The sequence below is a fragment of the Streptococcus salivarius genome (genome assembly GCF_009738225.1).
In the GTDB taxonomy this organism is placed as follows: Bacteria; Bacillota; Bacilli; order Lactobacillales; family Streptococcaceae; genus Streptococcus.
Genome location: NZ_CP018187.1, coordinates 72501 through 130171, shown reverse-complemented (window position 1 = coordinate 130171; position 57671 = coordinate 72501). Strand labels below are relative to the sequence as shown.

Below are 57671 nucleotides of genomic sequence, written 5' to 3'. Positions count from 1 at the left end.
CTCATACTTTTCGCCTTCTACTAAAGGACAATTGAATGCTGGATGGGCTCCAATGAAGTAAGGCATCGTTTTTTCAGTTTCCAAGTTCGTTACCTGAAACTCGGTTCTAATGGATTTCCCATTTAAGGTATAAACAACTCTTAGTTCAAACCGATAAAGGTAATTATCAAGCATCTCAGCATTTGGTTTAATGCTGAAAGTCACGCTATTTTCATTAACTTCTTCAAGAGTAAATTCTTCTTTTCGAACAAAACCATGTCTACGAATTAGACCTGTAAAAAAGGGTCTTTCTTGAGGTCTATAAATAGCCCAATCATTACGTAAACTACCACAGATAGGAAATAGAATTGGTGCCTGTCCATTCCAATACTCTGGATCAGCTTGCCAGAGATATTCTAACCCATCTTTGTCTTTAATCGAAGTCAGTTGACCACCAAGTGTTTTAAACTGAACCGTAAGATACTCGTTTTTTAATTCGATAGTCACAGTTAATTCCTTTCTTTTTGTTATTGGAAAGGCAAATAATCTACCTCGAAGTGAACAGTCTCACATATTGCTACATCGAGTAATTGTAAAACTTCCCATTCAAATTCGGATAATGCTAAATCAGAATGGCAAATCCACTCTTTTCCAGGTGAAACACACCAGTTACTACATTTTAGTAGTGAGGTAGCTTCAAGCTCAGGAATTATAGGACAATCTTCGAAATTAATAATATATACCTTTTCAAAGCCTGATCTAAAAATCGGATAACAAATTATTACATTCTCAGGTGATATTACTCTATCACTTGAGTTTCTGCTACTTTCTTATACCAATGTGCTGATTTCTTAGGATAGCGTTCTTGCGTATCAAAGTCTACATAGAACAATCCATAACGTTTTTCATAACCATTTGACCATGAGAAAACGTCCATAAGTGACCAAATGAAGTAACCTTTAACATTTGCACCATCCGCAATCGCGTCTGATAAAACTTCCAAGTGTTGCTTCACGTAATCAATACGACCATCATCATAAACAGTATTATCTACAAACTCATCTTTGTATCCGAGACCGTTTTCAGTGATGTAAATCTTCTTGTAATTCGGATAATCATTTTTCACTCGCATGATTTGGTCATACAAGCCTTCAGGATAAATAATCCAATCCCAGTCTGTGCGTGGAACATAGTCAGGAGCTACTCGACGACCAACACCCTTAATTTGGTACTTAGAGCTTCCTTTTTCACCCTTACCATTGTGAATGATTTCAGTCTCACCATCAAAAGCTTGCATCCAATCACTCATGTAATAGTTGATACCAAGGAAATCATTCAAATCTTTAGCTGCTTCAAGTGCTTGGAAGTCTTCATCACGAAGATCAAGTTCTCCACCATTCTCAGCTAGGATATGGTTGACACCTTCCATCGTTTTATCTGAATAGTGCCCAAGATATGTTGCATCCAAGATAAATTTGTTATGGATGATGTCTTCAAGTTCAGCAGCACGAACATCTGCTGGATTTTCCGGATCATAAGGGTATTTAGTTGGTAAAGCATGAACAACACCAATTTCACCTTTATAACCTTTATCCTTATACAATTTTACAGCACGTGCATGAGAGACCATCATGTTGTGGTGTGATTGGAAGACTTTGGCAAGATCATATTGAATGCCTGGAGGGAATTTACCAACCAAGTATTGACCATCACCAATTGGGCCAATTTCATTGAAAGTTGTCCAGTAGTTTACTTCTGGAAACTCTTCAAAACAGAAAGCGGCATAATCTACAAAGTGTTCTATATTTTCGCGGTTTAAGAAATCTCCATTTGAATGAAGAGCTTCTGGTGTGTCAAAATGATGCAAAGTCACAAATGGTTCAACATGACGCTTGTGGCATTCAGCAAATAGTTTATGGTAGAATTCAACACCTTTTTCATTTACTTCGCCGTAGCCCGTTGGGAAAATACGAGACCAGGCAATAGAAATACGAATACCATTAACACCATATTCTTCAGCTAATTCTAAATCAACTGGGTATTTATGGTAAAAATCACTTGCAGGTTCTGCTGTATACCAATAATTATCTTCAAGATACTTATCCCATGCTACTGGGCCCTTACCATCTGTGTGAGTTGCACCTTCTGCTTGATAAGCAGCTGTCGCACCACCAAAAATAAAATCTTTAGGAAGTGTTTTAGTCATAAGTGTAAGTCCTTTCAAAAAAGCATTTGAGACGAGATTCTGTGTTCTGAAAACCAAGGAAATGAAATGATATGGTTAACACTGTGTTGAGGAAATAGAATGAGTGATCTCGTCTCAAATAACTTTTACAAATTTATTAATCAAACTGTTGTTGAACAAATGCAAGAGCACCTTGTCCATCACGTGTCAATTTGATATATTGAGCTCCTTCAGTTTTTGCAAGTTTAATGCCCAATTTGTCTGTTTCAGCCTTCATATCATCGAAGTTTGAAGCGACCTGTGGAGCCAAGATTACCAAGTCAAACTCTGGCAACATTTCACGGTGAGCACCGTAACCACCCGCTGCCGCTTTGACTGGAACATTGTATTCTGCTGCTGCTTTGTTCAAGGCATTGGCAAGCAAGCCACTTGTACCTCCACCTGCACAAAGAACAAGGACATTAGTTTCTTTTGTGATATTATTGTTTGCTGCTACATCTTCTTTAGCAACGCCTGCTTTTCCAAGAACGGCATCTGCTTTAGCAGTATTGAAGTTTGCAGCTACTTTTTCTTTAAGAGCATCGTTTGTTTTACCAGAACGTTCTTCTTCAAGAATTTGTTCATCGTATACCTTAACAAATGGGTAATAAATGATAGTATCAACAACTACCAAGAGTCCGGCTAAGATAAATGATAGAACTTGGAAGTTAGTACCGAGTACAATTCCCAACGGACCAGGAGTAACCCATGGAAGGTTGGCAGAGAATGAGTTCATGTTCAATGTGTCAACAAAGAATTTAAAGATCCAAACGTTGACAATCGGAGCTAAAATGAACGGTACAAAGAAAATCGGATTCAATACGATTGGTGCACCAAATAAGATTGGCTCGTTAACCCCAAAGAATGTTGGAACAACTGAGGCACGTCCGATGGCACGGTTACGTTCTGATTTACAAATCCACATGAACAAGAATGGAACAATCAATGTCGCTCCTGTACCACCCATGGTAACAATAAACATTTGAGTACCAGAAGTGATAACTTTATCTGCATGTTGTCCAGCTTGGATAAGATGCAAGTTGGCATCGATATTGGCATAAGTGATAGCAGCGATTGCTGGTTCGACAATTGAAGGACCGTGGATACCAACAAACCAGAAGAAGGCATAAGCACCAAAGATAAGAGTAATTCCAAGGTAACCATCTGCAGCTGAGAAAAGAGGAGCAAGAAGGGTACCAATTGATTCTGCAACAGTTACACCAAGAGTTCCCTTAACAAGGAGTTCAAGTCCATATAGGAGAACAACTGAGACAGTGAACGGAATCAAGTCCTTAAATACTTGAGAGATATTTGGTGGAACCTCTTCAGGCATACGAATGGTAACATTATTTTTTACACAGACTTTATAAACATTAACTGTCACAAAGGCTGCGATAAATGCTGTCAAGAGACCTTTTGTACCCATGAAGGCTGTCAAGAAGCCTCCTTCTTTAGCAGGTTCAGCTGCCATCAAAAGGAAACCAACCATAGACGCTAGCATTGTAGACAAGAAGTTAATTTGATTAGTCGCAGGTAGGTCACGGTTCATTGAGTCCGTCAAAGCTTTAGCGGTAGTACCACCAACAAAGAATGCTAGGATACCCATTGAATAGCTATAAGGAGTCATCAAGAAAGTTTCAACACCTTTAGACCAGTGAAAGCCCCAAGCATTTGGCACATAGGCAATCAAGATAAAGATTGATGAGAAAAGGATGACTGGCATACCAGCGATAAATCCATCACGAATAGCACGGAGATAGATGTTTCGAGAGATTTTCTCAAAGAATGGTTTCCCCTTCTCAATAAGTTCAATGAGTTTATGCATTATTTTGCTCCTCTTTTATAAAGTTCGATAAGGTGATAAATCACATCTTTTAACAAGACCGTAGTCATCAAGTGATCCTGACCATGCATCATAGTAACACTGTATGGAAGTTCTTCCCCAGAAGCTTCTCGAGCCAACATAGCTGTCTGAGAATTGTGAGCCTCTGCAATGCAAGTTCCTGCTTCTACTACAAGATTATCTGCCTTAGCGAAGTCACCATTTTCAGCTGCTTTAAGCGCTTCCAAAAGTTTAGAGCGAGCGTCGCCAGCGTAGGCAACAATTTCAAACCCTAAAAGAGTCATCTCTTCTCTGTTCATAACAATATCCTCCGTTTTATGTTTTTACTATACTTTATCAGTCCATGGACTAGCTGTTTTAACAAGAACTTTGTTAAGTTCATCAATATTTTCGAATCCAGTAGTACGCAACCACTCACGTGCTGCTTTTTCACCTTCTTTGATGTAAGGTTCTACAGACCCTGCCCAAGTAGCACGTCCACAAAGCACACCATTAAACTTGGCACCTGAGTCGTGAGCAAATTGCAATGTTTCTTGGAACAATTTAGCAGACACACCTGCACTTAGATAGATGTATGGAAGGTTAGTTGCTTCTTCTTGTGCTTTAAAGAAGTCAGCAGCTTCAGCTTTACTGTAAACCACTTCACCATCAGCAAAACCTTCAACATATTTAACGTTAACTGGTACTTCTACTTTAAGAACATCAATGTTAAAGCGTGGATCAGAGAAAACTTTCATCGCTTCAATGACTTTGCGAGGTTTCACTTTTGCATATTCAACAGAACCTGCATCTGAAATTTCTTCATCATAAGCAAGGATTTCCAAGAAGAAAGGAATATCTTCAGCGACACATTCAGAACCAACACGTTCAATATAAGCTTGTTTTTGTTGGTTAAGTTCATCTGAGCTGTCTACATCATAGTAAAGCAAGAACTTAACGGCATCAGCGCCTTGCTCTTTGATACGTTTTGCAGACCAAACATCCAAGCAGTCAGGCAAACGTTTTGTACTTGATGTATCATAACCTGTTTTTTCATAGGCAAGAAGAAGACCAGCTTCTTTATCCAATGCTTTTGTTGCTGGAAGTCCGTATTCAGGATCAAGCAACATTGATGATGCATATTTTGTAAGTTCATCAGCAACCAAAACCTTCAGTTCTTCCATTTGAGCTACAGTTGGCTCTGCATCTTGATATTGTGCCATCAAACGTTTCAAAGCACCACGTTGGTCAAATGCCAAAGCTGAGATAATACCATTTTCGTCTGAAAGTTTTTCCAAATACTTGCGTTTCTGTTCTGTAAGTACCATTTTTTAAATACCTCTTTTATACTTTTCTTACTAAGTTCTTTTACAAGATGAATTTCTCTAGTTTATACGTAAAAATTTTCAACTAATTATTTTATCTGATTATGAGATTTATAGATCTATTATCTAGTCGTGATACTCACCACGGTCCCATTTTTCAAGGAATTCTGTAAAGAAATCTTCATCTGCTTGATGTGCATTATGAGTTTCAACGTGTTCGATTTTTGCAATCAATTTTTTATTTTCTTCTGTTGGCTTGTACTCTGCTTCAATGAAAGCTTCAATGATGTCATTCATAAGAAGACCACCAGTAATCATTCCACCGAAACCGATAACATTCGCATTTAACTCTTCTTTTGCATATATAGCTGATGTCATATCACGAACCAACGCTGAGCGAACACCTGGAACTTTATTGACTGCATTGTTAATGCCAACACCTGTACCACAGATACATACTCCCAAGTCTGCTTGACCACTTACTACTGCTTCACCGACTTTTTTACCATAGATAGGGTAGTGAGTACGTACGTGGTCATATGTCCCGAAATCAAGGACCTCATGTCCTTTTGATTTCAAGAATTCTGATACTGCCATTTTTTCATCTGTGACAATGTGGTCACATCCAATTGCGATTCTCATTCCTTAACTCCTTTTCTTAACACATCTTGTTAAGCATATCTACTCGGATTTGATGACGTCCGCCATCATATTTACCATTGACGAAACCTTTAGCGATGTTTTTAGCAAGCTCATCACCGACGATTTCAGCGCCAACCGTAATCATTCGTGAATTGTTATGTCCACGTGTCATATAAGCTGAGCGTTCATCTGAAACTTCTGCTGCAACCATACCTTTAATTTTAGTTGCTACCATGAATGGACCAGCTCCATAAGCATCAATTACAATACCTAAGTTTTGCTCATCTTTATTTACTTCAGAGGCAACTGCCAAGGTAACATCAACAAAATCTTGTCCGTCCTTAGTCACATCAATTACCTCAAAACCTTCTTCTACAAGAAAATTTTTCACAACATCTTTTAATCTCGTACCTTTGAGATCTGCACCAACAACAATAGCCATTTTGACTACCTCCTAAATTTTAGAAAGAAATGCTACGTAGAAGTAGAAAATATTTTGCAAAATGTTCGAAATAACGTTTTCATCATTTCTTTGTTTATATAATACCAAACATCTAAACAAAAAGCAACACTTTTTGTTTATTTTTTGTTTGTTTTTTTGTTTGCTTTTTTAAAAGTAGATAACACCGTTAAATTATTGTTCATTTAAACCATCACAAAATGGACGTGAAATATCTATTCAAGTATTACAAAAGTCTTTTACTTTCTATAATTTACTGATTAAGAGGTCCTACCTTATTTTCGTCTTATACAAAATCTGACCTAAGTTAATATACGTCAACCCTCTGTTCTTATTTCATCATCTAACGTTTGTTTTTTGTTTGAAATTGTTTGTTTCGCCTTGAAAATATTGTCTTTTATGATACAATTAAAAGAGAATTATCTTTGGAAAAAAATTACTTTATGAAAGAAGAGTCTTCATATGAACAAAAAACGACGATTAGAAAAAATTTTAGATATGTTAAAGATTGACGGGACCATAACCATAAAAGAAATAATAGATGAACTAGATATTTCCGATATGACAGCCCGTAGAGACCTTGATGCTCTAGAAGCTGATGGACTTTTAAGACGTACTCATGGTGGTGCACAATTGCTTTCCTCTAAAAAGCCACTTGAAAAGACACATATCGAGAAGAAAAGTCTAAATACAAAAGAAAAAATTGACATTGCTAAAAAAGCCTGCTCTTTAATCAAAGATGGCGATACTATTTTTATTGGACCCGGAACTACACTTGAACAACTGGCATTAGAATTGAAAGGTCGTAAAGGTTATAAAATTCGTGTCATTACAAATAGTCTCCCTGTGTTCTTGATTCTAAATGATAGCGAAACCATTGATTTATTGCTTCTTGGCGGTGAATATAGAGAAGTAACTGGAGCTTTTGTAGGTTCAATGGCTTCGACAAATTTAAAAGCAATGAGATTTGCCAAAGCTTTTGTTAGTGCAAATGCTGTTACCCATAATTCTATTGCTACATATAGTGACAAGGAAGGTGTGATTCAACAACTTGCCCTAAACAATGCTGTAGAAAAATTCTTATTAGTAGACAGTACTAAATTCGATCGATACGATTTCTTTAACTTCTATAATCTAGATCAACTCGATACCATCATTACAGATAACCAGATTAGCCCTCAACACTTAGAGGAATTTAGCCAGTACACTACTATTTTAAAAGCGGACTAGAATTATGACTTATAAAAATATTGTTTTTGACCTTGATGACACTCTTTATGACCATCAACTCCCCTTTAAACGTAGCGTTGAGAAATGTTTTCCAACGATTGATATCCAACAAATAGATAACATTTACAAACGTTTTAGATATTGGTCTGATGTTGCTTTTCCTAAATACACGAAAAAACTCATCAGTATTGAGGAACTTAGAATTTTTCGCTGTCAGAAGACTATGGAAGAATTTGGCATCGATAGTATATCTAGGACAGAAGCTCTAGACTTCCAAGCTGACTATGAATATGAACTCGATCAGATTACAATGATTCCTGAGATACATCAACTACTGCTGGCTCTACATGAAAACCACATCCCAATCGGTATTCTAACTAATGGCCCTGTTGACTTACAGAGTCGAAAACTCCAGCTTATTGGTGCCTATCAATATTTTGAAAAGAAAAAAATCATTATTAGTCAGACCACAGGGTATAGCAAACCTCAACAAGAAATCTTTGACTATACTGCCAAAAAGTTAAATTTCTTACCTTCAGAAAGCCTATACATTGGGGATACCTTTATCAACGATATCGAAGGAAGTTATAACGCTGGATGGCATCCTATCTGGTTCAACCATCGAAACAGACAGATAGCAAAAGAGAAAGAAGAAATGCCTGCTTATGAGGTCTTTAGTGCAAGTGAACTTCGAGATTTAGTTCTTGGTTTATTTGATATTAATCATGACTTCAAATAGATCTAAGATCATGAAATATCATGCTCCTTCACCGATAACGACGATATGGAAGCCAATCACGGTCTCTCCCTTTACTTTGGGAGCCGTCAAAGTCAGCTCTACTTCAACTTTTATGAAAAGCGATACGAAATCGCCCGTATGGAAAATATCTCCTTGGAAGAATCCTTGGAGATTTTTGGTATCTGGAACCGCTACGAGCTACGCTTTTCAGACCAGAAAGCCCAAGGCGTTGTGGAGGAATACATCAACGGTGTGGACCTCGGAGAAATCGCAAGAGGCATCGTGAACAAGGAAATCCAAGTCTATGATGGTGTCACCCGTTTTGGAGCCTATAAGCCCGATGAAAAATGGCAAAGGCTCTTTGGAGGGGTCGAACCCTTAAAACTCTCAACCAGTCCACAACCCTACAGTATCGAACGAACCATTCGCTGGTTAACCTATCAAGTCGCAAACTCTCTCGCACTCGTTTCTGAAGCAGACAAAATCATGCAAACAGAATACATGAAGATGATTCAGAATAGCCGTGAAATAACTGATCGTGGGGAGGCTATCTTAAGACTCCTCAAAACCAACAAACACTATGAACACTAGAAAGGAAATCTCTTATGGAATACAAAGTCGAAATCAATTCACTAAACAACTTTAAAGCCTGGTCTGGTGGACTGAGCACCTTAAACACTGTCCGTGAACGTGGTGGGATAGATACCCTAACTACCATCTGTGAAGACCTCTTTTCTGGAAATACCCCTACCGAGCACTCCGCACTATCTTTTAGCCCAGGACAAGCTGGAGCAGATCCAACCTATAGCCACATCGCCTTTGTGGAACAAGTCAAATCAGATTGCTCCATTCTTATCTCTGAATCAAACGTCAAAGGCCTAGGAGTCGTTAGCTACCGCACTTTTGATGCAGAAACAGCAAAACAATTTACTTATGTTATGGGAAATAAAGATAGTTGAATAATGTTGAAATTTTGTAGCAATTTTAATGTTTTATATGATATAATTACTTCAAAACTTAAATTTAGTGAGAAATATTATGTCAAAGAAAAATTCGAAACCAATTAAAAAAAAATCTAAAATGAAGTACATTATAGGAACTGGAGCAATAATAGTTTCTACAACGTTATTACCGAAAGTCTTGAAAAAAACCACTAATTATTTATATAAAAAACAAGTAGGGATAAATAATCGACAGCACTATAGTGTCTCATGGGAAGATGAACTAGTCAAAAAAAAATAATTATATAAAGGAAGAAATCAATGCAGATTGATACAGATAGTATTGCTCAACAATGTATTAATGCAATTAATGATAAAATAAATAATCTAAAACAGCTTAACATAATAGTTATTGGTAAATCTGGGGTAGGAAAAAGTACACTCATTAACAGTTTGTTTAGAGGTGACTTTGCTGATACCGGTCTAGGTAGACCAGTAACACAAGAAATCAGAAAAATTGTTAAGAGTGACTATCCTCTCTCCATTTATGACACTCCCGGTTTCGAACTTTCTTCTGACCAACAAGACAACGTAAAAGATGAAGTAATAAAATTAATAAGCGAAGGTTACTCCTCTAATGACATCAACAAAACAATCCACTGTATTTGGTACTGCATTAATGTAGGAGCAAACCGTACCTTTGATAGTTCTGAGGTAGAGTGGCTAAAGGAGTTCTCTGAAAAAAATAAAAACTCCAAAGTCCCAATAATCGTGGTACTCACACAATCTGTTCCAAGAAAAAAAGCTTTGGAAATGAAAAATCATGTAGAACAAGAAAACCTTGATATTTGTAAGGTTGTACCAATTCTTGCTCAGGACATGGATTTTGATGAAGAATATGTTGCGAAATCCTTTGGGCTGGATACCTTAATAAATGTAATGTCTGAAGTATTACCTTCCGAGCTTCAAGATACACTACAAAATATTCAAAAAGTATCTCTAGAAGCAAAAAAAAAACATGCTAGGGCTGCTATTGCAACAGCGGTAACAGCAAGTTTTGGAGAAGGTTTCGCTCCAATCCCCTTTGCTGATGCATTTTTACTAGTGCCAACTCAAGTTGCTATGATTAGTGCGATTACTGTAATATTTGGACTCGAAATAAATAAAGCTTTCCTAACAGCTTTCGTAACATCCACTTTAGGATCTGGTAGTGCTACATTAATCGGTAAAACTATTGTCTCTAATATATTGAAATTTTTCCCAGGTATTGGTACCGGTGTTGGTGGAGCTATTTCTGGTACAACCGCTGGTCTTATCACTACTGCTTTAGGTGAAGCATACTTACTTCTAATGGAACAAATTTATAAAGGGGAAATCAACAAAGATACTCTCAACTCTTCTGAGGGACAGAAAAAAATGAATAAACTTTTTAAAGAACAGCTATCAGTTCAAAAGAAAAAATAACGACCAAGGTAAAATGAAACCTTGGTTTTTTACTTTTAAAAGGAGAATAATATATGCTAGTACAATTACCAGAAGAACAAACTCAAGAAATTCAGCAAATGATTGCAACACTAATAAAGAACGAAATTCATCATTTTAAAGAAGATATTGGGGCTGACAGCCCTTTTCTAAACAAAAAACAGACTTGTAACTACCTTGGAATCTCTAATAATACACTTGATATTTGGATTGCAATGGGGCTACCCTATATCCGAATTGGAAAATCTATTCGTTTCAATAAGGAAAGTATCAATCAATGGATGACAAGGTTAGAAATAAGCGCATCGGGAGATTAAAATGGCTTTTAAGAAAACGAAAAATAGAACCTATCAATTAAAACTCTATGTTCCCACTGATATTCAAGGGAAACTGGGTCTGGGGCAATATTATGAAAAGCGTTTTAAAACAAAAAGGGAGGCTAGGGAAGCTGAACTTAAATTTGCAGTGAATATAGAAAAAGCAAGAAATAATCTTCCTGTTGATAAAAAGGAAGAAATCACTTTTGAGAACTTTTATAAACAAATTTGGTTAGAACCTTACAAGGCAGGTCAAACCACAACTACAATTAAACCACCTACAAAGGTAGCTGTTTTTCAAACAGAAAACCTCTTCAGACTACATATCTTACCTATTCTAGGTAAATATTCCATTGAATACCTAAATAATAATAAACAACTTATTCTTTCACTACTCACTCCCAAAGCAAATAGCTATGCTAATTTTAAAGTGATTAGAAGCTATGTTAACTCCGTATTTGATTGGGCTGAGGAACTAGATTATATTCCTTCAAATAAACTTCGAAAAACAATTAGTAGAATTAAAGCTAATAAAAAGATTCTCCTTAAAGAAAGCAAACGTGAGGAAGATCTTTCCCTAGATAAAGAGGAGTTAACATCTTGGCTACTAGCTTTTGATACAGATTTAGAAAATGGCCTAATAGACCTAAAAGATTACACGCTCTTTTATACGACATTCTTCTTATCTGACCGAAAATCAGAAAGTTATGCTTTGCAATGGAAACACATTAATTTTTCTACTGGAGAAATACTTATTGAGCAAGCACTAGACCGTTTTGGTAATGTCAAATCAACAAAAGGCAATAAAAAGACTATTTTTAAAGCTCCAGTTGAATTGATGGGCTTACTGGCAAAATGGAAAGTGAAGCAACAAGAAGAACTTAAACTATTTGGTCTTCGACAAAATCAAAAACAGTTTGTTTTCACCTATAATGATCGTTCAAACAATATTAACTTACCACTCCATATAGATTATCTGAATTATAGAATGAAATCAGTCAGACGCAGGCACTCTGAACTAGCACCAGCTTCCCCACACAAACTAAGACATACTGGTGCGACACTCGCAAAACAAGCTGGAGTTCCACTTGAAGTAATTTCTGAAGACTTAACTCATAGTGACAAAGAAATTACAAAGACTTATGTTAATACTAAAGATATAGTAAATCAAACTGTTGGTGAAATTGCATTTAGGAATCTTAAAAATTAGGTCAGGGAAATTTCAGGGAAACTATAGATTTTTTGATAAAAAAAGACATCCAAGAGATAACTCTTGAATGTCTTGAAACGTTGATATAATCGTATTGATTAACGTTTTGAGTGCAGTGGTTGCCATCCAATCAAATATCGCTTCGCTTATTTTCTTGGGGCAACTATGCATAGCATATCTCTATGCGACTAAAGTCGCTAGAGCTATCCTAATTGCGCACCGCCAATTCTCATACAAAAAACACCTTGCAAGTTGCAAAGTGTTTTCGTTTGTACTCTGCTGTCCAGTAACGAATTAACGTTTAGAGAACTGGCTAGCTTTACGAGCTTTCTTAAGACCTGGTTTGGAAAGTATGGATTTCAGTTGGACTAAAAACAGCGTAATATCAAGGATTTTCTGAACAATATCTACTTTTTAATTTCATAAAATCTGAATCAATATTTTTAAAATAGGGGAATAGTTTAGGTCTCTAAGCATTAAAATAATACACCTAACTTTGGTCACCGTTTTTTAGTTATTCACTCTTTTTTCGGATAGTGTTTTTAAAGTTATGATGTAAAATGCCGCAATTAAAACACTATACATCATAATCGGAGGATAGAGAATTAAGGATAGAATCAATCCCACTCCTTTAATTATTAGGTCAGGTATCAATAACTTCCTATATTGTGCGGTAGCTTCAAGTAATTCTTTCTGATCTATATTGGGTTTATCAATTACTTTATGTAAAAACCAGTTTGCTACCGTTGAAACAATAACGATCAGTCCATAAAAGAGCTGTGCCGTATGATTCATGAAATGACTACTAACTATTCCAGTAGCATAGGGCATAAATGAAACAAAAAATAAAAGATACAAATTCTTTCAAATTCCTCCCTTTTCAACTTGGCTAACTTGACCTGCATTACCTAGGTCGCTTTGCTTTAAATTATACTTTTTTCTTAAACATTTGATACGAGTAGGTATTTCTTGTGAGTAATTTTCATCAAAAAATTTCATATATAATCTCCCTATAATCATGGAAAAGTAGTAAAAATAGTTGTTATCCTAGTTGATTAAAAAAATCTCTGATTTCCTCATCTTTTATAAAATAATATATAATTTTCCCCTCTCTTCTAGTGTCCAAGATGTTTTGATTGGCTAGTTTACGAAGATGGTGGGAGGCAGATGCCATACTGAGATTTAATAAACAGGCTATATCGCAGACACAGAGTTCTTCGACGGCAAGGAGATAAAAGATGATATTTATCTGTTTATTATCGGTAAATTTTGATAAAATGCGAAGTGATTTTTGGACTTTTTCCTTTTCAAGGTAGTTCGTTGCGGTTGTAACATTTTGTTGATTTATAACATCCACTTGACAGATACTATCTTTTTTCATAATTTTTTCTCCTAGCCTAACACAGCCCATAGCATGTCAAAGCTGTTGTTTTCAATCAGGATATACATCCCCAATCCTAAATAGACAACGGCAATAAACCATCTGCTATATTTTTCCAAAGTTTCTCCAACAGAAGGGACTTGTGCTAATTTTTGGGCAGAAAAAACCAAGAGATAAATCATGACTAGAAAAGTAAGTAAAGTCACTATCAAATTCGCTAAATTTAAGGTGGTAAAATATGGGACAAAGACACCAATATTGTCAGCGCCACAACTTGCAAAAGTAATCATAGCGACTAGAAAAATCAGGTTTTTATTGTCTTTTCGCAAACCATCTTTTGCAATAGCTTCTCCATCAGAATCTCCTAAAAGCAAAACCTTGAGGCCTAGGAAAATTGGAATCAAACCGAGTAAACCTAAAATCTCTTTACTAGGAATATAATTTAAGACAAATGCAAAAAGCAAACTTAGGAATATTAGACTAACAGAGCCTAGAAATTGTCCTAAATAGATGTTAATGATGTCCTTTCTGCTTTTTCTTTTGGCAAAAAATAACATTAGGATAATAAGTAAGTCTACGGCTGTCCCAGAATACAGGATTATTGAAGTAACAACATTTTGAATCATAAAATACCTCATTCAAATATATTTTTGAATGTATTCTAACATTAAGCTTTGTAGATGTCAACTTAAAATCCACCAATTAATAATTGCATGTCAATATTTGTATTGTGAAACTAGTTTCAGAAATATATAGTCTTAAAGTATGTCCACTGCCAATGGTTTTTTCAATATTTAAGAGGAGATTTATAATGGTTCATTTCTATAAATTTATAAACGAGTTATATATTTTGTTTAACCAATTATTAACTATTTTTATCAATAATCACTTCATTAATTTGTACTTTTTAATTTTGATTTATTTTTCGTGCATATTTTATATGAATTTAATTCTAATACATTTTAAATAAAAAATACGCAATTTTAATTGGCACTGACCCCCGTAAATGAGAATTAAATAAAAACACCTCCAAGTTGGATTTGGTACAATATAATCAAATGCTCATGGAGGTGGCTTTTTATGGTTAAAAAACGTGTGGAGACGGTGGTATTATTGTCAAGAAAATAGAATAACAAGCTATAAAACTGTCGAAATAGGTGGCTTTTAGGATTTTAACAGAAATCAGTTCTATAATAAATTAAAAATCGTGTTGGTAGAAAAATCGTCTACTTCTACCAACACGATTTTACAAAGAGCCATTACTTACATCTCTTTTTCTCCTGTAAAACTATTGTATCTTGATACTTTAAGGAGTTTCCATCATTCAATCTGTTAACCGTTATTTTTTGGATCTAAACGTAATAACATAGCATTAATGGCGACGATGACTGTTGACACAGACATTAGGATTGCTCCTAATGCAGGGCTTAATGTGATACCAATAGGAGCCAAAATTCCTGCAGCTAGAGGGATAGCTATAAAGTTATAACCAGCTCCCCAAAATAGGTTTTGTTTCATTTTACGAGTTGTTTTGTGTGCTAAATCAATGAATGATCCAATATCTCCTGGATCGGATTGAGTCAATATGACATCAGCTGAATCCAACGCAACTTGAGTTCCAGCACCTATAGCTATACCAACATCTGCTAAGGCAAGAGAAGGAGCATCATTTACACCATCACCTACCATGATAACTTTCTTTCCTTCATCTTTAAGTGTTTTAACTAACTCATATTTGTCTTGTGGAGATTGATTTGATCTATATTCAATCCCTAAATCTACTGCCGCGCCTTGAGCCGCTTTTTCATTATCACCTGTTGCCATAATTGGTCGAATATTGTTCTTTTTAAGAGCTTTAATTAACTCTTTACTTGTTGGTTTTAATTCGTCCCCTAAAGCTACAGCACCAATGGCATCATCGTTTTCTACTAAGACACTAAGAGTTGCTCCCTTTGGAGTATCCATATCAAGATTACGTCCATAGGCTTTTTGACTGATTAATTGGTAACGGTGCCCACCTGCTTTACCCTCTACTCCAGAACCGGAAATCACATCAATCGAATCAAAAGATGCTGGACGTATATTTTGCTGCTCGGCGAAACTTACAATTGATTGAGCAATTGGGTGGCTAGATCCTCCTTCAATACCTGCCAATAAGGCAATGATTTCCTCTTTTGTATATTTGTCATTAAGAAGTTTTACATCTAATACTTTAAATTCACCAGTTGTTAAAGTACCCGTTTTATCTAAAATAATCACATCTGCATCTTGAGCTATTTCTAAGGCTTGGCGGTCTTTTACTAGTAAGCCACGGCTAGCTCCTAAGCTTGTGCTACGGGCGGTTACCAATGGAATAGCCAGACCCAATGCGTGCGGACAAGCAATAACTAATGTAGTAATAGTAAATATAACTGCCGTTGGGATATCTCCAATAATCATCCACACTACAAAAGCAATTAGCGCGACAATAACAGCAATATAGAAGAGCCACCCTGCAACCTTTTGAGCAATATTTTCTGCTCTGGAAGGCTGACTTTGAGCTTGGCTGATTAAATTCTGAACTTGAGAGATGAAGGATTGATCACCTGTCTCATTCACTTTAATATAAAGAACCCCTTCTCCATTTGTTGAGCCCCCGATTACTTCATCGCCAGGGCCTTTTTTAACTGCTTTTGATTCTCCAGTCAAAAGAGCTTCATTTAAACGTGATTCGCCACGCTCGATAATCCCGTCTGCTGGCACATTTTCTCCGGCTTGAACACGAATTAAATCACCTACCTGTAAGTCAGCAACTGGTCGTGTTTCAATTGAATCGTCTTCTAATACAACGTGAGCATCTTTCGGCACTAACTTAGCCAATGCTGCTTGTGCGTCTCCTGCTTCTCCAATAGCTTTCATCTCAATCCAGTGACCTAATAGCATGATTAATAGTAATGAAGCAAATTCAAAGAAAAAGTCCATCAAGTGTTCACCCGTTACGTAGGTAATGATCACAGCATAAATACTGTATAAATATGAAACACTTATACCTAAAGAAACGAGTGCCATCATTCCAGGTTTTTTTTGTTTAAATTCGTCAACTGCACCTTGATAGAATGGACGTCCCCCATAAATAATTAATATAGTAGATAAAATAGCTACTACAATATCAGAATATGGAAAAGTAAACTGGAATGGTAGTTTAAATCCATGCAAAGGGGAAAAGAACATAATAATGATTCCTAGTGGCAATGACTTTAAGAAAAGTTCCTTAAAGCTTCCGTGATGATGGTGGGCATGCCCACTGTGCCCGCTGTGATTATGCCCGCTGTGATCATGCCCACTGTGTCCGCTGTGATTATGCCCGCTGTGATCATGTCCACTGTGCCCGCAGTGATCATGCCCAGCTTGATGTACTTGATGTTGATCCTTATGGTATCCATGTTCATCGGTGATTCCATGCTCGTGTTTTAACTTATCCATGTCGTCATAATCATGGTGATTATGGGACGAATATTTGTTGTCATTATTCATCTTAAATTCCTCCTTATGCTTAATGATGATGTAAATGACATTCGCATTGTCCTTCTGGACAATTGCAATCCACTTCTTCTACTGCGAAAGATTTTTTCATCTCTAATATTTTTTCTAGTCGATCTATATCATCGAAGCTTAAAACATGATCTTCAATGATGCTTCCTATTACATTTCCGACTTTCTTATTGCAAATACGGTTAAAAATATCTTCTGCATAATCCCTTACGGCTTCTGTCTCTTCAATATTGGCAGTGTAAATAAACTTTCTACCTTCATGCACTGTATTTAGTACGCCTTTTCCAACTAATCGACCTAAGATCGTTTTGATAGTGGATTGTGTCCAGTCCATTTTTTCTTGCAATACGGAAATGACTTTTTTACTAGTTACTCGATCATTTGCCCAAACTACACGCATGACTTCCCATTCTGCATCTGTGATATAAGTATTAAATTCTATTGTGCTCATTCTCCTTCCCTCCTAGTTGTCTACAGATGTAAACGAATATGTTTAAAATAAGTTTACCATTGTAAACGAATTATGTCAAGTCTTTTTATTAAATTCTCACTTTTTGGGGTCAGTCCCTTAAAACATGCTATTTTTATCATTGATAAATATTAATAGCTAACTTTCCGAAAAACAACTATTTTTTATACAAAAAAGACATCCAAGAGAAAATTCTTGAATGTCTGTAAACGTTGATAGTATCGTATTGATTAACGTTTTGAGTGCAGTGGTTGCCATCCAATCAAATGTCGCTTCGCTTATTTTCTTGGGGCAACTATGCATAGCATATCTCTATGCGACTAAAGTCGCTAGAACTATCCTAATTGCGCACCGCCAATTCTCATACAAAAAAACACCTTGCAAGTTGCAAAGTGTTTTCGTTTGGACTCTGCTGTCCAGTAACGAATTAACGTTTTGAGAATTTCTCTATTGAAAACTACAAACTCTCAATACTTACAAATCCCTTTATATCAATATTTAAAATAATGAAACTTCCATGAAAATAGACTGAAATCCATACATTTAGATAAAATTGACACCAATTAACACCATAAAATAGACTAGTCAACCATCTCTTAATTCGAGGTGGTTTTATTTTATATAGGAAAATACTATGCTTTATCTTTAATATATATCCCTAAATCTCTAGTTTAAATTTGATTCAGTTACTTGAGTTTTCCTAACAATTAATTATGACTATATCAACTTCTATAAAAGTAGTCATACTCTTTGTATTGAACTAGCGTTTGACCTAATACTAGCCTTGGTCTCATATAATTTGAAACATCTGGAAATTTGGGAAGTTTGTCGCCAGCTTTCAGTAAACCCATGGCATAACCACCACCAAAAAATGGTTTAACATACAGAAAAGGAAAATCTACATTATCATTCTTACTAGGTATGAACAATTTATGTTTTTTATTGGTTATGGTCGCTCCCTTAATTATTAATTTTTCATTTTTCCCATTTTTCCATGTTCCTTCTAAACTTGAAAAATCATTTTTCAATATCTCGTCTATATCTAAATCTCTCTCTTGTGAAAAGTAAAAGTAGTATACTCCATTAGCAGCCAATTCTTTTTTTTGTAAGAGTTTGTCTAATTTCGCTCTCTCAAAATGAATAATATGAAGACGTATAGCCTTGTCGGTATTTTCCTTAATATCACCAATAACAAAAAAGTAATGTTCAGTAGAATCATTAATATACTTTTCATAAGCTATACTGTTCCAGCCACTCCAAAAAGTTTTTTTACGTAATTCTTCTTGTGTATCTAATTCTGTATAGTCCCTACTAAATGAGAATTTATATGTTCCCTGTTTTAATTCATATGTTTCCTGTTTTATAGAAGAGGCTTTAAATTCCTCATATTTTTCACGAATTGTGTTTTTTATTACTCCTCTATCTTCTTTATTCTTAAAATTAAAGGTATCGTCTGTTTCATATAGAAAATAATCACAATCCTCCTGATTAAGTGAAATATCTTCCCGTCCATCCAGTAAATAAAATTCTTCTTTATATTTCATCATCACTCATTCCCTCTTCTCCATTACGACATAGTTGTTCAAATTTTTCCCTATTGTCATCATCTAACTTTGAAACATTACATTCTTTGAAAGTATTATCATCTTTCAACATTGATACTAGTGAGTTTGATATTGTACACTTAAAAAATTCTTTATGATTAAAGAAGACTTCTTTACCTCTGCCATCAGATGATAATTGTTCTATGATTAGTTTTTCTTTTTCAAAAATATCAGCAAAGTCAATATAATACAACTTTTCAAATTGATCATCCAAAAGTAAAAATGCTATATCTCTATAGATATCTTTGCTTTCTTTTGACTCAATACCGTACAATAATTTATTTTTTATTAGCTTAGTAAAAATTTCTCCAAATCTACTAGTTATATCTCCTTTTTCAGGGAATATACGTTTTTTTAACCCTTCTTCAAATAATTGATATGTAACCCCATACAACCTCTCAATATCTAACTTAAATGTAATAGTATTTAACTGACGATATATAGATGAGACTTCGCTAAGTTTCATTAAAAAATTATCTAAACTATTTAGCATTCGCAATATACTAAGAGAATCCAACTTATTAAGTTTTTCCGGTCCTATGATATCTTCAATCTCACTAATCAATTCACTTTTTTCATCGTTAATATTTTCTCTAATTTCCTGTGCCGTTTTTAAATTATTTATCTTTTCTAGTTCTGTTTTTGTTCTAGATTCCATAATCCACGTACTAACAGTTGGTATTGCAACCATCAAGCTAGCAGTCACCTCCGGTTTGTTCATAACGGCAAATAACTGTATAGAAGTACATTTATTCATAAAGACAATAAAATCTATTATTAAAATAGATATTATAATCGAAATAAATAGTACTCTTTGAAATCTATCTTTGTTAAATAAAAGAATCAATGACAATAGAATAACTAAAAAAATTATTAAAAATGATTGAAAATAGACTTCACTACCATTAATAGATTGCATAAAAGATTGCATAAAATTATTGTACACTCCTTAAACAGTAAAACGCTTTGACATATTTTTTGTAGCCCATATTAAAACGAAAATCATATCTAGATAGAATTTATCTAGTGATAATTGTAGCAACTCAATACTTACAAACTCCATAGAACCTTAACCAATTTTCAACCTGCCGTTAGATTTTTACTCTGTTTCGCTACCATCGGTTAAAACTTCTAATACATTCATTAAGTTAGCTCGTTTAATAGCCCAATGAGTGTTCTCCAGCTCAAATGGAGCAATCATAAGTTCATCTTTATGTAAGTTCACCCAATCTACAGGTACGCTTTTCGTCGTTTTAAAATGAAATACTGGGTCCCCATACTTAGGTATGTTTATTTCTCTCAACCGACCCAAGTATCCAAATGGAATCTCCTTGTTATTCTTATATTCGGGAAGAAACAAAGCTGGAAGACTAACTATTTCCTCAACATCATCAAATGAAAACTTAGAGAACTTGGTTCTAATATGCTCTGGTGTCCCATTAAGCATCCTATCTCTTCGTATTGTAAAACAAGTTCCCTCATATTCCTCATCGTATTTTACAAATAGATTGTAAAAACCATCTGAAGACAATACTGCCCGTGATGGATTATTGTTAATTATATTATTGGCGGTCTTAATATTATAGATATCATTAGCATACTGATTTACAACTGCAGAATTTTTTAGCTCTTGTTGTCTCATGGACTCGTCAGTTTCCACATTTAGATTAATTCTATCCTCTGTCTCGATTGGTACTTCTTCGGTATGTTCCTGCTCCTCTATACTATCAGTTCTTTCCTCAGTATTTGCTATATTGGTTGCATATCTAGTTATTTCTAATTTGGGTAGATGTTTTCCAAGTTCTGAATTAATGAATTTCCATTGCGTTTTTATCCCACTTTGTGAATACCATGACTTAAATGTAGATTTACCGAGTTCATTATCTATTTTATTAACAAATATATATCTCATGACATCTAATAAGAACGACTCTATTTCTATTGTTGTAACATTGGATAACTCTGACTTAGATACAACACTATTAATAGAAACCCTAAAGTATTCCGATGCATCAATTGTTTTATCGTTACTAATAGTTTCTATAATTGCAGAGACGAACCACTCCAATCTTGATTCTGCAAACTTATCACTGATAAATGTCGACATACGATTAAGTGTGTCTTTTTTATTTTGTTTTACTGAATCTGCAAAAGAGGCGATAGATTTTTGGTTATCAAATGGCAGATATGTAGTCGAAGATAATTCACATTTCTTATATTGAGACACGTCCTTTTTTAATGACGTTCCTTGAGGTCTCAGCTGAGGTCCTCCATTAAAAATTTCAAGCAATGACAGCATAATGTTAACTTCAGTCAAACCGTCATTTTTATCTAATTCCCTACTACGTACCCTAGTCCTAGACTTTCTCGCTTCAAGAATGAGTCCGAATAGTATACCACCAGTTAAACATGGAATGTTATTAGACATTTTTTCTCCTCGTATTAAAATTAGTAACCTTATCTACCTTATATACTTTATCTACTATTGTAAATAACACTATCTACTTCATACTAAATAGTAAAGATAAGACATGACATATTTACTAAATAAGTATACCAAAATTGCGTGTCTTTTTCTTCACTCCCAACAAGAAAAGTCCTAATTAATGCATCAAATGGACGGATTGAAACGAATATGAAAACTTAGACGATAATGGTCGAGTTCTGCATATATCTGTTTATCCGTTTATTTGCTGTGCCTTTTTGCACTTTATCGGTATTCAGTATAGCTCATAAAAGTTTCTTTCCTTCCTAAAAAAGGACTAAGAAAGGAACTCCCATGTTTAAACTAACTTTTAGCCACCGCCTCACTTCAAAAGATAAAAAAGATATTGAAGTCTGGGATAAGATTCTACGTACTGATGATAAATCATTTGACAATGCAAATCGTCGTAATCGATATCACCACCTTGAAAGCCTTGATGAAAACATTTCGGTTGATGGTCGTACAACAGAAAAATACGAAGTTATCAAAAGTGATTTGCTAAATACTGAAGAAGCTTTTTTTCAAAATGAAATGTTAGGACTCATAGCTAATTTTATTGAAACTTTAAATCCAAGTGACAAAATCATCATGCGAGGCAAACTAGCTGATAAGCCTATGTCGTCAACTAAATTAGCCAAGCTTACTGGTCTTAGCGATAAAACCGTAACAGCTCACTTTAAAAAACATCAAGAAACATTGCAAAAACTTTTAAAAGATTATGTTTAAAACCTAAAACTGATAATCAGATAGATTATCAGTTTTTTTGTGAAATGTTCCGAATTTAGACAACCGAATCTCCTTAAAGATAGGGAGAAAAATAAAAAAATATTTTTAAAAAAATTCCGAAATTCATCTCCTGAATCTCCTATAAGATAGAAAGGAAAAATCAACAAGTCCAGCTCATGACCTCAAACCGAGCATGTCTCCTATATTTTTTATCACAAAATAGAATACACGAGGTATTTAAACTATGAAAATGAAACCACAGTACCGCAAAGGTGGTTACTCAAAACAAACAGCAGAACAATACGTTAACTTTCAAGCTCCTATCTACCTGCTTAGTGACGAGCTTGAACCGCAACAAAAATTTGAAGATGGTAAACCAACTGGTGAAGTTATCGCTTACAAAACATGGTTTGGTCAAAAAGGACTCCCACCATTTCAAGTGAAATTTCTTGAAATGCCTACACTTCCTGACTACCTTTCTCTCGTTAGTTTTGATAACTTACAAGCATGTGAAGTCAACTATAATGTTTACTTCAAAGCCGATGCATTGAAAGAGGTGCAATAATGGTTCAATCTCTTACAAAAAGAGAGTTGGAACAATACCTGTTACAGAGCCTAAATATGGCTTTGGGCTCTTTGCTACAGGGTGAAACGTCTTATACTAACTCTTTTGACATAATCGTTCGTGAAGATGGATTTATCTTTATTCCTCGTCTTCCTTCCGGATTTATCATTGATGATGACTTGTATCAAAAAATTTTCTTGATCGCTAACGCTTCGCTTTATCCACGGTTCACATTGTTGAAACAAAATTCAGCTTACTTCATCGCATTAAAAACTGATGACATACACGTACAACGTGGGTTATTCTTCCCTTGGAAAAAGGGAATCTCTCAACGTCTAGTGATTTCAGACCTTGACCAGTTCGCATTATCTTTAAAAGGTAACAATATACCTATTATGAAAAATCTGGTGATTAACTATGAGAAAGTCACTTCTATCGCAATAGCAGGAAATTCAGGAAGCGGAAAAAGCTATACTCTAACTTACTTACTTAGTGTTCTGAAAAATATTTCTGACCTGATTATCGTTGACCCCAAATTTGATACCCCATCTCGTTGGGCAAAACAACAACAAATAGCAGTTATTCATCCTAAAGAAAATCGTTCTAAGTCAGATTTTGTATCAGAAATAAACGAAAGCTTGAGTCAGTGTTTGTCTATTATTCATAAGCGACAAGGGATACTTTTTGAAAATCCACGTCATGAGTTTAAACATTTGACTATCGTCATAGATGAAGTCCTTGCTCTATCCGAGGCCGTTAATAAAAACATCAAGGACTCATTCTTTTCCTTACTGTCACAAATTGCACTTCTAGGGCGTGCTACAAAAGTTCATTTGCTTCTAGTCAGTCAACGCTTCGACCACAATACGATTCCCGTTTCTGTTCGAGAACAACTCAATGTACTCATTCAAGTCGGTAACATCAATAAGAAAACTACGCAATTTTTGTTTCCAGACCTTGACCCAGAAGGCATTGTCATTCCTGTTGGTAAAGGGACTGGGATTGTCCAGATTATTGATAATGAACACCCTTATCAAGTCCTGCCTTTACTCTGCCCAACTTATTATACAACGAAAGGAATCTTATAAGCTATGAAAAAAACATACTTTCAAAACATTTTTAATACCTGTCTTATTCTTTTTGCTACAGTGTTATTTTGTGGTGTCTGTTCGTTCGTACTAAGTTTTGGTATGTATTCCTTACAAAACATTGCTTATCTATCTTTCTTATATCGACTTGTAAGTATACTCAATACTTTTTGCTCAGTAACACTCCTTATAGCTACAGCTTCCCTAACTGTATTATTTGCACATGAATTTCAATTTCGGCGAGAAAATGACAACCTAACAAACATTTGGAAATCTATCAAGCAGACCCTAAGCATTCGTAGGTTTTTAAAACAAAGTGAACTCTCAGAAACAATGATTACAGTAAAAGAAGAAAAAGTAACACGCTATAACCCTATCAATAAACAGTTTAATCAAACAGTTCATGAAGCTGTTGTAGATATTCAAATAGATAAAGCTGTAGTACTAATTAAGATTCCCAAAACCCAACAAGCTGCAAAACTTCTTAAGGAAATGGAAACTCTTATTAGTGAAGAAATTAGTAGCTGTAATCCTGACTATTACTTTTCACAGCCACAACGTAAGGGTAAATGGTTATGCTTTATCGGCACTAAGCGAAAATAGAAAAACGGTGCTGTGGCTCACGCAGTGATAGCCAAACAGCACCGTTCTATATCACCTAATTCCCTAGGGATTTTATGGGGGTTACTACGACCCCCCATAAAATCAATAATCATTAATCACACCTTTTAAATTAATCCAAATATATTCAAAAGAGGTACTTCTATATGGCAAAAGAACAACGTTCCAATAAGTGGGCTTTCCTATTCTATAAAGAAAGTGCTCCAGATAACTATTTAGAGGTTCTGGAAGAGATTCACGTTCCCTTTGTACTTTCTCCATGGCATGATAAAGATATAAATAAAGAAACAGGAGAATTTAAAAAAGCCCACAAACATGGTGCATTCTATTTTGATTCTCTTAAAAGTTACTCTCAAGTATCAGAACTTATCAAAGATAAGTTAAACGGTCCTGCCCATGTCGAACCTGTAATATCTCCAAAGGGAATGTATGACTACTTTACCCATGCCGAGAATCCTGATAAAACTCCCTATGACATTAAAAATATCGAAAGCGGTTGTGGATTTAACCTTGACCAATTTTTGTTACAACAAAACTCTGATGACTTCGTGACAGAAGTTATTGATACGATTGAGCAAAACGATTTTACCGAATTTGAAGAACTAGTCTGGTATGCGCGAGATAACAACACTACTTTACTAGGATTAATTATTGAACGTACTTACTTTTTCGCTCGTTATCTGGATTCACGTAGACACAATCCAAAACGGATAGAAAAAGGGGACGAAAACGATGAGTAATTACCCATTATTACTAACAAGGCAACAAGCTTCTGATCTTCTAGGTATCGACCCAAAATCATTTGATAAATATATTCGTAAACACCCCGATTTTCAATGTTTTATGCTTGGAAAACAAGAACGATATTTAAAATCTAAGCTCCTTAATTTTATTGAAAATCACTGTGTAAACTGAATTAACGATTGATAAAATAGAACTTTTCGTTTATCCTATGAAGGACTAGTCTATTTTATCAATCATTTTTTATAAAAGAAAGGATGATAAAATGGCAACTATTACTAAACGTGGCAACTCTTACCGTGCAACTGTTTCACTTTACAAAAAAGGAAAATACAAGCGAGAAACTAAAACTTTCAGTATCAAAAAAGACGCTGAACTTTGGACTTTAGAAATGGAGCTTGAAAAAGGACGTGGTAAAAATATTGCTGAACGTTCTACACTATTTACAGATTTTTACCGTAACTGGGTAGAAACTGTGAAGAAAAATGATGTCCGTGAAGCAACCTTCATCAACTATAAGCGTACTCTTGTAGTTGTCGACAGTCTTTTTGATGGAATTCAGCTCAAACATCTTGATGATATTATCATGCAAAAAAAGATTGATAAATATGCTGAGTCTCACTCAAAGAAAACTGTAAAAGAGCTAGTTTTGAAGATACGTGGTTCATTAAAATATGCTTATGCTCGTGGTTTAATTACAAATGACTTTGGTCATCTCTTAAAATCAAAAGGGAAAGAACTTCCTAAACGCAATATCCCACTATCAGTAACAGAATTTAAACTATTAAGGCGGTATTGCTTAAATCATGCAGAAGATGATGAATTTAATGTATTAGTAGCTCTAGCCCTTGAAACTGGTGCCAGACGTGGCGAATTACTTGGTCTCAAAAAAGAAGATATTTTTGAGTACGGTATTAAAGTTAGGCGTTCAATTAGCCCAACTAACGATGATACACAACTAAAAACCAAACATTCTAAGCGTGATATTTCTATCAATAAAGATATCTATCAAATCCTAGTAAATCTAGCTAACACTAAAACAGATTATGTTTTTGATTGGAACGGATTTAGACAAGCTGGTCAACTTCAACGCTTACTGAAACAACTTGACCTAACTAAAACAACATTTCACGGTTTACGTGATACCCATGCTTCTTTTCTATTTTCAAAAGATATTAGTCTGGATTATATTTCAAGACGTTTGGGACACAATTCAATTTTGACAACTCAGCAATATTATCTTGAATTAATGCCAGAAAAAAAGCACCAGCAAGATGCCGATGCTTTAAGTCTCTTAAACGACTTATCACTATAATTAACACCAACTGACACCAAAAAGTGTCTGTAAACGTTGGTATAATAAGGTTTTGATTAACGTTTTGAGAATTGTGAAGCTTTACGAGCTTTCTTAAGACCTGGTTTCTTACGTTCAACCATACGTGCATCACGAGTAAGAAGTCCAGCGCGTTTCAATGAATCGCGGAAGTCTGGGTCTACTTGAAGAAGTGCACGAGCGATACCGTGACGGATCGCACCTGATTGACCAGCGTATCCACCACCTACAACGTTAACGTGTACGTCGTATGAACCTTCAGTTGAAGTAACTGCGAAAGGTTGGTTGATAACGAGACGAAGGTCTGCGTGTGGGATGTATTCTTCTACATCTTTTTTGTTAACTGTGATTTTACCAGTACCTGGAACCAAACGTACGCGTGCAACGGCGTTTTTACGGCGTCCTGTACCTGCATATTGTGCTTGTGCCATTATATTAGTGCTCCTTTCCTCTTAGAATTAGATAAGTCCTGAGATATCAAGTACTTCTGGTTGTTGTGCAGCGTGAGTGTGCTCACCGCCAACGAAGACTTTCAATTTCATACCTTGTGCGCGTCCAAGAGTGTTGTGTGGAAGCATACCTTTAACTGATTTTTCAATCAAACGAACAGCATTTTTAGAACGAAGTTCACCTGCTGAGATTTGTTTCAATCCACCTGGGTACATTGAGTGAGTGTAGTAGATCTTATCAGTTGCTTTTTTACCAGTCAATTTAACTTTTTCAGCATTGATAACGATTACGAAGTCACCTGTATCAGTGTGTGGTGTGAAAGTTGGTTTGTTTTTTCCGCGAAGTACGCTAGCAACTACTGCAGAAAGACGTCCAAGTGGCACATCAGTTGCGTCAACGACATACCATTTACGTTCAACTTGGCCTGGTTTAGCCATAAATGTTGTTTTGTTCATGATTTCTCCTATATATAGTTCGATTTTTGTTTACGAGTGATGGGTGTTCCTTCCCATCGAAAAGTATTTGGAAGGTTCCGGGGCCTTTCAAATGGGGTAAACAATACCGTTTAACATAATATCAAAAAAACACGTCCAAGGCAAGTCATTTGGAGGTGTTTTTCTTTTATTTTTTGTATTTTTTTAGTCTCTAATTTTATAAGGTATAAGACTAGAAATCATAACTAATTAACCTCTAAGGGGGTACAAATTAATCCTCAGATTCCCAAAAAAGCTGGTCTAAAGTTTTGTCCAGAGTTTTGCAGATAGCAATACACAGGTTTATAGTCGGGTTGTAGTCTCCCTTTTCAATAGCTGAGATAGTCTGACGAGAGACTCCTATAGCATCTGCCAACCCCTGTTGAGTGAGATCCTTTGCTACACGAGCTGACTTTAATTTTAAATTTTTCATTCAAAATCCTATTCTTCATCTTCTAGTTCTTCCAAACGGTTTTTCTTAATTCTTTTAATAATAACCCAGCAGTCACAAATAAGGGTCAAACCCAATGTCAAAAATGCTACACTACTCATAAGATTCTTCCCTATCTTAAACGACTGAAATAGACTTAAGAGGCCCATTAGCAATATAAAAATTCCCAAAAAACACATTACCCAGGAAATTATAAGCATCTTCTTCTCAAGTTTTTTGTCTAGCAACCATGGATGCCCATTACGTGATACGCTGTGAACTAATACTAGGCACATAGAACCAAAGAAAGTGATGATTAATAGTGACTGCACTAATTCGACGGAGTGTGTCTTACTAGCAACCATAATCGTTACAAACATACCAAGCATGGCTATCCAATAACCTCTAGCAGAAGATTCTCCGCTGATCAACTGAGCACGTTCATCCATCGTGCTAGCTACTTTTTTCTTTGACTTCTTCATTTTGTTTCCTCCATTTTCTAGATTCATTATAGCATTATTTTACGTTATGTCAAATATATCATTCATTTTGTATATATTATCTTTTTATATTCTATTAATCTATCATTTCAGAAAACAAAAATCAGATAGGAAATCCTATCTGACACTTTTTTCTATCTAGCTTCTTTACCAATCGTGAAGACGGCCAAGGTATCTGGTCCGACGTGGGTAGAAATAACTGGCCCAAGTGGCATAATGAGAATTTGCTCAATGCCGTCAACTGCTAACAATTGTTCTTTTAGATTCTCCGCCGCTTCAATATCATTGGCATAAGCAACAATTGCTGTGCTATGTCCGATATCCTGGGTAGCTTGTAGGACCATTTCTTTAATAGCTTTTTTACGTCCACGGATCTTGGCCAGAGGAACCAACTTGCCTGAAGCATCTAACCAAAGGAGAGGTTTAATATTAATCAAACTACCAATAATAGCTGAGCTCTTTGAGAGACGTCCCCCACGCATGAGATGGTAGAGATCATCAACTAAGAAATAGGTCCGTAAACGTGGCAGAATGTCCTCAATCATAGCTTTCGTTTCAGATAAGCTCTTACCTTGGTCACGAGCTTCTGCCGCCAAGATAGAGAGATAACCTTCCCCACCTGCTGCCGCCAGGGTATCTACAATCTCAATGATAGCTTCTGGGTATTCATCCAAAATCATGTCACGCGCCATAACAGCACTTTGATAAGTACCTGAAAGCACTGATGAGAAGGCAATATAGAGAAGAGCATCACCATTTTTAGCATGACGACGAAAAAATTCTTCAAATTGACCAACATTCACCTGGCTTGTGGTGGGCTGACTACCTTCTTGCATACGTTCTAAGAGACGGTCACTCGTTAAACGGTTAGGACCAACGGTCTCATAGGCAATATCATCAAGCGTAATGGTCAAACCAACGAGCTCTACCTTATTCTCCTGAGCCCATTTTTCATCTAGATCTGCTGTGGAATCTGTCAAAATATTAAATGTCATATGTCCCTCTATTCTATTTCATTTAAAAGGTCCTGTAATTTCCCTAATTGTGCATCGTCCCATGGACGTAGTTTTGGTGTCTTTAAGTCAATATGTGCCGACATCTTGTCTAAGTCAGACTTAACAGTATTGACACGCTCTTCCAACTCACGCGCCGAAACACGTAAAGCTCCTTGTGAAAAGATAGCCCACTGTTCATTTAAGTCACTAGTTGCTACTTCAACTAAATTTTGAACAGTATTCATCTCAGCCGCTGCGCGCTCAATATAGCTATCTGCTGTCTCATCTTCCTCAGTAAAAATAACACTGATACGATACTGATCATAACGCTGACGGCTCCCTGGAACAAACTGGGCATCAAACACACAGATAATATCAATATGTTCAAAGTTAGCATAATGATTGAGCTTACGAAGCAATGTTTCACGAGCTTCATCAAGCTGATTGGTCTTAAAGAGTTGACGGGTTTCTTGCCAAAAGGCAATCATATTATAACCATCAACTAGAAGTATTCTTTTTTTCATAGTTACAATCGGTTTCGATAAACTTCATACATGAGAACTGCTGCAGCCACACTGGCATTAAGGCTCTGCACATGACCACTCATGGGTATAGTAATCATCTCATCCACTTGTTTCTTGATGTTAGCAGAGATTCCCTTACCTTCATTACCAATGATAAGAGCAACCTTTCCAGCTGTATTCCATTTATGAGATGGGGTCCCATCCATATCCGTTCCAAACACCCAGAAGCCTGCTTCTTTAAGCTTATCAAGAGTTTGGCTAAGATTAGTCACTCGGGCAACGGGAATATGCTCCACGGCCCCTGTTGATGTCTTGGCAACGACAGGTGTTACCCCCACAGCACGATGCTTAGGAATAATAACTCCTGTCACCTGAGTAGCATCAGCTGTACGTAGGATAGAACCAAAGTTATGAGGGTCGTTAAGTCCATCTAAAATGAGGACTAGAGGATTCTCCTCTTGTTCAGCCTTATCCATAATAACTGAGAGCTCAGAATAAGCGAACTCTGACACACGAAGAACAAAACCTTGATGCACAGCCCCACCTGTCATATCAGACAAGGTTTTCTTAGGTGTCCAAGAGATGGAAACCTTCTTTTCAGCTGCCAAGGCCTTAATGGCATCAACATTTTTCCCTCGAAGATCATCTTGAATATAGAGTTTATTACCAGTATTTGCTTCTAGACTCTCTGTTACGGCGTGCACACCGTAAACAATGTCTAGACTTGATTCTTTAGTTGTTTTCATAAGCTAATTCTATCATAAAAAAAGCCCTCTTACGAGGGCAAAGCATGTTAAATAAATGTAATTGCTGCTAAGTAAAGCACTAGAAGAACGAGAACAACAGTTGCAGCAGCCAAAGCTTGCTTACCAATTGTATCTGGATCTGAGATTGATTCTGCAATCTTTCTCGCAGCTTGAGTAATGGTTTTACCTGCCGCTTGGAAGATATCAATTGAACCTGTGCTTGTTGAATTATTTCCAGAAATCGCTGAAGACCAACCACTCAAAACCTCAGCAATTTGTTCTGCTAATTGCTGTGTTAACGCTCTAGTTGTCTCAGCCAACTCATTAACAGCCGTAGCTTGTATATGATTGGCGGTCTCAGTATAGTTATTTGCACTGGTATTATAAGTAACCGGTACAGTCATTGTTGTCGTTGATGAATACTGATTCCTACGGTAACTATCAGGTGTCACTGGACGCTCGCCTTCATTGAAGACGCTAAAAGTCTGTGTCAGGTAATGAATATTGTTATTCGTATCAATCAACTCAAAGGTCATTTTATGAATACCAGTCGTTTGTTCTGCCAAATGGTAGGCACTCAAACCAGCATTGACCTCATCCAGAGTTCCTTCAACAAAGTAGCTATGATGAATTTGTTTGCCATCAAGGACTAGATTAAGGCCCTTAATCTTCTTACCTTCCATCTTGTTAACATCAAAATTGACGTTAAAGATTTCACCACGTGCTAAATAAAGAATGTCTGTATTCCCTGTAACAGCAGATTGATCTTCAAGAAGCGCTCCAGTACTATCTCGTTTTGGAACAACGGTGTATACTTCAGAAGTGATTGGAGTCGCTAAGATTTCTGAGATAAGTCCATCCGTAAAGGTTACCTCTGACGAATAGGTCAAACTCTCACTTTGCAACATAGAAACCACTTCAGAAGTTTCAAAGACCTCAGAAGTTGATGATGAATCTTTCCAACCAATCGTGAGGACAGTTAAGCTATCTTCTGAATTATTATTTAACTGACTCGTTTCTGGAGCCGTAGATGCAAGAGAGCTAGCAGTGCTTGCAGACTCAGAAGCGACTTCAGAAGTTGCAATAGCTTGGCTAGTAGGAGTTGCACTTACAGATGTCTTATGAGAATCCAATGAAGAATACTCTGATTTTTCAATAACATCATGTGTATTTCCAGCAAGTTCTGATGTATATAGTGTACTTTCACTCTTGTACATTGAAGTCACAGCTTGTGACTCTGCAGTCGCTGTAGCCTCACGAGACTTATCATAAGTAAGCACAATATTTGGTTTAGCTTGTTCAGAATCAGATGTTGGGTTTGCATCTCCTCGTTCAGACGCCGCTACTGATCGATCCTCACCAAAAGCTTGGGCACGAGCCTCTTCTGAATGAGGTGTCGTCGTAGAAACGCTAGTCTCCACGATATCAACTTGAGAATGTACCTCAAGAAGCCCCTCATCTGTCTCACTTGAAGAGACAACCATCAGTGACGTTGAGGTCACTACTGAACTTACTTGACTCGCTGGCTCTGCCTTAGCTCCTACCGATGAAAGATCAGCTTGAGGAGCAACTGGAGTCGGTGCCTCACTATTAACATAATCTATTTTAGCTTCATCAGATTTTACCTGAACTTCATCTGCTTTACCTGTTTGAAGCGTAAAGCTAGATAAAATCAAAGCAGCAAAAGTTGTATAGAAAACTTTTTTCTTAGCTATTTCCATTCACCTCCTCATTTTTAGATGGTCTCATTTATTAATATTATAGACTTTTTTTTTACTTTCTGTCAAATTAGTTTTATTAAAAAACGCTATAACATCGGGGTTTTACACGTGTCAGACACCCCTTAACTTTCTCATTTTCAAGGTGCTAAATATTAGTTTCATCTTATTTTTTATTGTCAAATCGCTGAATTACTTTGATTCTCAAATAATCTAAATTTTGATGTTTCAACTAATTATCACAATTTTTATAGCCTTTAAATAACAAAAAATCCTGCTCTCGGCAGAATTTTTAGATTTCTTTTTCAACTTCGTCAATACACCAAGCAATTAGTTCCTCTAAGCGAGCAATATCCTCAGTCATATGAAGATAGCCCATGACTGCTTCGAAGCCTGTTGACATTTTGTAGGTAATGACATCTGTATTTTTAGCCTTGGTATGACTATTCGCATTACGACCTCGTTTATAGATATCTAGCTCTTTTTCAGTCAAAAGCTCTTGCTCTAGCATTTTTTCAATGAGACTAGCCTGCGCCTTTGCCGACACATAGCGTGTAGCTAGACGGTGCAATTGATTTGGCTTGGTCTGACCTTGAAAAATCAGGTGACGGCGAATGTACAAGGAATAAACAGCATCTCCCTCAAAAGCGAGAGCAATACCATTAATAAGGTTGACATCAAGATGTTTAGTCACGTGTCCACCTCACGCCCTCCTTGGTATCAAGAAGTTTGATACCTTGAGCAGCCAACTCATCGCGAATGCGGTCTGCTGTCGCAAAGTCCTTGTTGGCACGCGCTGCTTGACGCTCTTCAATGAGTTTTTCGATATCTTCATCAAGGACTTCTTCTTCGAAAACAATACCGAAGACTTGGAGCATTTTTTCAAAAGCATCCTTAACGGTTTGGTCATAATTGCCTGAATTAATCCATTTGGCCATGTCAAACAGAACAGTCACACCATTCGCTGTATTAAAGTCATCATCCATAGCTTCTTGGAAGGCATCAAGATAAGTTTGCAACTCATCTTGATTCACCTGATCTGTCAATGGAAGGCTGTGGGTGTTTTTCAAATACTTAAGATTGACTTCAGCATCATGAATAGCTTTTTCAGTAAAGTTAATTGGCTTACGGTACTGTTGTGTTGCTAGGAAGAAGCGAAGCACTTGACCATCGACTGTCTTAAGCATATCATGAACCGTTACAAAGTTACCTAAGGATTTTGACATTTTCTCATTGTCCACATTGACAAAACCGTTGTGCATCCAGTAGTTGGCGAAGGTCTTGCCAGTTTTGGCTTCTGATTGGGCAATTTCATTGGTATGGTGTGGAAACTCAAGGTCTGCCCCTCCACCATGGATGTCGATGGTATCTCCAAGGATTTCAGTCGCCATAACTGAACATTCGATGTGCCAACCAGGACGACCTGGTCCCCACGGGCTGTCCCAAGAAACTTCTCCCTCTTTGGCAGCTTTCCAAAGGGCAAAATCCAGAGGATTCTCCTTACGTTCTGTTTCAGCATCCGTACGTCCGCTTGCACCAATTTCAAGATCTTCCAAAGTCTTGTTAGCCAATTTAGCATAGTTGTTTGACTTAGCTACTCGGAAGTAAACATCACCTTCAGAGACATAGGCGAATCCTTTGTCAACCAAGGTTGACACAAATGCAATGATTTCATCCATGTAGTTAATAACACGAGGATTTTGTGTCGCTGGTTTAATGCCAAGCTGTGCAATATCTTCCATAAAAGCCGCGATAAACTTGTCCGACAATTCTTTAGTTGAAATGCCAGCTTCATTGGCTGCCTTGATGATCTTATCATCTACATCCGTAAAGTTAGAAATATAGTTGACTGTGTAGCCACAATACTCAAAATAACGACGAATAGTATCAAAAGCTACTGCTGAACGGGCATTTCCGATATGAATATAATTGTAAACTGTTGGTCCGCAGACATACATATTGACAACATTTTCTGTCAAAGGTACAAAATCACGGAGCGAACGCGTCATCGTATCATAAATTTTAATCACTAGAGATTCCTTTCAATTAACTGGAAACTATTTTTTATTCTTGATATGGTTTAGGTATAAACACAAGAGTATCACAAGAATGATAATCCATATAGCCGCAACCAGCTGACCTTGAGCCAAGAGAGACATAGCTGAAAGGAAACTCCCAACTATATAGAAGACCAAAAAAGGATTGTTTTTGAATAAATTTTTCATAACTCAAGTATTACTTGTGACGTTGCTTAAAAACAAGACCAGCCCATAAAAGAGCAATGCAAAACCACAAGGCTGCCATGCTATAGTCTGCTCTATGTAAAGCAATGTAAACAAGGGCAAGAGGGCCCACGACCGTCAATCGAGTCACCTTTGAACTAAAGAGTTTCATCGTTTCCTTTCCTTATAGCCGTGATGAGTGAAAGCTAGCTGCTTTTAGAAGGTCTTCTAGCTTTTCGCTATAGTATTCACGTCCTTCTTCAATATCGTGGATAACTTCTTCATCCTTTTGACCATGAACACGCACAACCTTAGCAGGAACACCAACGACTGTAACATCTTCTGGGACATCCGCAACAACCACAGCTGCCGCACCGACCTTAGAATTCTTTCCAATCTCAATAGGGCCTATGACCTGAGCATGGGCTGAAACCAAGGCACCCTCACGAACGGTTGGGTGACGTTTTCCGACATCTTTACCAGTACCACCTAAAGTGACACCGTGGTAAAGCATAGCACCCTTCTCCACAACAGCTGTCTCACCAATGACAAGGCCTGAGCCATGGTCAATGAAAACACCTTCAGCAATCTGAGCCCCTGGGTGAATCTCGATTTGAGTCCAGAAGCGCCAAAACTGACTATGCATACGCGCTAAAAGTCGACAATGGTGGCGCCAGAGAAAATGTGAGATACGATGAGCAGCCAAGGCTTTTAATCCAGGGTAGGTTAAAAGAACCTCCAGACTCGTCCGAGCTGCTGGGTCATTTTTCTTTACTATATCAATACTTTCTTTCCACCAACCCATTTAGGTCACTCCTTACATCATTATTGCTATTATTGTTTGTTGTGGCCCTATTATTTCTTTAAAGTGGAAAGCTGTAAACACTAGGTCTACTCGCTATCCCCCTCAAAATAAGACCAATCGACTAACTCAGGTTGCTCATCAAACGGATTGATGACAATACCTTGAACCTTATCCAACTCATTTTCACCTGTTGAAGGCTGGTAAATTTCTGACAGTGGCCATTGTAAAATCGTCCCTTTAGCCTTACGGAAAGGTAGGCCAAAAGTTTCGTTACCGTACCATTTTGCAAAGCTCGTTAAGTTCGTAAACACTGGCACATAACTCTGTCCCTCTGCATTCGACATGGTCGCAAAGAAACGGTCATCCTGACCATCTTCCTCGCGCTTGTGAACAAAGGCTGGGACAAGATAAATCTTATCTTTAGAATCTGCCTTTTGATTTTCCTCACCCAAAAGGTTATTGAGCGTCTGAGTGAAATAGTTGATAAACTGGATAAGTTCACTGCTTGCAAAAAGAGTGGTATTTGAGAAATCACCATCCTCTTTTAAATTGAAAGCAAGACCAAAAAGCTCTGCCTGAACCAGTTGTGTTAGGATATCTAAGCTTGAACGTTCTATCCAAGTCTGTTCTCGAGCACTCTCTTGAGTAGCTTTGAAAGATTGTAAGTCCTGTTCACTAGTGAAGACAGGAACAACCTTCTTGCCTTCCACTTCAACTGCGTAGAGGTCTTGGGCAGCCAAGACGGGAGTACGTTGTAGGTGATTAACCAAAGCCAGACTGGTCAAAAAGTGGTCTGGTTCCTTTAAAAATTCTTTTAGAGTTTCATCAAAAGCTTGCAATTCTTGATTTTCTGTCATTCTTCTATCTGTTCTTTCGTTTCTGATTTATCAGGATTTTTCGGTGCTTCACCATTTTCATTATGGTGGCGTGGCTTGTGATGAGAACGACGGCGGTGACGATGCTCTCCTTTATTTTCCCCGTCCTCAATCTTTTCAGGCTTAGGGAGCAAGGTCTTGATTGAGGCATCGATACGTCCTTTTTCATCGATTTTGATAATTTTAACAGTTACTGTATCCCCAACTTTAACCACATCCTCGACACGCTCAGTGCGTTCCCAAGCTAGTTCTGAGATGTGGACAAGAGCATCTGTCTTATTAAAGAGGTGAACAAAGGCACCGAACTTTTCAATACGCACAACTGGTACAGTGTAAACCTCTCCAACCTTAGCTTCACGTACAAGATCAAAGATGATAGCTTTAGCACGGTTAATGGCATCCTGATCACTAGAGAAAATCTGAACAAGACCTTCTTCATCGATATCGATAGTGACACCAGTCTCAGCGATAATCTTGTCAATCGTTTCGCCACCTTTACCGATGACAACCTTAATCTTGTCAACAGGAATCTGAATACTGTCAATCTTAGGCGCTGTTGGTGCCAATTCTGGACGTGGCTCAGCGATTGCTGACTCAATAACGTCAAGAATCTCAAAACGAGCTACCTTGGCTTGAGCCAAAGCCTCTTCGAGAATGGCAGGTGTAATACCTGAAATCTTAATATCCATCTGAAGAGCTGTAATTCCTTGACGTGTACCAGCTACTTTAAAGTCCATATCTCCAAAATGGTCTTCTAAACCTTGAATATCAGTCAGGACAGTGTAGTTAGTACCATCTGAGATAAGCCCCATAGCTATCCCTGCAACAGGCGCCTTAATCGGTACACCACCAGCCATAAGAGCCAAGGTTCCTGCACAAATAGAGGCTTGTGAGGAAGAACCATTTGACTCCAAGACTTCTGCTACCAAACGGATAGCATAAGGGAACTCTTCAACACTTGGAAGAACCTGAGCAAGGGCACGTTCACCTAGGGCTCCGTGACCTATTTCACGTCGACCTGGTGCACCGTAACGCCCTGTTTCACCCACTGAATACTGAGGGAAATTATAGTGGTGAAGGAAGCGTTTCTTATACTCTGGATCCAAACCATCAACAAGTTGTGTATCACTCATAGGTGCTAAAGTCAAAACTGACAAGGCTTGAGTTTGTCCACGTGTAAAGAGACCTGAACCATGAACCTTAGGAAGAAAGTCAATCTCTGCGTCCAAAGGACGGATTTCATCCACACGACGACCATCTGGACGAACCTTATCCTCGGTAATGAGACGGCGTACTTCAGCATGTTCCATCTGCTCAAGGATTTCTGCTACATCACGCAGAATGGTTTCCTTATCTTCATCTTCTGCAAAGCGTTCTTGATAAGAAGTAAGGACCTCTTCTTTAACAGCCTGGGTTGCTGCTTCACGCGCCAGTTTTTCTTCCACCTGAACAGCATTAGCTAACTGATCATAATAAGCCGTTTCGATTTCGACTTTCAAATCAGTATCAACTTGTAGAAGTTCAACCTCAGCCTTTTCCTTACCAACAGCTGCAACGATATAATTTTGGAAATCAACCAACTCTTGAATAGCCTCATGTCCCTTCAAGAGTGCTTGCAACATAATATCCTCAGACAATTCCTGAGCACCCGACTCTACCATATTGATAGCTTCCTTGGTACCTGCCACTGTCAAGTCTAAAAGTGAAATTTCCTTATCTGCTGCACTTGGGTTGATGATGAAATCTTCTGCGGCATAGGCCACTTGAACCCCAGCAATCGGACCATTGAAAGGAATGTCAGAAATAGAAAGAGCTAAAGAGCTGCCAAACATAGCTGCCATCGGAGCACTAGCATTCTCATCATAAGAGAGGACGGTGTTAATGACTTGAACTTCATTTCGGAAGCCTTCCGCAAACATAGGACGAATAGGACGGTCAATGAGGCGAGCAGTCAACGTGGCATCTGTTGAGGGACGACCCTCACGCTTGTTAAAGCCCCCCGGGAACTTACCAGCTGCATACATTTTTTCCTCATAATTAACCTGTAAAGGAAAGAAATCTGCAGTTGCCATCTTTTTAGACATAACAGCTGTTGATAATACCGTTGTATCTCCATAACGCACGACGACAGCACCATTAGCCTGCTTGGCTACCTGCCCAACTTCAACGACAAGCGGGCGTCCTGCAAAGGTCATCTCAAAAGTTTGTTTAGCCATGTTTGATCCCTCTTTTTATCCATGACCAGCCCTTATAAAAACGAACCGGTCAACTTTATGTCATTCATTTGATATAACTTTCATTTTACCATAATATAGTCAAAAATGGCAGAGCTCCGGCATAAGTTAGCAGCTAAGATTCCCTTTCTCTCAGATATTTAAGTCGTTTTGTGATATAATAAACACTTATGAGAGACAAAGGAATGACTATGAAAAAATTACAACACATCATTATGATTGCCTTAATCTTACTAGGCCTAGTAACACCTGCTCTAGCACAAGAACAGACAGATGACTTCAATGTTTCCGCTAAACATGCGATTGCTATCGAAGCAACTACAGGAAAAGTCCTCTATGAAAAGGACGCCACTACCCCTGATGGTGTGGCTTCAATGACTAAAATCCTAACAGCCTACATGGTCTATAAAGCAGTTGATCAAGGAAAAATTACCTGGGACACTGAAGTAGATATTTCAGACTATCCTTTCAACTTAACCGTTGATTCAGAAGTTTCAAATGCCCCACTGGATTCCCGAAAATACACTGTTAAACAACTCCTAGATGCCACCCTCATTTCCAGCGCTAACAGTGCTGCTATTGCTCTGGCTGAAAAAATCTCAGGATCAGAGAGTGCCTTCGTTGACACTATGACAGCCCAACTAAAAGAATGGGGCATTACAGATGCTAAATTATATAACGCTTCTGGCCTAAATAATAAATATCTTGGGGATAACCGCTATCCTGGCTCAAAACCAGATGACGAGAATACGATGAGCGCCCTAGATGTTGCAATTATTGCGGACCACCTCATCAAAGACTATCCTCAGGTACTTGAAATCACCAAGCAAACCGAAACTGACTTCGAAGGTGACAACAAATTAACGACACACAACTACATGTTGGAGGGGCAAGACAACTACCGTGAAGGCGTTGATGGACTCAAGACTGGAACAACCGAACTTGCAGGGGCATCCTTTGTAGCCCACTCCAATGAAAATGGCATGAGTTTGATTACAGTTGTTATGAATGCGGACAATGGCGGAGAGGATGAAGCTGCTCGATTCACAGCCACAAATGAGTTGCTAGATTATGTGACTCAAAACTGGGAAATCAAAACCCTCAACACCAAAGGACAAATCGTCAAGAAAAATGATATTAAGGTAGCCGATGGAGACCGTCAAACCATCTCTGCTAAGCTCGAGTCAGACCTCACAGTCATTCAAAAAATAAACAGCAAAAATGATGCTGTTAAAATCAAAGCAAAAACCATAACAGCACCTATCAAAAAAGGTGACACTATTGGAACAGCAACCTTTGATGATAAGAATCTCGTAGGAACAGGTTACATCTCTGATCCGCCTCAAATTTCGGTAACAGCCAACCAATCTATCAAGAAAAGTTTCTTCTTAAAAGTTTGGTGGAACCATATCGTTAATTTCTTTACAGGAAATAAGTAAACACAAAACTACCTTTTAGATATCAAAAGGTAGTTTTATCTTGCCTTCAAAATTAGTCCTGTTAGTAAATGCCCCTTCTCTACACCTTATGTTCCTCTCAAAATGTGGTATAATAAATATCCAAAACACATGAAGGAACAAACCATGAAAAAACTGATTACGCTTATGATGACCTTCTTACTCTGTCTGGGAAGCGTAGCCCCTGCTTTTGCAGCAGATAAGAAAAAAGGATATGATGCCGCAGCCAAACATGCCATTGCTGTCGAAGCTACTACTGGCAAAATTTTATACGAAAAAGATGCAACCACTTCTACAGGGATTGGCTCTATTACCAAGCTCCTAACAGCCTACATGGTTTATAAAGCGGTAGATCAGGGAGACCTCAAATGGAACAGCAAAGTTGATATTTCTGACTACCCCTTTGAACTAACTGTCAGTGCCGGAGTATCCAATATCCCACTAGATGCCCGCAAATACACTGTCAAACAACTTCTTGACGCAACTCTTATTTCCAGTGCCAATAGTGCATCGATTGCTCTAGCCGAAGAAATCGGAGGAACCGAAAGTAAGTTTGTCGACATGATGAAAGCCCAACTTAAAGATTGGGGTATCACTGATGCCAAGATTGTCAATGCCTCTGGTCTCAATAATTCTTACTTAGGTGACAATATCTATCCAGGCTCTAAATCAGACGAAGAAAATACCATGAGTGCTAAAGATGTTGCTATCATTGCACAACACGTGGTGAAAGAATATCCTGAAATTCTCGACATCACTAAAAAAACTGAAGCTGATTTTGATGGTGTCAACAAACTTAAAACCTTCAACTATATGCTTAAGGGACAACCTAGTTACCGTAAAGGGGTGGATGGCCTAAAAACGGGAACCACTGATTTAGCCGGTGCTTCCTTCGTGGCCCACTCAAATGAAAGTGGCATGAGCATTATCACAGTCATTTTGAATGCTGATAATACCGATACTGATGACTACGCCCGTTTCACTGCAACAAATGACCTACTTAACTACGTTGTCTATCATTGGGAAAGCAAGACCATTGCCAAAAAAGGACAAGCCATCGGTAAAAGTCAAGCCCATGTTATTGATGGTAAATCTAAGCAAGTCACTGCTGTTGCTAAGTCTGACTTTAATATCATCCAAAAAATAGATGCTAACAATAGTAAACATATTAAAGTCACTACCAATCAAGTCCAAGCCCCTGTCAACTCAAGTGACAAGGTTGGAACGGCTACCTTTGAAGATAAATCACTTGTAGGAGAAGGTTACTTGCCTAACCAAGGTATGCCTAGCATGGAACTGGTTGCTGGTAAAGAAGTTAAGAAAAGCTTCTTCCTCAAGGTCTGGTGGAATCACTTTGTCAACTTTGTCAACGAAAAACTCTAATTATTACAGTCGAGCTTTGCTCGGCTTTTTCTTTTACCCCATCTTTACAGAAAGATTGACTCTACCTTGACTCCTATTGACACAAAAAAAGACAAACTACACCTGTAATCTGTCTTTTTGTTTGATTTTTACACTACTGTAAAGGTTAATTTATCTTTCGAGCAGCCGATTTTAAGAGTTTGTCCACTAACTACTTGGCCACCTAGTAAGAGCTCAGATAACTTGTCCTCCACTTGAGTTTGAATCGTACGACGTAATGGACGAGCACCCATCTCAACATCATAGCCATCTTTAGCCAAATGCTTGAGAGCAGCTGGTTGGAATTTTAAGTCAATTCCTTTTTCTGCCAAAGCTGAAACCAACGGTTTTACCATAATCTTGACAATCTCACGAAGTTGCTCTTCCTCTAGGCTATGGAAGACAACCTTTTCATCAATACGGTTGATAAACTCTGGGCGGTAGGCCTTCTTAAGTTCTTCCATGATACGTGACTGCATAGCTTGGTGATTATGAGAAATGTCTTGGACTCCAAAACCAACAGTCTTATCATCACGAAGAGCAGTCGCTCCCAAGTTCGAAGTCATAATGATAATGGTATTTGAGAAGTCAACTTTACGACCTCGACTATCCGTCAAGACACCATCATCCAAAACCTGTAAGAGGATGTTGAAAATATCTGGGTGAGCTTTTTCCACCTCGTCAAAGAGGAGAACTGAGTAAGGCTTATTGCGAACTTTCTCTGTTAATTCACCACCCTCATCATATCCAACATAACCTGGAGGAGCACCGTTAAGTCGGCTAGCCGCAAATTTTTCCATGTATTCTGACATATCAAAGCGAAGCAAAGCTGACTCATCATCAAAGAGAACTTCCGCCAATGCCTTGGCCAATTCTGTCTTACCAACACCAGTAGGCCCAAGGAACATGAAGGAACCAATCGGACGTTTTCCAGTACGAATACCTGACTGGTTACGACGAATAGCACGACTAATCGCTGAAACTGCCTCGTCTTGACCAATAACACGTTTGTGAAGCTCTGCTTCCAGATTTAAGTAACGCTTGCTATCTGCCTGAGTCATCTTCTCAACAGGGATACCTGATAGACGACTAAGGGTTTGCATAATCTGATCCGCATCTACCAAGGCAGGTTTTGGTAATTTTGCTTTTTGGCTAGCCTTATATTGTTTAACAGCAGCCTTCATATCACCAGATAGAAGCGCTTCATCCAAAGGCGTTATCTCACGTTTGGCTTCTTTTTTAATACGACCTTGAACAGTTGCACTTGCTTCATCTAAAAGGTCAATGGCAGAGTCAGGCAAGTTTTTACTCGTCAAATAACGATGCGCCGCCTTGACCGCTGTCTCAACTGCTTCATCAGTAATCGTTACACGATGATAGTCTTCATAAGACGAACGTAGGCCTTTTAGAATATCAATCGCCTCAGCTACACTTGGCTCCTCAATTGTAATCTTAGCAAAACGGCGAGAAAGAGCTGCATCTTTCTCAATATGCTTTTGATACTCTGCTTGAGTGGTAGCTCCAACCATATGAAGGGTTCCACGAGCTAGAGCAGGTTTCAAAATATTTGCCGCATCTAAGGTACTATCAATACCTGAACCAGAACCAATAATCGTATGCAGTTCGTCAATAAAGAGAATGATTTTTCCATCAGCTTCAATCTCATCGATGATTTGATTCATACGTTCTTCGAAGTCTCCACGGAAACGTGTTCCTGCAACCACACTCATCATATCAAGCTCTAAGATACGCATATCAGCCAGCTCAAAAGGTACTTCGCCTGAAGCAATACGCTGTGCCAAGCCAAGCGCAAGTGCCGTCTTACCAACACCTGCTTCACCTACAAGAACTGGGTTATTCTTCGTTTTACGACTCAAAACCTGAATCATGCGTGAAATCTCTTTCTCACGTCCAATAACAGGATCAAGAGCACCTGACTCGGCCACTGCCGTTAAGTCCTTGGTATAATCTGCCAACTCCCCAGTAGAAGATTGAGGAGGCTGCATCATATTAGCAAAATTTCCTGATGCCTTTGATTTTTTAGGCTTACGAAGGTCATGAATGGACTTCAAATCTTGCTTACTAAGACCTGCGTAACGCTCCAAAGAACGTCGTAAATCGATAATGCGAGGCTTATCGCTGTCATCCTTATATTGAAAACCAGCAACTTCAAGGAGACGACAAACCATCAAATCCTTATGAAGAAGGAAGGCCATCAATACATGTTCAGACCCTACCTCTACAGCACCAGTTACACTAGCAATTCCCTCTGCCTCTTGCAACATAGCCTCTAAAGCATGTGACTGTGCACGTAAATCGATAATATCTGATTCAGACAAGTCTTTTGGACTTTTCTCCATCGCTAGTACAGCAGCGGTCTCAATCTCTTCCGCACGAATACGGTCCTCAAAATCAGTAAATGTTAGGTAAGCTACAGATCCTGGAACCTCAACCATAGCCAGAAGCACATGCCAAGTCTCCAAGAAAGGACTTCCAAAACGCTCTGCCTCAAGCTGAGCACGATGGAAAATGGCCTGCATTTTTCTTGAATATGTCGTCATCTAATTTCCTTTTCTATCCAATCTAAGTAATAGCGAGCGTAGAATACGCGAACGAATAGCAGCCGCATCTGCGCCTAAAATATCATCACTAGCAGTTGCTAAAATCAAATTTCCCTCACGCTCTGTGATGATTTTTTCATCAAAAAGCAACTGGATCAAGTCTGTAAATACCTGCTCGCTGAGCTGATCCGCTAAGTTCTGAAGCAAATCATTAATCATGTGGTGCTTATCAGAGAATCTGACTTTGACGATACGAATATAACCGCCACCTCCACGCTTACTCTCAACAATATAACCACGACTTTCTGTAAAGCGGGTCTTAATAACATAATTAATCTGACTCGGTACAACTTGAAAAGTATCTGCTAAGTTCGAGCGTTGAATCTCAGCAATTCCAGACTGGCCCAGCAATTCTTTAATATATTCTTCTATACTATCTGATGTATTTCTTGCCATCTTAATTCCTCCAGTCTAATTTGACTATAACTGACTATTATTATACCAAAAATGTCAGCACATGGGAAACTATACCTTCAAAAAGCTTTTTAAAGTTGTCATTAGAGACCATATAAGATACAATAAATAAGACTAAAATATTAGGTAACTTTAAGTGTTTGATCCACTTTGACAGGCTGAGCCCCACCTAATCCAACAAGTACTTTTTAGCACTTTCGCAGTAGTATTAGTCTTATCACTCTTGATAAAGCTCTTGTGACTTTTAGTCTTTATTTTATTTCTCTATGAAAGGTTACTCATGAAATACATCATTGCATTCTTAATCTCTATGATTCCCTTGGTTGAGCTCCGTGGAGCCGTTCCTGTTGCTATCGCCTCAGGTATCCCTTGGTGGCAAGCCTTAATTCTTTGTGTTATTGGGAACATGATTCCAGTTCCAATTATCTTCTTCTTCGCCCGCCGTGTTCTCGAATGGGGAACAGACAAACCTCTAATTGGTGGCTTCTTTACCTGGTGTCTTAAAAAAGGTCACAGTGGTGGCCAAAAACTTGAAAAAGCTGCCGGAGATAAGGGGGTCTTCTGGGCCCTCCTCCTTTTTGTGGGAATTCCACTTCCAGGAACAGGAGCCTGGACTGGTACCCTAGCAGCATCTATCCTAGATTGGGACTTTAAACGTAGTGTTATTGCCGTTATGCTGGGGGTTATCCTTGCAGGTATCATCATGGGAACACTCTCTCTTCTACTTGGTGTAAATACCTTCGCTCATTAATTACTTTGTTAACGTCTGGGGCATGCTCAGATGTTTTTTAATAACAACAAAAAAGAAGTTACGATTCATTTACGTAACTTCTTTCCTTTTATCTAGCAACTAGAATTAGTTGTTAAGTGCTGCTGCCATTGTAGCTGCAACTTCTGATTCAAAGTCGTTAGATGCTTTTTCGATACCTTCACCAACTTCAAAGCGAACGAATTCTACTACTGAAGCGTTTACTGATTCAAGGTAAGCTTCAACTGTTTTGCTGTCGTCCATGATGTAAACTTGAGCAAGAAGAGTGTAAGCTTGGTCAACTTTAGTGTTGTCAAGCAAGAAGCGGTCCATTTTACCTGGGATGATTTTATCCCAGATTTTTTCTGGTTTACCTTCAGCAGCCAACTCAGCTTTGATATCTTCTTCAGCTTGAGCAAGAACAGCATCAGTCAATTGAGCTTTAGAACCATATTTAAGGTGTGGAAGAGCTGGTTTGTTAACCATTGCACGGCTTTCGTTATCTTGATCGATAGCGTGGTTAAGTTGTGCCAATTCATCTTTAACAAATTGTTCGTCCAATTCAGTGTATGAAAGAACAGTTGGTTTCATCGCTGCGATGTGCATTGAGATTTGTTTTGCAAGAGCATCATCTCCACCTTCGATAACTGAAACAACACCGATACGTCCACCGTTGTGTTGGTAAGCTCCGAAGTGTTGGGCATCAGTTTTCTCAACAACTGCAAAACGACGGAATGAAATCTTTTCACCGATAGTAGCTGTAGCAGTCACGTATGCAGCTTCAAGAGTTTCACCTGAAGGCATAGTCAATGCAAGTGCTTCTTCGTTGTTAGCTGGTTTACCTTCAGCAATTACTTTAGCTGTTTCGTTTACCAACTCAACGAATTGAGCGTTCTTCGCAACGAAGTCAGTTTCAGCGTTAACTTCAACAACTGCTGCAACGTTACCGTTAACGTAAACACCAGTCAAACCTTCAGCTGCAACACGATCAGCTTTCTTAGCTGCTTTAGCCATACCTTTTTCGCGAAGCAATTCAATCGCTTTTTCGATATCACCTTCAACTTCAACCAATGCTTTTTTAGCGTCCATGACACCAGCACCAGATTTTTCACGCAATTCTTTAACAAGTTTAGCTGTAATTTCTGCCATTTTGTTTTTCTCCAAATTTATTTTATCAAACTAAGGGGCAGGGCTGAGCCCCGCCCCTTAGGTGTTTGTCGTATCTTAAGTGGGCATATAGCCCTAACCAATCTTAAAGATTAGTTGTTGTCACCTTCGACAACTTCAACGATTTCTTCGATTGAATCAGCTGCAGCTGCTTCTTGGAAATCTGCAGAAGCATCTTCACCTTGGTTACCTTCGATGATAGCATCAGCCATTTTTGAAGTGATCAATTTAACGGCACGGATAGCGTCATCGTTAGCTGGGATGATTACATCGATCTCATCTGGATCAGCGTTTGTATCAACCATCGCTACAACTGGGATACCAAGTTTTTTAGCTTCTTTAACAGCGATTTGTTCTTTGTGTGGGTCAACGATGTAGATTACATCTGGAATGCGAGGCATATCTTCGATACCACCCAAGAATTTTTCAAGACGTGCACGTTGTTTGTTAAGAAGTGCAACTTCTTTCTTAGGAAGAACTTCGAAAGTTCCGTCAGCTTCCATTTGTTTGATTTCTTTCAAACGAGCGATACGTTTTTGGATAGTATCCCAGTTTGTAAGAGTACCACCCAACCAACGGTGGTTGATGTAGTATTGACCAGCACGAGTTGCTTCTTCAGCTACTGCTTCAGCTGCTTGTTTTTTAGTACCAACGAACAAAATTACTGCATCGTTAGCTGCTGCTTCACGAACGAATTCGTAAGCTGTATCAGCCATTTTTACAGTTTGTTGCAAGTCAATAACGTGGATTCCGTTACGTTCTGTGAAGATGTACTTAGCCATCTTAGGATTCCAGCGACGAGTTTGGTGACCGAAGTGAACACCAGCCTCAAGAAGTTGTTTCATTGAAATTACTGCCATGAGTATTTCTCCTTAAAAATTGTTTTTTCCTCTTCTAAGCTTTAGACTTGCAGTCCCACCCTGCGGCAACAAGACCACAATCGGCTTAGAATGAGTATTTGTCACTTTACGCAACTATAATAGTTTATCAAAAAAAGTGACATTTGACAAGCTCTAAAATCAGTCTGACCATTAGAAAAATCCCCCTCTCATTAAAATTGCAATCGTTTTCTTTGAGGTTGATGAGTATTTCGTTTATAATTAGGCTATTAAAAATAGAGGAGGACATTATTTTGTCATTAGTCGGAAAAGAAATTATTGAATTTTCAGCACAGGCTTATCACAACGGGGAATTCATTACTGTTACAGATGAAGATGTTAAAGGTAAATGGGCGGTCTTCTGCTTCTACCCTGCAGATTTTTCATTTGTCTGCCCAACTGAACTCGGTGACCTTCAAGAACAATATGAAGCTCTTAAATCTCTTGGTGTAGAGGTTTACTCTGTCTCTACCGATACTCACTTTGTTCACAAAGCTTGGCATGATGACTCAGATGTTGTTGGAACTATTACTTATCCTATGATTGGAGATCCTTCACACCACATCTCACAAGGTTTTGATGTTCTTGGACAAGATGGTCTCGCACAACGTGGTACATTCATTATTGATCCAGATGGTGTTATCCAAATGATGGAAATTAACGCTGATGGTATTGGACGTGATGCAAGCACTCTTATTGATAAAGTCCGTGCTGCTCAATATATTCGTCAACATCCAGGTGAAGTTTGTCCAGCCAAATGGAAAGAAGGAGCTGAAACACTTACTCCTAGCTTAGATCTTGTAGGTAAAATTTAACAACCAGGGGGTATCCATGGTCTTAGATAAAGAAATCAAGACACAATTAGCGCAGTATTTAAATTTACTAGAATCTGATATTGTATTACAAACAGATTTAGGGGATGATGATAATTCTCGTAAAGTAAAAGAATTTTTAGACGAGATTGTCGCTATGTCTGACCGCATTAGTCTTGAATCAACACATTTAAAACGTCAACCTAGTTTTGGTATTGCACAAAAAGGGCAAAAAAGTCGTGTTATTTTCTCAGGCTTACCAATGGGCCACGAATTCACATCTTTCATTTTAGCTCTCTTGCAAGTTTCTGGTCGTCCACCTAAAGTTGATGATGACACTATCGAACGTATCAAGAAGATTGATAAACCCATTGATTTAGAAACTTATGTTTCATTAACTTGTCACAATTGTCCAGACGTTGTTCAAGCCTTTAATATAATGGCTGTTTTGAACCCAAATATCACTCACACTATGATTGAAGGTGGTATGTATCAAGATGAGGTCAAAGCCAAAGGTATCATGTCTGTTCCTACGGTTTACAAAGACCAAGAAGAATTTACTTCTGGTCGTGCAACCATTGAACAGCTTGTAGAAAAGTTGGACGGACCACTTGAAGCTGAGGCTTTCGCTGGTAAAGGTGTCTATGATGTTTTGGTTATTGGTGGTGGTCCTGCTGGAAACAGTGCTGCAATTTACGCTGCTCGTAAAGGGCTTAAAACTGGGCTTTTAGCAGAAACTTTTGGTGGGCAAGTTATCGAGACAGTTGGTATTGAGAACATGATTGGTACGCTATATACAGAAGGTCCTAAGTTAATGGCCCAAGTTGAAGAGCATACAAAATCTTACAATGTTGATATCATCAAAAGTCAATTAGCTACTGGCATTGAGAAGAAAGAACTTATTGAAGTCACACTAGCTAACGGTGCCGTTTTAAAATCTAAAACGGCTATCCTAGCACTAGGAGCCAAATGGCGTAATATCAACGTTCCTGGTGAAGATGAATTCCGCAATAAAGGGGTTACTTACTGTCCACACTGCGATGGTCCTCTATTTGAAGGAAAAAATGTTGCTGTTATCGGTGGTGGTAACTCAGGTTTGGAAGCTGCTTTGGATTTAGCGGGTATTACTAAACACGTTACAGTCTTAGAGTTCTTGCCTGAATTAAAGGCAGATCAAGTCTTACAAGAACGAGCTGCTAAAACTGATAATCTAACCATTCTTAAGAACGTTGCAACCAAAGAAATTCTTGGTCAAGATCATGTGACTGGTTTGAGTTACGTTGAGCGTGATACAAACGAAGAAAAACATCTTGATCTTGAAGGTGTCTTTGTCCAAATTGGTCTTGTACCAAGTACTGCTTGGCTCAAAGACAGTGGTATTGAACTCAATGAACGCCAAGAAATTATCGTTGATAAATTTGGTTCAACAAATATCCCTGGTATTTTTGCCGCAGGTGACTGTACTGACAGCGCCTACAAACAAATCATTATTTCCATGGGATCTGGTGCTACAGCTGCTATCGGAGCCTTTGATTACTTGATTAGACAATAATCAAAACATACGTGTTAGTAATCTATCTACAACAATTACAAGAAATATAAAGAGGTTGAATGTCTTTCAGCCTCTTTATATTTCTTGTAAATAGGCAGTTTGAACAATCAACCAGCCAATTTGATGAAAGAGACTTGACGAATCTTTGTTTTTTCGATAGAATGGTATCTGTTATGGCGGTATAGCCAAGTGGTAAGGCACGGCTCTGCAAAAGCTTGATCGTCGGTTCAAATCCGTCTACCGCCTTCATAATACGAGGACACCTTAGGGTGTCTTTTTTCATTGTTGCATATAAAAATACCCGAAGCTAGATACCTCGGGTATTCATTATTCTTATTTAATGGCTTCAACCAAAGCCGCTGCTTGAGTCTGAAGGCTTTCAAGAACTTCTGCTGTTGCTACGAATTTTCCATCCACCCATGCTGTATCATTTACACGTGTCGCTGTAAAATCACCAACCACTTGGGTACGGATAAATGGTAACAATTCTTTGTAGACATCAAAAAGTTGATTGTGACCACCATTAGCAACTGATGACACGGTTACAATCTTATCTTGAAGAGCTGATGGTCCTGAAGGATCTGATAGGTCAAGGGCGCGGCTCAACCAGTCAAGTAAATTTTTCACTGGCCCAGGAATTGAGAAATTATAAACCGGTGAGAAAATCCAGATTGCATCTGCTGCCAAGACCTGCTCTCGAACTTCTGCCAAAACAGGAAGAACCGGACTTTCTAAATCCTGATTAAAAACAGGTACTTGACTATAGTCAAGATAAGAAACATTAGCTTTATCAGCTAGCATTTTCTCAGCTTCTTCTGCTAATTGGTGGTTAAATGATCCCTTACGAAGAGACCCAACGATAAATAGAATGTTTTTCATGATACATTTCCTTTGTATTTCTAACAATTAATAATTAATACTACATAGTAATATATGCGATTTCATTAGAAATATAAAGAAATATGCTCAGACATTCTTAAATTTTTTCAGTAGCTCTACCAACTGTGCCTGCTCTTCAGGTATCAGAACGGAAAAAGTCTCCTCAATAGCTCGCTGATGTGGGGGGATTGCTGCTTGAATAATACGACGTCCCTCATCCGTCAAATCAACCTCGAAAGCACGCTTATCTGTTTGGCAGGCTTCTCGCGTCAGCCAGCCTTTTTTCTCCATATTTTTAATAACGACAGTCATATTACCGGAGGTAGCAAGCATGCGATCAATTAATTCGCCAATCTTCATACGTCCTTTGGCATTTAGTACGTCCATGACCCCAAATTGAGTTGGTGTCAAATTAAATTCTTTAAAAGTCTCAGAAACCTTGGCATCGATGGTACGAAAAGCCTTACGCATAACTACCATACTTTTTACAGCCATATTTTTATCTAAGTCGCTCATTTCTAGTCCTTTCCAAATAGATGCTGTTTTTATTACTCTACCACAGTTTTTCTAAAAGTGGTATATGAAAATGAAAAAATAAGAAAAAAGAGTCCTTAGATATCTAACCAATACCTCAGAACTCTTTCATTTCTAACTATTACGATTCCAAAAAAGGGCTAATAAGATAACAGCACCTAGCACCGAAGGGACTATAGCAGTATCTGCTAACATCGGTCCCCAATTTCCAAAAAGAAGCTGACCAACAAAAGCACCTAGCCATCCAACAAAGGTCTTGCCAATACAACCCATACGTTCACCCCTATTTGATATAGCAGAAGCAATAAGGCCAATTAGAAAACCAACTATCATACTTCCAATCATGATAAATTCTCCATCATACTTAGATTACCCAATCCCCATTTCGGAAGATTGGTACACGACTACCATCTTGGCGGATGCCATCAATATCCATTTGATTTGAACCAATCATAAAATCTACGTGTACATCAGAACGATTAAGACCAGCTTCCTTAAGCTCCTCTTCTGTCATGTCTGCCCCTCCCTCAACACTGGTAGCATAGGCTGCTCCAATAGCTAGGTGGTTGGATGCATTCTCATCAAAAAGAGTGTTAAAGAAGGTGATGCCTGACTGTGAAATAGGACTTGGATCTGGTACCAGAGCACATTCACCTAGAGCACGCGCCCCATTATTGTTGAAGACGAGATTCTTCATCACCTCATCGCCCTGGTACGCTGTGATATCTACAATTTCACCGTCTTTGAAGGTTACCTTGATTCCCTCAATAATATTGCCATTGTAACTTAGAGGCTTTGTACTTGAGACATAGCCATCTGCACGACGAAAATCTGGTGCCGTAAAGACTTCTTCTGTTGGCATATTAGGAAGGAAGCCTTCACCTTGCGCATTGATGGCACCTGCAGACTCCCAAACGTGATTTTTAGGCAATCCTAGAGTCAAATCTGTTCCAGGTGCTTGGTAATGCAAGGCTGAGAATTGTGCCTCATTGAGTAGGCGTGCTTTAGCATCCAAACGTTCAGCATGTTCCTTCCAAGCACGTACAGGATCCTCTTCATAAACACGACAGGTCTTGAAAATTTGGTCCCAAAGTAAATCTACAGCTTCCTCATCACTCGAAGCATCAGGAAAGACCTTCTTAGCCCATTCCTTACCAGCTGCAGCAGCTACAGTCCAACTAACCTTATTAGACTGAGTTGCCACCTGCATAGGTTTAAAGGCCACTCCAGTAGCTTTTGCATGAGCAGATAAACGTTCAGGAGCTACACCATTAAGGGCACCTGGATCTGATGAACGAACACCTAAGCGACTTGCCTTTTTGGCCAACAAATATTCCATCTCAGCTTTTTTATAGGCAGGAACCTCTTCGATGCGGTCCATATCAGCATGCAAGAAGCGCTCGCGATTAATAATATCATCTGACCATTGAACGATTACCTCAGCTGCTCCTAAAGCATAGGCTTCTTTTACTAAGAGGTGAGCTAGCTCTGCTTGTTCTACATCAATGCTCAAGGCCACTGTGTGACCAGGTTGCACATTAATCCCATTAGCAACCAGTAATTTAGCATATTTCTCAAGATTTTCTTTAAAATTTGGTAAAACCATGATTAACTCCTTGAAACTATATTTTTCTATCAGTATACCATAAGACGAAGAAAAAGGTTTCTTCTCAGCTTTGGCTTGTTAGCATCACATGCAGACCCCTAAACAAAAAGAGAACGGAGACTGACTCCATTCTCTCAAAGTTGATGACGATTCTCTTTAGCGATTAAAAGAAATCATCAAAAAGACTTAATTGATTATCTTCTGGCATATTTCCTAGGATTCCCATTTCATCCAATTTTTCAACCAAGGTTGATGATAAACCTCCTCGTTTACGCAATTCTGTTTTGGAAAGGAACTCACCTTCTTCACGCGCAGCAACCACTTGCTTAGCAACGTTCTCACCCAAACCTTCAAGTGCAATAAACGGTGGAATCAAGGTATCTCCTTCAATCAGAAATTCAGTTGCCTGACTCTTATAAAGATCTAACTGGCCAAAGGTAAAGCCACGTTCTAACATTTCATTGACAATCTCAAGCGTCGTAAATAAGTCATTTTCAACATTAGTCGCTTCATTTCGTTGGCGCTTCTCCTTAATATCTTCCATTCGAGCTTTAACAGCATCAAGACCCGCAGACATCGTTTTAAGCTCGAATGCTTTAGCTCGAATTGAAAAGTAGGCACAATAGTAATAAATAGGATGGTGCACTTTGAAATAAGCTACACGCAGGGCCATCATAACGTAGGCTGCCGCATGGGCTTTAGGGAACATGTATTTGATTTTACCACAAGATTCAATATACCAGTCTGGAACATTATTTTCACGCATGGCTTGAATATAGCCATCTCGCTCTTCTTCAGAAATTTTCAACCACATTCCCTTACGCACACGTTCCATAATGGTGAAGGCCATCTTAGGATCTAATCCCGCATGCATTAGGTATACCATGATATCGTCACGACAACCGATAACGGTTTTCAGAGTGGCAATACCTTCCTTGATCAAATCTTGTGCATTACCCAACCAAACGTCTGTACCATGGGACAAACCAGATAACTGTAAGAGTTCCGCAAAAGTCGTCGGATGCGTCTCGTCTACCATACCACGAACAAAGTTAGTCCCAAACTCAGGGATTCCTAACATTCCCGTTGGTGTCCCAATCTGTTCAGGTGTTACCCCCAAAATTTCAGTCCCTGAAAAAAGTTTCATTACATCTGGGTCATCTGCTCGAATATCTTTTGGATCAATTCCTGATAAATCCTGCAACTTACGAATCATAGTCGGATCATCATGTCCCAGAATATCAAGCTTCAACACGTTCTCATCGATATCGTGGAAATTAAAGTGAGTCGTCTGCCAGGCAGCCGTTACATCATCAGCCGGATATTGAACAGGTGTAAAATCATAGACATCCATATAATTTGGAATAACAACGATACCACCCGGGTGCTGACCTGTGTTTCGCTTAACCCCAGCGGCACCCATAGCCAGACGATCGACCTCGGCATCACGGTAAAACTTATTATAGTCACGTTCGTAACCTTTGACAAAACCATAAGCCGTCCGATCTGCAACAGTACCTACTGTTCCGGCACGAAAAGCATATTGCTCTCCAAAAATATCACGAACATCCAAGTGGGCTGATGGTTGATCATCACCGGAAAAGTTCAAATCGATATCCGGAACCTTATCCCCATCAAAACCTAGGAAAGTCTCGAAAGGAATATCCTGACCATCTTTTTTATACTCCGTTCCACATTCCGAACACTCCTTATCAGGCAAATCGAAGCCAGATCCATAAGAACCATCTGTAATGAACTCTGAGTGTTGACATTTAGGACATAAATAGTGTGGCGGCATCGGATTAACCTCAGTAATTCCAATCATCGTCGCAACAAAACTAGAACCGACAGATCCACGCGAACCAACTAGGTACCCACGTTCATTTGAACGGTTAACCAGCATCTGCGAAGCCAGGTAAATTACGGCAAAACCATTACCAAGAATTGAGGACAACTCTTTCTCAATTCGCAGATCAATAATATCAGGCAAAGGATTACCATAGAGCTCAAACGCTCTAGCATATGTCATCTCCGCAACCTGTTCTTCCGCACGATCAATGAAAGGTGTGTACAAGTCTTTTTTGACAACCTCGACCTCTTCAATTTGGTCAGCCATAGCCTGCGTATTAGTTACAACAATTTCATAGGCTAAATCTTTTCCCAAAAAGGCAAAGTCATCTAGCATCTCATTCGTTGTTCTAAAATGCGCTTCAGGTAAAGGAGCAGGTTTCGCATTTTCTCCCTTACCGATTGGCCTATTAATCATTGCTCCTTGTCCCAAAGCACGAACAATGATTTCACGATAAATCGCATCCTCAGGATTGATATAATGTACATTTCCTGTAGCAAGCACAGGCTTGTCCAGACGACTAGCGACTTCGATCAAATCTCGAATCAGTTGTTCTATAGCCACCTCATCCTTAATTAAGTCCTTCGCAATCAATGGTGCATAAATCGCTGGTGGCATAACTTCAATAAAGTCATAATATTTAGCAACTTCAACTGCCTTGTCAATACCATGAGACAGAAGCGTATCAAAAACCTCACCATCAGCACAAGCAGAACCTACAATGATTCCCTCACGATACTCATCTAAGACCGTACGAGGAATACGTGCTACCCCCTCAAAGTATGAGACATTTGATAAACTTACCAACTTAAAGATATTCTTCAAGCCAATTTGATTCTGAACATACAGTGTCGCATGTTTAACACGAGACTTTTTATACGAATCTTCAGAAACCAAATCCGTGTTCAACTGTTCCAAATTAGTCAAACCGTGCTTATCAAACACATCTTTTATGAAGATAAACAACAAACGGCCCGTTGCTTCCGCATCATAATTAGCCATGTGGTGGTGATCCAAAGCCACACCAAACCGCTTCGTCAAAGGACCCAAACCATGACGCTTATACTCAGGATAAAGATTTCGTGCAAATTCTAAAGTATCAATAACTGGTTGTGAAATTGTTGGTAACTGATGTCTTTCATAATTGGCATTCATAAAACCAACGTCAAAAGTCGCATTATGAGCTACTAGCACAGTTCCTTGACAGAATTCTTGAAACTCCTGTAAAACTTGGACTAAAGGTTTAGCACCTTTTACATGATTATCAGTAATACCTGTCAACTCAGTAGTAAAAGCAGAAAGAGGATGCCCTGGGTCTATAAATTCATCAAATTGCTCAATAATATTACCTTTATGCATTTTTGATGCCGCAATCTGAATCAAATCATTATGAACAGCAGACAAGCCCGTTGTCTCAACGTCAAATACAACATAAGTAGCTTCTTTTAATTCCAAATTCTGGGAATTATAAACAATAGGAACTTTATCCTCAACAAGATTGGCTTCAAGACCAAAAATAGCTTTAATACCAGCTTTCTTAGCCCTATGGTAGCCATGAGGAAAACTCTGAACATTAGCGTGATCAGTTATAGCAACAGCTGGATGCCCCCAAGAAGCAGCAGTATCAATAAGCTCTTCCACAGTTGGCATGGCATCCATAGTCGACATGTTAGTATGTGCATGAAATTCCACACGCTTTTGTCCCTCAGGCATCAAATCCTTGCGAGGTGTGTACGAAATCTCTTTGATATCTTGTACATTCATTGTCAGACTATGAGTGAAAGGATTATTCTCAATACGACCGCGAACTCTTACCCAGTTCCCCTTTTTTATCATATCGAACTTAGCAAGCTCATCACTATCTTTGACCCAGCGCTGCATTGCAAAACTAGAGGTATAATCAGTTACCTTGAAATTAATAATAATTCGACCCGTCTTAGTTTCACGTTGCTCTACATCAAAAATATATCCTTCAAAAACAACACGATTCTCTTCAGAATTAATATCAACCATTGGCGTTATTTCAGCCTTATCAAAACTAGCCTGCCGTTGACTTTGTTTCTCAGCAAAATTTTGGGGCAGTTCATTCACAGGTTTCGGTGCTGGAGCACTCTCAAGAATAGATTGAAGAGCCTGTCTTGCCTGAGATTCAGCTTGTTCTTGTAAAGAAACCTTGTTTGTTTCATAAGCCTCTTCAATAGAAGATGACGCTTCCTTATCTTCAAGAACAGAAATTGATACGTCAGATAAACCAACTTGAGAAAGAGATTTAGAAATCAAAGAAATAAATCTATCCTGTAAGTTTTCTTTAATTATATGCGCTGGAGCCTTAACACAAATACTATTATTTGAAATTTCAACCTTTAGATTTGAGAATAAAGAATAAATAGAAAAGTGAGAAACTTTTAAACTATCTAAGGCATATGAAAAATAATCTCCAAGTAAAGAATCATCGCAAGAAGTAGAAAGTAAACGAATCTCAAAAGAAGCTTTGGCACCTAAAGAATTGAAGGAAGAATGAAGTAGACTATCAAAAAGCACAAAAGACTCATAAGAAAGAACACTACGAAAAGAAAAAACAAAAAACCACTGCCGTTTTGATTTAAATAGTTTTACTGTTTCGATAGAACCATCTTTAATTTCTTTAAAAGCATCGTGTTCCTCAGGAAAACGAATTTGCTTTAAGAGAAGCTGAAATTTATCAGACATAAAAATTAAACTCCTATAGACAAAAAAACACTCCTAAAGGAGTGTAACTTATACCGGCGGCCGGGGTCGAACCGGCACGTCCTTGCGGACACTGGATTTTGAGTCCAGCGCGTCTGCCAATTCCGCCACGCCGGCAAAGTATAACTGGGGTAGCTGG

Annotated in this window: 57 protein-coding genes, 3 tRNA genes and 2 pseudogenes (2 of these 62 cut by a window edge); 21 read left to right on the top strand and 41 right to left on the bottom strand. The window is 38.1% G+C overall.

Annotation, left to right across the window (positions count from 1 at the left end):
• The 8 genes from BSR19_RS00765 to lacA all read right to left on the bottom strand — a co-directional run.
• Positions 1-486: the 5' portion of an aldose 1-epimerase family protein gene (locus tag BSR19_RS00765; protein ID WP_002889672.1), read on the bottom strand. It extends 414 nt beyond the left edge of the window; the window shows 486 of its 900 coding nt (coding positions 1-486); the start codon lies at positions 484-486; the stop codon falls past the left edge of the window.
• Between the two features lie 20 nt (positions 487-506).
• Positions 507-779, bottom strand: coding sequence for a DUF3884 family protein (locus BSR19_RS00760; protein WP_073686143.1), 273 nt, complete (start codon positions 777-779; stop codon positions 507-509).
• Complete coding sequence (gene lacG / locus BSR19_RS00755) at positions 779-2185, bottom strand: 6-phospho-beta-galactosidase (RefSeq protein ID WP_037597316.1); 1407 nt, start codon at positions 2183-2185, stop codon at positions 779-781. Before lacG ends, BSR19_RS00760 begins: the two co-directional genes overlap by 1 nt.
• A 136-nt stretch (positions 2186-2321) precedes the next feature.
• Complete coding sequence (locus BSR19_RS00750; protein WP_037599720.1) at positions 2322-4028, bottom strand: lactose-specific PTS transporter subunit EIIC; 1707 nt, start codon at positions 4026-4028, stop codon at positions 2322-2324.
• Positions 4028-4345: a PTS lactose/cellobiose transporter subunit IIA gene (locus BSR19_RS00745; protein ID WP_002889669.1), complete on the bottom strand. Its 318-nt coding sequence runs from the start codon at positions 4343-4345 to the stop codon at positions 4028-4030. Before BSR19_RS00745 ends, BSR19_RS00750 begins: the two co-directional genes overlap by 1 nt.
• Positions 4346-4372: 27 nt before the next feature.
• Positions 4373-5353: a tagatose-bisphosphate aldolase gene (gene lacD, locus BSR19_RS00740; RefSeq protein ID WP_002889668.1), complete on the bottom strand. Its 981-nt coding sequence runs from the start codon at positions 5351-5353 to the stop codon at positions 4373-4375.
• Between the two features lie 123 nt (positions 5354-5476).
• Positions 5477-5992, bottom strand: a complete 516-nt coding sequence (lacB, locus tag BSR19_RS00735) for a galactose-6-phosphate isomerase subunit LacB (RefSeq protein ID WP_002889666.1) — start codon at positions 5990-5992, stop codon at positions 5477-5479.
• 16 nt (positions 5993-6008) lie between these two features.
• Positions 6009-6434 carry a galactose-6-phosphate isomerase subunit LacA gene (gene lacA / locus BSR19_RS00730; protein WP_002290555.1) on the bottom strand — a complete coding sequence of 142 codons (426 nt, stop codon included), beginning with the start codon at positions 6432-6434 and terminating at the stop codon, positions 6009-6011.
• A 480-nt stretch (positions 6435-6914) separates the two neighbouring features.
• Here lacA and BSR19_RS00725 point away from each other — a divergent pair, with 480 nt between their 5' ends.
• The 8 genes and pseudogenes from BSR19_RS00725 to BSR19_RS00690 all read left to right on the top strand — a co-directional run bounded on the left by BSR19_RS00725 (position 6915) and on the right by BSR19_RS00690 (position 12371).
• Positions 6915-7682 carry a DeoR/GlpR family DNA-binding transcription regulator gene (locus tag BSR19_RS00725; RefSeq protein WP_037604022.1) on the top strand — a complete coding sequence of 256 codons (768 nt, stop codon included), beginning with the start codon at positions 6915-6917 and terminating at the stop codon, positions 7680-7682.
• Positions 7683-7686: 4 nt separating this feature from the next.
• Positions 7687-8421, top strand: a complete 735-nt coding sequence (locus tag BSR19_RS00720; RefSeq protein ID WP_037599723.1) for an HAD family hydrolase — start codon at positions 7687-7689, stop codon at positions 8419-8421.
• 24 nt (positions 8422-8445) lie between these two features.
• Positions 8446-9012, top strand: a pseudogene (locus BSR19_RS00715) (replication initiation factor domain-containing protein); the annotation flags it as partial.
• A 149-nt stretch (positions 9013-9161) separates the two neighbouring features.
• Positions 9162-9380 (top strand): annotated as a pseudogene (locus tag BSR19_RS11435) (CHAP domain-containing protein); the annotation flags it as partial.
• A gap of 79 nt (positions 9381-9459) precedes the next feature.
• A complete protein-coding gene (locus tag BSR19_RS00705; RefSeq protein WP_156246312.1) occupies positions 9460-9663 on the top strand; it encodes a hypothetical protein in 204 nt (67 codons plus the stop codon).
• 20 nt (positions 9664-9683) lie between these two features.
• On the top strand, positions 9684-10826 hold the full coding sequence (locus BSR19_RS00700; protein WP_002889646.1) for a YcjF family protein: 1143 nt from the start codon (positions 9684-9686) through the stop codon (positions 10824-10826).
• Positions 10827-10879: 53 nt separating this feature from the next.
• Positions 10880-11161 carry a helix-turn-helix domain-containing protein gene (locus BSR19_RS00695; protein ID WP_156246311.1) on the top strand — a complete coding sequence of 94 codons (282 nt, stop codon included), beginning with the start codon at positions 10880-10882 and terminating at the stop codon, positions 11159-11161.
• 1 nt (position 11162) lies between these two features.
• Positions 11163-12371, top strand: coding sequence for a tyrosine-type recombinase/integrase (locus BSR19_RS00690; RefSeq protein WP_156246310.1), 1209 nt, complete (start codon positions 11163-11165; stop codon positions 12369-12371).
• A gap of 510 nt (positions 12372-12881) precedes the next feature.
• Here the strand turns inward: BSR19_RS00690 and BSR19_RS00680 are convergent.
• The 9 genes from BSR19_RS00680 to BSR19_RS11550 all read right to left on the bottom strand — a co-directional run bounded on the left by BSR19_RS00680 (position 12882) and on the right by BSR19_RS11550 (position 21784).
• Positions 12882-13166 carry a hypothetical protein gene (locus BSR19_RS00680; protein WP_014334291.1) on the bottom strand — a complete coding sequence of 95 codons (285 nt, stop codon included), beginning with the start codon at positions 13164-13166 and terminating at the stop codon, positions 12882-12884.
• Positions 13167-13235: 69 nt separating this feature from the next.
• A complete protein-coding gene (locus BSR19_RS11790; RefSeq protein ID WP_002889641.1) occupies positions 13236-13370 on the bottom strand; it encodes a hypothetical protein in 135 nt (44 codons plus the stop codon).
• 43 nt (positions 13371-13413) lie between these two features.
• Entirely contained in the window at positions 13414-13752 is a 339-nt protein-coding gene (gene cadX / locus BSR19_RS00670; RefSeq protein ID WP_000711078.1) for a Cd(II)/Zn(II)-sensing metalloregulatory transcriptional regulator CadX, read from the bottom strand.
• Between the two features lie 11 nt (positions 13753-13763).
• Positions 13764-14378 carry a CadD family cadmium resistance transporter gene (locus BSR19_RS00665; RefSeq protein WP_000615736.1) on the bottom strand — a complete coding sequence of 205 codons (615 nt, stop codon included), beginning with the start codon at positions 14376-14378 and terminating at the stop codon, positions 13764-13766.
• Positions 14379-15084: 706 nt separating this feature from the next.
• Positions 15085-17265, bottom strand: coding sequence for a heavy metal translocating P-type ATPase (locus tag BSR19_RS00660; RefSeq protein WP_156246309.1), 2181 nt, complete (start codon positions 17263-17265; stop codon positions 15085-15087).
• A gap of 19 nt (positions 17266-17284) precedes the next feature.
• Positions 17285-17734 (bottom strand): CopY/TcrY family copper transport repressor, encoded by a 450-nt coding sequence (locus BSR19_RS00655; protein WP_038675145.1) that lies wholly within the window; start codon positions 17732-17734, stop codon positions 17285-17287.
• Positions 17735-18474: 740 nt separating this feature from the next.
• Positions 18475-19296, bottom strand: a complete 822-nt coding sequence (locus tag BSR19_RS00650; RefSeq protein WP_197092247.1) for a DUF6287 domain-containing protein — start codon at positions 19294-19296, stop codon at positions 18475-18477.
• On the bottom strand, positions 19286-20287 hold the full coding sequence (locus tag BSR19_RS00645; protein ID WP_156246307.1) for a hypothetical protein: 1002 nt from the start codon (positions 20285-20287) through the stop codon (positions 19286-19288). Before BSR19_RS00645 ends, BSR19_RS00650 begins: the two co-directional genes overlap by 11 nt.
• 168 nt (positions 20288-20455) lie before the next feature.
• Positions 20456-21784, bottom strand: coding sequence for a hypothetical protein (locus tag BSR19_RS11550; protein WP_156246306.1), 1329 nt, complete (start codon positions 21782-21784; stop codon positions 20456-20458).
• Between the two features lie 351 nt (positions 21785-22135).
• On the opposite strand from BSR19_RS11550, the gene BSR19_RS00635 reads away from it, so the two are divergent.
• The 7 genes from BSR19_RS00635 (at position 22136) to BSR19_RS00605 (ending at position 26897) form a co-directional block, all read left to right on the top strand.
• Positions 22136-22567, top strand: coding sequence for a sigma-70 RNA polymerase sigma factor region 4 domain-containing protein (locus tag BSR19_RS00635; protein ID WP_156246305.1), 432 nt, complete (start codon positions 22136-22138; stop codon positions 22565-22567).
• Between the two features lie 250 nt (positions 22568-22817).
• Positions 22818-23132: a hypothetical protein gene (locus tag BSR19_RS00630; RefSeq protein ID WP_197092256.1), complete on the top strand. Its 315-nt coding sequence runs from the start codon at positions 22818-22820 to the stop codon at positions 23130-23132.
• Positions 23132-24220, top strand: a complete 1089-nt coding sequence (locus BSR19_RS00625; RefSeq protein ID WP_156246303.1) for a cell division protein FtsK — start codon at positions 23132-23134, stop codon at positions 24218-24220. The genes BSR19_RS00630 and BSR19_RS00625 overlap by 1 nt, the downstream gene beginning before the upstream one ends.
• Before the next feature lie 3 nt (positions 24221-24223).
• Complete coding sequence (locus BSR19_RS00620) at positions 24224-24823, top strand: hypothetical protein (protein WP_156246302.1); 600 nt, start codon at positions 24224-24226, stop codon at positions 24821-24823.
• Between the two features lie 164 nt (positions 24824-24987).
• Positions 24988-25581 carry a replication protein gene (locus BSR19_RS00615; RefSeq protein ID WP_156246301.1) on the top strand — a complete coding sequence of 198 codons (594 nt, stop codon included), beginning with the start codon at positions 24988-24990 and terminating at the stop codon, positions 25579-25581.
• A complete protein-coding gene (locus BSR19_RS11545; protein WP_156246300.1) occupies positions 25574-25756 on the top strand; it encodes a MerR family transcriptional regulator in 183 nt (60 codons plus the stop codon). Before BSR19_RS00615 ends, BSR19_RS11545 begins: the two co-directional genes overlap by 8 nt.
• Positions 25757-25847: 91 nt before the next feature.
• Positions 25848-26897, top strand: coding sequence for a tyrosine-type recombinase/integrase (locus BSR19_RS00605; RefSeq protein WP_156246299.1), 1050 nt, complete (start codon positions 25848-25850; stop codon positions 26895-26897).
• 56 nt (positions 26898-26953) lie between these two features.
• On the opposite strand, the gene rpsI is transcribed toward BSR19_RS00605, so the two are convergent.
• From rpsI to pnp, 13 genes are all read right to left on the bottom strand, one after another.
• Positions 26954-27346, bottom strand: coding sequence for a 30S ribosomal protein S9 (rpsI, locus tag BSR19_RS00600; protein WP_002888293.1), 393 nt, complete (start codon positions 27344-27346; stop codon positions 26954-26956).
• Between the two features lie 27 nt (positions 27347-27373).
• The gene (gene rplM / locus BSR19_RS00595) at positions 27374-27820 is read right to left on the bottom strand and encodes a 50S ribosomal protein L13 (protein ID WP_002886374.1); all 447 of its coding nucleotides are present in this window, start codon (positions 27818-27820) and stop codon (positions 27374-27376) included.
• A 250-nt stretch (positions 27821-28070) separates the two neighbouring features.
• Entirely contained in the window at positions 28071-28271 is a 201-nt protein-coding gene (locus BSR19_RS00590) for a helix-turn-helix transcriptional regulator (RefSeq protein ID WP_008536245.1), read from the bottom strand.
• An 8-nt stretch (positions 28272-28279) separates the two neighbouring features.
• A complete protein-coding gene (locus tag BSR19_RS00585) occupies positions 28280-28777 on the bottom strand; it encodes a hypothetical protein (protein WP_231605970.1) in 498 nt (165 codons plus the stop codon).
• A 125-nt stretch (positions 28778-28902) separates the two neighbouring features.
• Positions 28903-29763 carry a DegV family protein gene (locus tag BSR19_RS00580; protein WP_156246298.1) on the bottom strand — a complete coding sequence of 287 codons (861 nt, stop codon included), beginning with the start codon at positions 29761-29763 and terminating at the stop codon, positions 28903-28905.
• 8 nt (positions 29764-29771) lie between these two features.
• Positions 29772-30287, bottom strand: coding sequence for an NYN domain-containing protein (locus tag BSR19_RS00575; RefSeq protein ID WP_002889631.1), 516 nt, complete (start codon positions 30285-30287; stop codon positions 29772-29774).
• A gap of 2 nt (positions 30288-30289) precedes the next feature.
• Positions 30290-31033, bottom strand: coding sequence for a 23S rRNA (guanosine(2251)-2'-O)-methyltransferase RlmB (gene rlmB / locus BSR19_RS00570; RefSeq protein WP_156246297.1), 744 nt, complete (start codon positions 31031-31033; stop codon positions 30290-30292).
• Positions 31034-31080: 47 nt separating this feature from the next.
• The gene (locus tag BSR19_RS00565) at positions 31081-32754 is read right to left on the bottom strand and encodes a hypothetical protein (RefSeq protein WP_156246296.1); all 1674 of its coding nucleotides are present in this window, start codon (positions 32752-32754) and stop codon (positions 31081-31083) included.
• A gap of 289 nt (positions 32755-33043) precedes the next feature.
• Positions 33044-33445: a Mini-ribonuclease 3 gene (locus BSR19_RS00560; protein WP_002886359.1), complete on the bottom strand. Its 402-nt coding sequence runs from the start codon at positions 33443-33445 to the stop codon at positions 33044-33046.
• The gene (cysS, locus tag BSR19_RS00555; RefSeq protein WP_060973208.1) at positions 33438-34781 is read right to left on the bottom strand and encodes a cysteine--tRNA ligase; all 1344 of its coding nucleotides are present in this window, start codon (positions 34779-34781) and stop codon (positions 33438-33440) included. Before cysS ends, BSR19_RS00560 begins: the two co-directional genes overlap by 8 nt.
• A gap of 376 nt (positions 34782-35157) precedes the next feature.
• A complete protein-coding gene (cysE, locus tag BSR19_RS00550) occupies positions 35158-35778 on the bottom strand; it encodes a serine O-acetyltransferase (RefSeq protein ID WP_014633706.1) in 621 nt (206 codons plus the stop codon).
• A gap of 86 nt (positions 35779-35864) precedes the next feature.
• Positions 35865-36635: an SseB family protein gene (locus tag BSR19_RS00545; RefSeq protein WP_060973207.1), complete on the bottom strand. Its 771-nt coding sequence runs from the start codon at positions 36633-36635 to the stop codon at positions 35865-35867.
• Positions 36632-38869 carry a polyribonucleotide nucleotidyltransferase gene (gene pnp, locus BSR19_RS00540; RefSeq protein WP_060973206.1) on the bottom strand — a complete coding sequence of 746 codons (2238 nt, stop codon included), beginning with the start codon at positions 38867-38869 and terminating at the stop codon, positions 36632-36634. Before pnp ends, BSR19_RS00545 begins: the two co-directional genes overlap by 4 nt.
• A gap of 209 nt (positions 38870-39078) precedes the next feature.
• Between pnp and pbp3 (BSR19_RS00535) the strand changes: the two genes are divergently transcribed.
• Positions 39079-40326, top strand: coding sequence for a D-alanyl-D-alanine carboxypeptidase PBP3 (gene pbp3 / locus BSR19_RS00535; protein ID WP_197092246.1), 1248 nt, complete (start codon positions 39079-39081; stop codon positions 40324-40326).
• A 144-nt stretch (positions 40327-40470) separates the two neighbouring features.
• Positions 40471-41727 (top strand): D-alanyl-D-alanine carboxypeptidase PBP3, encoded by a 1257-nt coding sequence (gene pbp3 / locus BSR19_RS00530; protein ID WP_060973204.1) that lies wholly within the window; start codon positions 40471-40473, stop codon positions 41725-41727.
• A gap of 128 nt (positions 41728-41855) precedes the next feature.
• On the opposite strand, the gene BSR19_RS00525 is transcribed toward pbp3 (BSR19_RS00530), so the two are convergent.
• Together BSR19_RS00525 and BSR19_RS00520 are read right to left on the bottom strand one after the other, a co-directional pair.
• Positions 41856-44306, bottom strand: coding sequence for an ATP-dependent Clp protease ATP-binding subunit (locus tag BSR19_RS00525; protein ID WP_060973203.1), 2451 nt, complete (start codon positions 44304-44306; stop codon positions 41856-41858).
• Positions 44307-44762 carry a CtsR family transcriptional regulator gene (locus BSR19_RS00520; RefSeq protein ID WP_002889615.1) on the bottom strand — a complete coding sequence of 152 codons (456 nt, stop codon included), beginning with the start codon at positions 44760-44762 and terminating at the stop codon, positions 44307-44309.
• 298 nt (positions 44763-45060) lie between these two features.
• Here BSR19_RS00520 and BSR19_RS00515 point away from each other — a divergent pair, with 298 nt between their 5' ends.
• Positions 45061-45531 carry a COG2426 family protein gene (locus tag BSR19_RS00515; RefSeq protein ID WP_060973202.1) on the top strand — a complete coding sequence of 157 codons (471 nt, stop codon included), beginning with the start codon at positions 45061-45063 and terminating at the stop codon, positions 45529-45531.
• A gap of 105 nt (positions 45532-45636) precedes the next feature.
• Here the strand turns inward: BSR19_RS00515 and tsf are convergent, their stop codons facing one another.
• Both tsf and rpsB read right to left on the bottom strand, forming a co-directional pair.
• The gene (gene tsf / locus BSR19_RS00510) at positions 45637-46677 is read right to left on the bottom strand and encodes a translation elongation factor Ts (protein ID WP_002886343.1); all 1041 of its coding nucleotides are present in this window, start codon (positions 46675-46677) and stop codon (positions 45637-45639) included.
• Between the two features lie 110 nt (positions 46678-46787).
• A complete protein-coding gene (rpsB, locus tag BSR19_RS00505; RefSeq protein ID WP_002886342.1) occupies positions 46788-47555 on the bottom strand; it encodes a 30S ribosomal protein S2 in 768 nt (255 codons plus the stop codon).
• A 272-nt stretch (positions 47556-47827) separates the two neighbouring features.
• Between rpsB and ahpC the strand changes: the two genes are divergently transcribed.
• The 3 genes from ahpC to BSR19_RS00490 all read left to right on the top strand — a co-directional run bounded on the left by ahpC (position 47828) and on the right by BSR19_RS00490 (position 50183).
• A complete protein-coding gene (gene ahpC, locus BSR19_RS00500) occupies positions 47828-48388 on the top strand; it encodes an alkyl hydroperoxide reductase subunit C (protein ID WP_004182174.1) in 561 nt (186 codons plus the stop codon).
• Between the two features lie 16 nt (positions 48389-48404).
• Entirely contained in the window at positions 48405-49937 is a 1533-nt protein-coding gene (gene ahpF / locus BSR19_RS00495; protein ID WP_060973201.1) for an alkyl hydroperoxide reductase subunit F, read from the top strand.
• Between the two features lie 175 nt (positions 49938-50112).
• Positions 50113-50183: transfer RNA gene (locus BSR19_RS00490), tRNA-Cys, on the top strand.
• 87 nt (positions 50184-50270) lie between these two features.
• On the opposite strand, the gene BSR19_RS00485 is transcribed toward BSR19_RS00490, so the two are convergent.
• From BSR19_RS00485 to BSR19_RS00455, 7 genes are all read right to left on the bottom strand, one after another.
• The gene (locus BSR19_RS00485; RefSeq protein WP_156246294.1) at positions 50271-50816 is read right to left on the bottom strand and encodes an NAD(P)H-dependent oxidoreductase; all 546 of its coding nucleotides are present in this window, start codon (positions 50814-50816) and stop codon (positions 50271-50273) included.
• A gap of 87 nt (positions 50817-50903) precedes the next feature.
• Positions 50904-51332 carry a MarR family winged helix-turn-helix transcriptional regulator gene (locus tag BSR19_RS00480; RefSeq protein WP_156246293.1) on the bottom strand — a complete coding sequence of 143 codons (429 nt, stop codon included), beginning with the start codon at positions 51330-51332 and terminating at the stop codon, positions 50904-50906.
• A 132-nt stretch (positions 51333-51464) separates the two neighbouring features.
• Entirely contained in the window at positions 51465-51695 is a 231-nt protein-coding gene (locus BSR19_RS00475) for a GlsB/YeaQ/YmgE family stress response membrane protein (RefSeq protein WP_002889604.1), read from the bottom strand.
• A gap of 19 nt (positions 51696-51714) precedes the next feature.
• On the bottom strand, positions 51715-52956 hold the full coding sequence (locus BSR19_RS00470; protein WP_156246292.1) for an aminopeptidase: 1242 nt from the start codon (positions 52954-52956) through the stop codon (positions 51715-51717).
• 163 nt (positions 52957-53119) lie between these two features.
• Positions 53120-57514: a PolC-type DNA polymerase III gene (locus BSR19_RS00465; RefSeq protein WP_156246291.1), complete on the bottom strand. Its 4395-nt coding sequence runs from the start codon at positions 57512-57514 to the stop codon at positions 53120-53122.
• Between the two features lie 51 nt (positions 57515-57565).
• Positions 57566-57649 (bottom strand) — tRNA-Leu (locus tag BSR19_RS00460).
• A gap of 9 nt (positions 57650-57658) precedes the next feature.
• Positions 57659-57671, bottom strand: a tRNA-Gln gene (locus BSR19_RS00455); it runs 59 nt beyond the window's last position.

Excerpts from the sequence above, each read along its gene's own strand:
- lacD (WP_002889668.1), bottom strand. The coding sequence starts at position 5,353 with ATGGTACTTACAGAACAGAAACGCAAGTATTTGGAAAAACTTTCAGAC.
- BSR19_RS00615 (WP_156246301.1), top strand. The coding sequence starts at position 24,988 with ATGGCAAAAGAACAACGTTCCAATAAGTGGGCTTTCCTATTCTATAAA.
- tsf (WP_002886343.1), bottom strand. The coding sequence starts at position 46,677 with ATGGCAGAAATTACAGCTAAACTTGTTAAAGAATTGCGTGAAAAATCT.
- ahpF (WP_060973201.1), top strand. The coding sequence starts at position 48,405 with ATGGTCTTAGATAAAGAAATCAAGACACAATTAGCGCAGTATTTAAAT.
- BSR19_RS00620 (WP_156246302.1), top strand. The coding sequence starts at position 24,224 with ATGAAAAAAACATACTTTCAAAACATTTTTAATACCTGTCTTATTCTT.
- BSR19_RS00630 (WP_197092256.1), top strand. The coding sequence starts at position 22,818 with ATGAAACCACAGTACCGCAAAGGTGGTTACTCAAAACAAACAGCAGAA.
- rpsI (WP_002888293.1), bottom strand. The coding sequence starts at position 27,346 with ATGGCACAAGCACAATATGCAGGTACAGGACGCCGTAAAAACGCCGTT.
- BSR19_RS00635 (WP_156246305.1), top strand. The coding sequence starts at position 22,136 with ATGTTTAAACTAACTTTTAGCCACCGCCTCACTTCAAAAGATAAAAAA.
- BSR19_RS11790 (WP_002889641.1), bottom strand. The coding sequence starts at position 13,370 with ATGAAATTTTTTGATGAAAATTACTCACAAGAAATACCTACTCGTATC.
- cysE (WP_014633706.1), bottom strand. The coding sequence starts at position 35,778 with ATGGGTTGGTGGAAAGAAAGTATTGATATAGTAAAGAAAAATGACCCA.
- BSR19_RS00465 (WP_156246291.1), bottom strand. The coding sequence starts at position 57,514 with ATGTCTGATAAATTTCAGCTTCTCTTAAAGCAAATTCGTTTTCCTGAG.
- BSR19_RS00665 (WP_000615736.1), bottom strand. The coding sequence starts at position 14,378 with ATGATTCAAAATGTTGTTACTTCAATAATCCTGTATTCTGGGACAGCC.
- BSR19_RS00650 (WP_197092247.1), bottom strand. The coding sequence starts at position 19,296 with ATGAAATATAAAGAAGAATTTTATTTACTGGATGGACGGGAAGATATT.
- BSR19_RS00750 (WP_037599720.1), bottom strand. The coding sequence starts at position 4,028 with ATGCATAAACTCATTGAACTTATTGAGAAGGGGAAACCATTCTTTGAG.
- BSR19_RS00660 (WP_156246309.1), bottom strand. The coding sequence starts at position 17,265 with ATGAATAATGACAACAAATATTCGTCCCATAATCACCATGATTATGAC.
- BSR19_RS00695 (WP_156246311.1), top strand. The coding sequence starts at position 10,880 with ATGCTAGTACAATTACCAGAAGAACAAACTCAAGAAATTCAGCAAATG.
- BSR19_RS00745 (WP_002889669.1), bottom strand. The coding sequence starts at position 4,345 with ATGAACAGAGAAGAGATGACTCTTTTAGGGTTTGAAATTGTTGCCTAC.
- BSR19_RS00725 (WP_037604022.1), top strand. The coding sequence starts at position 6,915 with ATGAACAAAAAACGACGATTAGAAAAAATTTTAGATATGTTAAAGATT.
- rlmB (WP_156246297.1), bottom strand. The coding sequence starts at position 31,033 with ATGAAAACAACTAAAGAATCAAGTCTAGACATTGTTTACGGTGTGCAC.
- BSR19_RS00525 (WP_060973203.1), bottom strand. The coding sequence starts at position 44,306 with ATGACGACATATTCAAGAAAAATGCAGGCCATTTTCCATCGTGCTCAG.
- cadX (WP_000711078.1), bottom strand. The coding sequence starts at position 13,752 with ATGAAAAAAGATAGTATCTGTCAAGTGGATGTTATAAATCAACAAAAT.
- BSR19_RS11545 (WP_156246300.1), top strand. The coding sequence starts at position 25,574 with ATGAGTAATTACCCATTATTACTAACAAGGCAACAAGCTTCTGATCTT.
- BSR19_RS00515 (WP_060973202.1), top strand. The coding sequence starts at position 45,061 with ATGAAATACATCATTGCATTCTTAATCTCTATGATTCCCTTGGTTGAG.
- lacA (WP_002290555.1), bottom strand. The coding sequence starts at position 6,434 with ATGGCTATTGTTGTTGGTGCAGATCTCAAAGGTACGAGATTAAAAGAT.
- rpsB (WP_002886342.1), bottom strand. The coding sequence starts at position 47,555 with ATGGCAGTAATTTCAATGAAACAACTTCTTGAGGCTGGTGTTCACTTC.
- BSR19_RS00700 (WP_002889646.1), top strand. The coding sequence starts at position 9,684 with ATGCAGATTGATACAGATAGTATTGCTCAACAATGTATTAATGCAATT.
- BSR19_RS00545 (WP_060973207.1), bottom strand. The coding sequence starts at position 36,635 with ATGACAGAAAATCAAGAATTGCAAGCTTTTGATGAAACTCTAAAAGAA.
- rplM (WP_002886374.1), bottom strand. The coding sequence starts at position 27,820 with ATGAACAAAACAACATTTATGGCTAAACCAGGCCAAGTTGAACGTAAA.
- BSR19_RS00605 (WP_156246299.1), top strand. The coding sequence starts at position 25,848 with ATGGCAACTATTACTAAACGTGGCAACTCTTACCGTGCAACTGTTTCA.
- BSR19_RS00475 (WP_002889604.1), bottom strand. The coding sequence starts at position 51,695 with ATGATTGGAAGTATGATAGTTGGTTTTCTAATTGGCCTTATTGCTTCT.
- BSR19_RS00680 (WP_014334291.1), bottom strand. The coding sequence starts at position 13,166 with ATGAATCATACGGCACAGCTCTTTTATGGACTGATCGTTATTGTTTCA.
- lacB (WP_002889666.1), bottom strand. The coding sequence starts at position 5,992 with ATGAGAATCGCAATTGGATGTGACCACATTGTCACAGATGAAAAAATG.
- BSR19_RS00585 (WP_231605970.1), bottom strand. The coding sequence starts at position 28,777 with ATGAATCTAGAAAATGGAGGAAACAAAATGAAGAAGTCAAAGAAAAAA.
- pnp (WP_060973206.1), bottom strand. The coding sequence starts at position 38,869 with ATGGCTAAACAAACTTTTGAGATGACCTTTGCAGGACGCCCGCTTGTC.
- BSR19_RS00625 (WP_156246303.1), top strand. The coding sequence starts at position 23,132 with ATGGTTCAATCTCTTACAAAAAGAGAGTTGGAACAATACCTGTTACAG.
- lacG (WP_037597316.1), bottom strand. The coding sequence starts at position 2,185 with ATGACTAAAACACTTCCTAAAGATTTTATTTTTGGTGGTGCGACAGCT.
- BSR19_RS00705 (WP_156246312.1), top strand. The coding sequence starts at position 9,460 with ATGTCAAAGAAAAATTCGAAACCAATTAAAAAAAAATCTAAAATGAAG.
- BSR19_RS00520 (WP_002889615.1), bottom strand. The coding sequence starts at position 44,762 with ATGGCAAGAAATACATCAGATAGTATAGAAGAATATATTAAAGAATTG.
- BSR19_RS00590 (WP_008536245.1), bottom strand. The coding sequence starts at position 28,271 with ATGAAAAATTTAAAATTAAAGTCAGCTCGTGTAGCAAAGGATCTCACT.
- BSR19_RS00480 (WP_156246293.1), bottom strand. The coding sequence starts at position 51,332 with ATGAGCGACTTAGATAAAAATATGGCTGTAAAAAGTATGGTAGTTATG.
- BSR19_RS00565 (WP_156246296.1), bottom strand. The coding sequence starts at position 32,754 with ATGGAAATAGCTAAGAAAAAAGTTTTCTATACAACTTTTGCTGCTTTG.
- BSR19_RS00470 (WP_156246292.1), bottom strand. The coding sequence starts at position 52,956 with ATGGTTTTACCAAATTTTAAAGAAAATCTTGAGAAATATGCTAAATTA.
- BSR19_RS00655 (WP_038675145.1), bottom strand. The coding sequence starts at position 17,734 with ATGAGCACAATAGAATTTAATACTTATATCACAGATGCAGAATGGGAA.
- pbp3 (WP_197092246.1), top strand. The coding sequence starts at position 39,079 with ATGAAAAAATTACAACACATCATTATGATTGCCTTAATCTTACTAGGC.
- BSR19_RS00485 (WP_156246294.1), bottom strand. The coding sequence starts at position 50,816 with ATGAAAAACATTCTATTTATCGTTGGGTCTCTTCGTAAGGGATCATTT.
- BSR19_RS11550 (WP_156246306.1), bottom strand. The coding sequence starts at position 21,784 with ATGTCTAATAACATTCCATGTTTAACTGGTGGTATACTATTCGGACTC.
- BSR19_RS00575 (WP_002889631.1), bottom strand. The coding sequence starts at position 30,287 with ATGAAAAAAAGAATACTTCTAGTTGATGGTTATAATATGATTGCCTTT.
- BSR19_RS00720 (WP_037599723.1), top strand. The coding sequence starts at position 7,687 with ATGACTTATAAAAATATTGTTTTTGACCTTGATGACACTCTTTATGAC.
- BSR19_RS00690 (WP_156246310.1), top strand. The coding sequence starts at position 11,163 with ATGGCTTTTAAGAAAACGAAAAATAGAACCTATCAATTAAAACTCTAT.
- BSR19_RS00580 (WP_156246298.1), bottom strand. The coding sequence starts at position 29,763 with ATGACATTTAATATTTTGACAGATTCCACAGCAGATCTAGATGAAAAA.
- BSR19_RS00645 (WP_156246307.1), bottom strand. The coding sequence starts at position 20,287 with ATGCAATCTTTTATGCAATCTATTAATGGTAGTGAAGTCTATTTTCAA.
- pbp3 (WP_060973204.1), top strand. The coding sequence starts at position 40,471 with ATGAAAAAACTGATTACGCTTATGATGACCTTCTTACTCTGTCTGGGA.